The following is a 50374-nucleotide window of genomic DNA, read 5'->3' as shown; positions in this document are numbered from 1 at the left end:
GAGACACGCCCGGCCTCACGCTCGGCACGCACCTGCTCGTACCTGGTCTCCAAAATCGCCAGCCGCCGCGTCTTGACGAACCACTCGTGCGCGGACCGGTAGCCGCCGGGCCGGCGGTTGCCGCCCTTCTGTCCGGCCGGCAGGGACAGGCGGTGCCGGATCGTACGGATATCGGCATCCAAAGACTCCAGATGCGCCCATTGAGCGCGGCGAGACAGGCCCCACTGGTCATGGGTGTTGGAGGTGACCGACCCGGCCCACCGCGACGACGACTCGAAGGTCAGGTCCCGCTTGCGCTCGGCCCACGTGTCAGTGGAGTGCTCCAGGCCGTCGGAACAGCGTCGGGCCAGATCACGGGACGCCAGGCGGCCCATGTGCGCGCCGACCAGCCGCAACACCTTGTCGTCCTCGGACGTCAAGCCCTTGAGCCGGTCCCGTACCGAGACACCGGACGGACCGCCGGCGACGAACGGACGGGCAATCTGCCGCAGCGTCTTCTTCTCAGCCATGCTCGGCGGCCTCCAAGGCCTTGCGGGCACGGCTTCTCGCCGACCGGCGGCCATACAGGCGGGCGCAGAACGAGGTCAGGATCTCGACCATGTCCCGCACCAGATCGTCCTCGACTTCGCCCTCATCCAGGACGACGAGACGGCGGCCGGTCGCCGACAGCGCGGCTTCGACCAGTTCCACGTTCATGCGGCCGAGGCGGTCTTTGTGTTCCACGACGACCACGGTCACCTCCGGGTCCGCCAGCAGACGACGGGCCTTGGACCGGCCACCGTTCATGCCCGAGCCGATCTCGGATTCCACCCGGACCACGCCGTGACCGGCCTTGGTCGCCCACTCCACAAGCCGGGCGGTCTGCCGCTCAAGATCTGTTTTCTGGTCATGCGAGGTGACCCGCGCATACAGGCCGACGCCCTCGGTCTTCTGCGGCGCGGTATTCGCCTCGATGTTCACCAGGATCGTGCGCGGCCCCACGCGTTCCGCAGGGACCGGCAACGTACCCTCACGGAACCAGCGATACGCCGTGCGCGGCGCAATCCCTTGCGCCCTGGCCCATTCCGTCAGGTTCACATCAAGAACACACGACACTCGTGAAATCTAAACGACACTTATGGACACTCACAGCCGAATAGTTGAACCCCTGCTCGATCAGCCCGGTGACGTCGAACAGCGCGGGATCCAGCATCTTCCCGACCCGCGGTGCCACGTCGGCGGGAAGGACCCGGATGCTTCCGTCGGGCCGGATGGAGGTGGCGAACGCCGTGCTCCGGCGCCCCTCACCAGGGGTGACGGACACCGTGGGGACCTTGCCGGCATTCGTACGGACCCGGACGACGTCACCGGTGACCAGCGTGACGGTCCATGACTTCCCGGCCGGCAGCCGGTCCACCGAACCATCGGGAGGATCGGCGTGGGCGGGGGGCGCCGCGCCGAGAGCGGTGGCGGCCAGCAGGCCGGCCACCGTCAGACGGAGGGTTCTTCTCAAGGGAGCTCCTTCTCCATGAAAGCGTCTCCCCATAGATCACCCGATCCCCCCGCGATCTTTCCCGGCCGTACGGGCGACGCCGCACCGGTGGTCAGTGGGCCGATCACCGCAGACGGTCTCTCGAACCGGCCGCAGATCGGCGGTGGCCATATTTTTCGAGGAGGTGGCTCCCGGCATCCGCCATCAGCTGCAATCATGAGCGCGTCATGGCGATTCGTCCGTTCTTGCGTCTCGGCCGCGCGGGTGTCTTCTCGGCGGTGTGCGTCACGCTGGCCGCCACGGGTCACGCCCTCGTCTCCGGGGCTCCGGTCGCGCCTTGGGCGGTCGCCGTGGGCTTCGCGGGGGTCGTGGCGCTGTCGCTGACCCTGGCGGGCCATGAACGGGCCTTCCCGACGATCCTCGGCGGACTGCTCGGCGGGCAGTTCATGCTGCACGTCCTGTTCTCCGCCGCCGAACCGGAGACGTCCGCACCGGCGTCGGCCGCGGCGCACGCCGGCCATCAACTCACGGCGTTGGCGGCGCACCGTCCCGGTCTCAGCATGATGCTGGCGCACTACGCCGCGGCGCTGCTGGTCGCCCTGTGGCTGCGGCGCGGTGAGCGCGCGGTGTGGGCGCTGACCCGGCAGGTGGCGGCACTGGCCGCCCGGCCCGCCCGGGGACTGCTCGCCGCCGCCCGTACGACTTCGATCACCGGACCCGTCCGCGTCCCCGTGACGGTGACCCCCACCGCCCGGCCGATCGGGCGGATGTTGCGGCACGCCGTGTCGCGTCGCGGTCCTCCGCTGCGTTCGAAGGCGCTCTCACCGGCCTGAGCGCCGTCCGCCGCCGGTTCCCGGATGAGGGGACCGGTCTGTCATCACGTCCGTGATCGGTTCGAACGGAGCATCTCCATGTCGTCATCTCGTCGTATCCGCACCGCCCGCCCCCTCTCCAGAGCCGCCGCCGTGGCCGGGCTCGCCACCGTCGCCCTCCTCGGCGTCGCCACGGCCGCCTCCGCGCACGTCACCGTCAATCCGCGCACCGCCGAGCAGGGCACCTACACCAAGGTCGCCTTCCGGGTGCCCAACGAGCGTGACGACGCGGGCACCACCAAGCTGCGGGTCGACCTGCCGCTGGACCACCCCGTCGCGTCCGTCTCGGTACGCCCGCTGCCCGGCTGGACGGCCAAGGTGGAGAAGAAGAAACTGCCCACCCCCGTCAAGGTGGGCGACAGCGAGCTCACCGAGGCGGTCGCAACGATCACCTGGTCCGGCGGCCGGATCGATCCCGGTCAGTTCCAGGAGTTCGACGTCTCCATGGGGCCGCTGCCGACCGACACCGACCGCATGATGTTCAAGGCGCAGCAGACCTATTCCGGCGGCGAGGTCGTCCGGTGGGACCAGGACCCCGCGGGAGGGCAGGAGCCCGAGCACCCGGCACCGGTACTGACGCTGACGCCCAAGGGCGCCCCCGCGACCCAGCCGGCCGCCGCCAAGGGGCCGACCGTCATGGCGCACGACTCCGAGACGGCGAGCGACGGGACCGCCCGGCTGCTGGGCGGGGCCGGCCTCGCCCTCGGGCTGATCGGGCTGGCCCTCGGAGGCTTCGGCCTGAGCCGCGGGCGGAGCCGGTCGTGAAACGGTCCTGGGCGTCGTTGGCGGCGGTGGCGCTGGTGCTCTGCACCGCCACGCCCGCCGACGCGCACACGACGCTGAAAGAGGCGACGCCCAGGCCCGGGTCGACCGTCACTCCCCCATCGCGCGTGGTGTTGACCTACAACGACGCGGTGATCCTGCCCCAGGTCGTCGTGACCGACACGGCCGGTCGGCGGCACGAGGCCGGTCGTCCACAGGCTGTGGACAACAAGGTCACCCAGCAGCTCGGCGGGCCGCTGGCCTCCGGCGTCTACCAGGTCGGCTGGCGGGTCGTCGCCGCGGACGGGCATCCCGTCACGGGCGAATACCGCTTCACCGTCCAGGGCGGCCCCACCGCCGGCGCGGCCGCACCCACGGCCACGACGTCCGCCCGGCCGGGGGCGGCGGAACCCGTCTCGGGTTCCTCGGCCACCACATGGTGGTGGGTCGCACTGGGCGCGGTCCTCGCCGCGCTCGTCGCGGGCGCGATCGCCCTCGTCAGACGGCGTTCGGACTGAGACGCTCAGGCTGACGCAGCCGCCGGACGCCGCCACCCGCGGGCCGGGAAGCCCACCCAGCAGCACGGGCACCCGGCCCGCGGTCGTCCGCGCCGGAGCCCGGCCTGACCGGGCTCCGGCGGCGTCAGATCGCGCTGAAGTCGCCGTGGCGGCCGGCGCCGGCGGCGAACCGTGCCGCACCCTCGACCGCCTCGGTGAGCGCGGCCCTGCCGTGCCGCAGTTCGCCCGCCATCGCCACCTCCTCGGCCAGTCCGTGCTGCTCCAGCACCGACATCCGGTCGCCGCGCATGCAGATCTGCGGGAACCGGGCGATGTCCGCGGCGAGCCGTTCGGCCGCCTCCCTCCCCTGCCCCACCGGTACGACCCGGTTGGCGAGCCCGATGTCGTGGGCCTCGCGCGCGCCGACCGGCCGGCCGGTGAGGATCAGGTCCGTGGCGCGGCTCTCACCGATGAGCCGCGGCAGCCGTACGGTGCCGCCGTCGATGAGGGGTACGCCCCAGCGCCGGCAGAAGACCCCGAACACAGCGTCCTCTTCGGCCACCCGCAGGTCGCACCACAGGGCGAGTTCGAGCCCGCCCGCGACGGCGTGCCCGCTGATCGCGGCGATGACCGGCTTGGAGAGGCGCATCCGGCTCGGCCCCATGGGACCGTAACCGTCGTCGGTGATCTCGTTGCCGCGGTCGGTGTCGAGCGCCTTGAGGTCCGCGCCCGCGCAGAACGTGCCGCCCTCCCCCCACAGCACCGCGACGGACGCGTCGTGGTCGTCGTCGAACTCCTCGAACGCGCGGGCCAGGGCCCGGGCGGTCGGCCCGTCGACCGCGTTGCGGACGTCCGGGCGGGACAGGACGACGGTGGTGACGGGTCCTCTGTGTTCGGTGCGCACGGCCATCGGCATTGATCCTCCCGTTCGGTCCGTCCAGTATCCACAGCGCCGGTGACCGCCCGGTCGCGTCGCGGCGGGACGGTCCGGGCGGTGGTGGCTACAGCGGCGAGGCGGCGGGACCGCCAGTGGGGCCGTGCGCGAGGGGCCGTCCGCACCTGCGCATCCGCAGGCCCGCGGAGATCAGCAGTACGCCGAAGATGATCGCGTAGATCCCGATGAGCCAGGCCACCGCCACCGCGCCCGAGGCCGGCCAGAACAGGACCATCGCTCCGAACAGCACCGAGACCGCGCCGGTGATCAAATGGATCCATTCGCCCGGTAGTTCCTTGCGCAGCCGGATGGCGGCCACGACCTGGAAGGCCCCGGTGACGAGGGCCCAGGCGCCGATGAGGATGGTCAGCGCGAAGAGCGTCGCCCCCGGCAAGAAGAACGTGATGATCCCGATCAGGACTCCGGCGAGCGCCCCGAGGATCAGCGGAATGCGCTCGGTGCCCTTCGCGCGGACGGCGGCCAGCGCGGCGAAGACGCCGTCGACGAACGCGTAGGCGCCGAACACGATGGCGAGCACCAGGAGGGTGATGCCCGGCCAGATCAGGGCGAGGATGCCGAAGGTGATCGCCAGGACGCCGCGCACCACGAGCGCCCACCATTGCCGGGTGACGTTCTCGAGGACGCGTTCATTCAACTTCATCTGCTCGCCCTTCATCTGGCCGCCAGGGACGGCGGGGCCGCAGGGGACGCCTGATCGGTTCCTCACCACCACCACGGCCGGCCAACACCATGAAAGGCCCAGATATGGCTAAACAGCGCCTTAGCTGCACTTAGGTAACAAACCCTATAAAGGATCAAGCCCCTACCTGCGGGGATAGGAGGGCCTGTGACCTGCGGTTACACAGCTGCCTACGGCCACAACATCTGCTTCGTCCAGCCCTCGGCAGACAACCGGTAAACGAGACGGACGTGCCGTCGCTGCTTATCCCCCTGCCAGAACTCGACGGTCACAGGGCGCACTGCATGCAGCGCCCATCCTGGCGCCACCAGCCCAGGGTCACCCTCGAGCCGGACGAGTGATTCCTTTACAGCCGAGTCCCGGGTCGCCAGATCAACAAGCGGCTGGGACTGTCGGCCAAGCAAAAGCCTCAGCCCGTGCTCCCGCACCACGCGCGAGGAAATCCGCCGCACTCAGCTCCGCGTCCTCACGCACCACCGGCCCACGCACCCGTACCTGACGGGCGAGCGACGCCCAGTAGAAGGTCAGCGCCGCATAGGGACGCTCGGCAAGTTCACGGCCCTTTGCGCTGCCCGCGTTCGAGGCGAACTGCCAGCCCCTCGCACTCACGTCCTTGAGGATCAGTACACGGGCCGCCGGGTCTCCATCCGCACCTGCTGTCGCCAGCGTCATGGCATGCGGCTCCCGGACACCCGCCCGCAACGCCTCCAGCAGCCACTCGACGAAAAGCTCGACCGGACTGCCCGGAGCCCCCGAAGGATCGAACTCCGGCAACTCACCCGCAAAGACCTCGATATCCCGAAGCAGCTGGCGCAAGTCCGTCGTGTTCCGCCCTCTTCAGCCATGATCAGTCACCCAAACCTAGCCTTCGACCGCCGGCCGTGGAGCACAGGGGCCAGTCCGGCGAGTTGGACGAGATCCTTGCCGATGCCGCCCGACTGCTGGACGCGGGATTCCCGGCAACCGCCCTGCTAGAGCTCACGGACGCCTTCCACGACGACTTCGACCGGTTCGCCCAGCTGCGCCCACCCTGGGCGCGCGCCTACCGCGACCTCAGCCGGCCACAACTCGCGGCTCGACTCGAACTCATGCTTCCGATGTATGAACGCCTCCAGAACTGAGGGCCCCGGCGCGCGGCCACGTGAGGACGAGGCCGTGGTCGCTGTCTCCTTAGGAGCATTGCCAAAGGAAGCGACCCTCCTTGCCGTCCGGCGAGACGAAGGCGTAACCGATCCCGCCATCGCCGAAGTTGAAGAAGAAAGGCGCTCCGTCCGTGAGCTGGACCACCAGCCGCCAGCCCCTCGGCGTGCCCGGCTGCTCCTCGCCCAGCAGCCAGTTCGGCTCGACGCCGGGTCCACCGAGGAACTGCCATGCGCCGTCTTTCCCCTCCGGCTCACGTGTGTGTGGCAGATGGTCCGTGCCTGCTGTGGGCCCCTCGGCCTGTGCCCGCATGGTCACGAAGCCTGGTATGCGGCCACCCGGCTGGATCACCAGCGCGTTCTCACCGCCCTTGGGCTCCCAGGTCCCGTCGATGTAGTCGTCACCACCACCGCTCATGAACAGAAAGGCGAGGCGGCCTCCGTCAAGCGCGAACTGACCCAGGAACCGCATGGGTTCACCGGTCTCACGCGAGAGCGGCCACTGTGGCTCCTCCAGCCAAACCGGCTGCCCGCCGATCTTGGTCACCGGCTCACGCACGGGGCCATCGGCGGAGACGAACTCAAGAGGGGCTGGCTGGGACATGGGCACTCCTTGCGGTTACATGGCGTACGTCCTGCCCGGGCCGTGCACCTGTTGGAGCCCGGTCTTGCAGACGGTCTCCAACAGCAGCAGCCGACCGGCCTGGGGGAGATGATCCCAGAACCGTCCGAGGACACCACGATCTTGGAACGAACACCGGTATTCACGTGAAAGTGCCTTCGGACTGGTGCGGACAGGACCTTCGACAGGTCCTATCCTCCCAGCTCAAGGCACTTTCGCGGCTAAACGATCAGATCCGTCCACCCCCTGGGCGAAAGCCCGGGGCTAGGAGGTCTGTTCGGCGACCGGGGGGCGGTCGAAGACGCTGACCACGTCGCTGATCCGGTCGAACATCGCGTCGTCGCCCAGGTCAGGGAAGATGCCCCGCTCGGCGCGGCGCTGTGCCCACCGTGGCGCGGGGAGCGCCGATCCGTTGGCGTTCTGCCAGCGTTCGGTGAGCTCTCCCAGGGTGTGCCGGGCCTGCTCGAAGGGCTGCCCGGGCAGATCGACCTGCCGCGCCTGGCGGGACAGCATCGCCACGGCCTGGAACGCCCTCGCGGCCTCCACGGCCTGGCTCTCCCGCCGGGCCGGCCCGACCACGCTCAGCACGGTGGCGAGCATCGCCGCGACCAGGGCGAGCGTTCCCGAGCACACCGCGAACCGCGGGGCGGCCAGCATGACGCTGCCCGCCACACCGGCGGTGAGGACGGCGAACGTGCCGAGCCATACGTGCGCCGCCCGCCAGATCTTGACGGTCTCGGCCTGGCCCCGGGCCGCGCAGGCGCAGTTCTCCTCGATCCGGCGCAGCTCGGCGCCGACCGCCATCCGCCACAGGGGATCGCCCTTCACGAGCACGTCATTCTTGGCCATGGTCCACGCAGTCCCGCTCGTCTCTTGATTACCACGCGAATCAATCAGCGTTTCATTGCCGTCATCAACAGCCGCAACCAACCCATGACCCCTCTTGACCAGGCTATTGGGATGACCACCCATCGATCACCGAGTCGCGGTACCCGGAATCGCTCTCTTGCCGGTGCCCGACCGGCGGGCTACCGTCCCGCTGCGACACCGCCTGCCCTCGGAAAGCCTCTTCTTCCCGTAAATGGATGCCTGGAATGTCTGCCGGTCGTCACCCGACCATCGGGTTCGTCACCGCGAACATCCGTTCGCGCATGCGCGTGCCGCCTGCGTCCGTGGGCGCACGGCGACCGGATGGCCCACAGGAGCGGCGTTGAGTCGTGGCGTGTCGGGGTCTCCGGGCGAGACTTGACCCCGACACGCCACGAGTCAACGAAAGGAGCGGGGGGCGCCGGTGCACCGGCGGCCACGGCGGTGGCGAGAGCGGCCATGCCCGCCGGGCGGATCCGCTTGATGGACCTTCTCATGAGCTGGTTCTCCGTTCTGAGGGGGTGGCTTGCGGAGAGGACGCAAGGTGCGTCGAGGTTGCGTCGGAGTCCCCCGGCGTCCCCAGGTCGGATCACCTCCTGCGGTGCTCGCCCCCGCACGATTCGGCACGTGCCCCCAGCGGCTGTCCCGCCGCACCGTGACGGTAGGCGAAGGGGCGTGGACGATCGTGCGCACCGTGTGGACGATTGCGCCCTGCCGCAGGACCGCGAGGTCGTGGTGGACCGGTCGTAGTGGAACCGGTCGTGGTGGACCTAGATACACCCCGCACCGGGGGGTCACGGCCAATGCGTTCCGCCGGCCCGCTCGCCACACTGAAATCCGACGAACAGCGACAGGCGAGCGCCGACCGGGCGAGCGACCACGGGTGAGGGGCGTACGGATGAGCGGCGACGGGCAGGGCACTGTGACGAGAAAACCGATGACCGCGGACATTCTGGAGAAGGCCAGAGAAGGCGGCGTCGCGGCGAGGCGCGGGTTCGCGCTGTACGTCCTGAGCACGACCGCCGGACTGGCGCTGTTCTGCGCGACCGTGCTGACGATCGCTCTCATCGGGCTCGGCATCGGGGTCGTTCTGCTGCCCACCGCCGCGTCGGCGGTGCGCCGTCTCGCCGATTTCACCCGGGACCTCACCGGACGCTGGTCGGGCACGCCGATCGCACGGCCGTACCGGCCTCGTCCCGTACCCGAGCCCGGTTTCGCCGGCCAGTGGCAGCAGTGTCAGTGGGCGCTCACCGACAAGGCGTTCTGGCGGGACCTGCTGTGGATGTTCACCAACCCGGTCGTCGCCGGCTTCACGGCACTGCTGCCCGCCGCCTTCATCTCCGAGGGGCTGTACGGCCTGATGCTGGCGGGCGGCCTGTGGCGACCGATCCTGAACGCCGGCGGCACGGAGTGGTACACCTTCCTGCCGGTCACCGACGACCGCACCGCACTGTTGGCCGGGGCGCTCGGCGTGGTGTACGTCGCGGTCGGCCTGCAGAATGGCTCGCGGCTGCTCGGCATGGACATCTGCTTCACCCGGCTGCTGCTCGCGCCGAACGCCGAGGCCGAGTTGGCGCTGCGCGTACGGCACCTGACCGAGACCCGGTCGGACGCCGTGGACACCCAGGCCGACGAGCTGCGCCGGATCGAGCGTGACCTGCACGACGGCGCGCAGGCCCGCCTGGTCGCGATGGGCATGAGCCTGGGAGCGATCGAGCATCTCCTCGATCGTGATCCGGAGAAGGCCAGGGTCCTGCTGGCCGAGGCCCGTGAGTCGTCGGCCACCGCGCTGCGAGAGCTGCGCGACCTGGTCCGCGGCATCCATCCGCCGGTACTCGCCGACCGTGGCCTGGGCGACGCCGTCCGAGCCCTGGCGCTCGACCTGCCGATGCGCATCGAGGTCAACATAGACCTGCCGGACCGGCTCGACGCACCGGTGGAGTCGGCCGCCTACTTCGCGGTCTCGGAGCTGCTGGCGAACGCGTCCAAGCATTCGGGCGCGCAGCGCGTCTGGATCGACATCCGGCACGCGAACGACGTCCTGCACGTCATCGTCACCGACGACGGGATCGGCGGCGCCTCGCCGGCGAACGGCACGGGGCTCCGCGGGATCGAGCGCCGCATCGGTACATTCGACGGAGTCCTCGCCCTGAACAGTCCCCAGGGCGGCCCCACGATCGTGACCTTGGAGTTGCCGTGCGCGTCGTCCTCGCCGAGGACCTCGTCCTCCTGAGGGATGGGCTGGTCCGCCTGCTCGAGGCGCATGACTTCGAGATCGTCGCCGCCGTCGCGGACGGGCCGTCGCTGCTCACCGCCCTGGTCGAGCAGCGGCCCGACGTGGCGGTCGTGGACGTACGGCTGCCGCCGTCCTTCACCGACGAGGGGCTCCAGGCGGCGCTACGGGCCCGCCGCGAGGTACCCGGCCTGCCGGTACTCGTCCTCTCGCAGTACGTGGAGCAGCTGTACGCCCGCGAGCTGCTGGCCGACGGCAGCGGAGCGGTCGGCTACCTGCTGAAGGACCGGGTGTTCGACTCGGCCCAGTTCGTCGACGCCGTACGCCGCGTCGCGGCGGGCGGCACCGTGATGGACCCGGAAGTGATCTCCCGGCTGCTGGCCGGTGGTGCCCGCGAGGAGCCGGTCACCCGGCTGAGCCCGCGTGAGCTGGAGGTGCTCGCGCTGATGGCCGAGGGCCGTTCGAACGCCGCCATCGCGCAGCGGCTCGTCGTCACCGAGCGGGCCGTCGCCAAGCACACCGCGAACATCTTCACCAAGCTCGACCTCGTGGTCTCCGAGGACGACAACCGCCGGGTGCTCGCCGTGCTCGCCTATCTCAACCGCTGACGGGTCCCTCCACCGCCGCCCCCCACCCGATCCCGGCCCTCACAGGGGGCGGCCGGTGTCAGCCGCGGTCTCATATCTCGTCCCCAACGCCGCCACCCCGGGCGGGATCTCTGGTAGGAGACGAGCCACGTGATGGTCTCGGCGTCGCCGGCCCGCTGACGCAGCGTCCAGCCGGGCCCGAGCCGGGCGGCCATGTCGAGCTCTTTCACCGGGGGCTAGGGCCAGCGGAAGCCCGCCGTGGCGACCGCGGTCATCAGCGAGACCAGCCCGGCGGCCAGTCCACCGGACAGTCCCCACGCCGCGGCCTCGATGATTCCCATGCGCCGAACGTAACCGCTAGAACCCGTCCCCGTACGGGCAAACTCCCATGCCCTTTCGGTGAGTTCGCGCCACCCGGACGCCCGTACCGGTCGGTGCAGCCGCTACGCGGCGAGCGCGGCGTAGGCGGTCGAGCGTCCGATCTTGAGGGTGCGGGCGGCCTCGGTGACCGAGACGCCCTTGTCGATCAGGTCGCGGAGCGCGGCCAGTTCGGCAGGGCCGATCGCGGGGGGGCCGGCCGATGTGCTTTTTGCCGGGGAGCATCCGGCCCTCGGCCTGGCGGCGCTTGGCGGCGGCCGAGGCGCTCGGCCGGTGGCAGGCCGAACGCGACCCGCCGGGCGCAGACCTGGAGGCCGGCGATGACCGGGCCGGACTACGCGGTGGCCCAGTAGCGGCCCCACGCAAGGTGCTGGACCCCACTGACCCTTCAGTAGCAGGCGCTGAAAACAACGCTTAGCTGCGTCGGCGCTGGTAGAGAGGTAGGTACTCGCGGATCTTGCGGCGCACGTGCGGCCGCTGGTCGCCGAGCGAGATGCCCAGCGTCGGGAACTGCTTGGCGATCTCCAGCGCGGTGACAGGGCACGGTGCTGTAGCTGTGTGACCAGGCGTTTGCGAGGGTGAAATCGAGATCCGGTCGGTGGTGCTCGAGCCCGCCGAGTACGCCGTGCTGAGTCCGGAACGCGAGGACTACCTGCGGACGCAGATCGCGCACCGATTAGGTTTCCGCGCCGCGCCCGTCTGTACGTGTGAGATCGACTCACGAGAGGCTGGCATGATGCGGAAACTGATCTTCGGCATGAATGTGACCCTGGACGGCTACATCGCCGCGCCCGGCGACGACCTCGGCTGGAGTGGGGGTGAGGGACCGGACTCGTCGTCGAGCGACGAGCTGTTCCAGTGGTGGTCCGACCGGGTGGGGGCGACCGGCCTGGCGCTGTACGGGCGCAAGCTGTGGGAGGCGATGAGTTCCCAATGGCCGACCGCTGACCAGCAGCCTGGCGCTACCCCGGCGGAGATCGAGTTCGCCCGCCGCTGGCGGGACATGCCGAAGGTGGTGTTCTCCTCGACGATCGACAAGGTCGACTGGAACACCCGCCTGGTCACCGGCGACGCGGTCGCCGAGATCACCCGGCTCAAGGCCGAGGACGGCGGCCCGATGGACATCGTCGGCGCCACACTCGCCGCAGCGGCCATGCGGGCCGGGCTGATCGACGAGTACGTGCTGGTCACCTACCCGGTCCTGGTGGGCGGCGGCACGCCGTTCTTTACGGCGCTGGACAGCTGGGTGAACCTGAACCTGGTCGAGACGCGGACATTTCCCGGCGGCGTGCTGCTGACCCGATACGAGACGAGGCGATGAGCAAGAGCCAAATGCTCGGCTCGTAAGGCCAGATCGAAATCCTTCCTGGCGTGCTCACCGTGACCCTCGGCTATGAGGGAACCCTTCCCCGGGCCCTTCCTTGCGTTCCGAGTGAGCTGTTGACCGACACCGACTCTCCGGAGATGAGGACGACGGCGTCGTTGATCGTGACGATGTCCTTCGGGGATAAAGATGCCCCGCCGGCGTTGCCGGCGGGGCGCTGGTGTTCGCGTTGCCGCGTTGGTGTTCAGCTGGTCGGGGTGCTCATTCCGCGGTGACTTCGGTGACGGCGGCCCGCGCGCTGGACTCGTCGACGGTGGGGACTTCGTGTGATCACAGTGTCGGGGGCAGGTCCAGCCATGGTTTGTCGGTGGCGTCGAAGCCGGTGAGTTCGGCGATCTTCCCGTCGACGATGTGCAGGACCGCGATGGCAAATAGCCGGTACTCCGGGTCGTCGGGGGTGCGGAGGTACAGCACGGCGGCAGGCATGCGGTTGACCGTCGTGGTGATACAGCGCCAGTCGTCGTGGCCGCGCTGGAAGAGCCCACCGGAGACCCAGCCGTCCACCGCGTCCTTGGCCGTGATGACCGAGGTTCCCGGCTCGGGCAGCATCGCGAAGCGCAGGTCGTCGCGCAGTAGGGACATCAGCCCGTCGAGGTCGTTGCGCTCATGGGCGTCGATATACGACTTCACCACGCCCCGCTCGTCATTCGACAGCTCGTGCGTGGCGGGGCTCCGCCAATCGAGGCGGCGGTCGGGCAGCTGCTCGCGCATCGTCACACGCGCCCGCTGCAGTGCGCTGGTCACCGATGCGACGGTCAGCTCGAGGGCGTCGGCGGCCTTCGCCGCCGGCCAGCCGAGGACGTCGCGCAGGATGAACACCGCCCGCTGCCGCGGCGGCAGGTGCTGGACGGCGACGATGAACGCCAGCTCGATCGTCTCCCGCGCCACCACCGATTCCTGCGGGTCCTCCGGGAGCATCCGGTCGGGGTAGGGCTGCAGGTACAGCACCTCGGAACCGGGGTCCGGCAGCTCGGACGGTACGGGTGTGCGGTCGTTGCGCTTCTCCAGGAAGTCGAGGCAGGCGTTCGTCGCGATCCGGTACAGCCAGGTCCGCAGCGCAGCGTGACCCCTGAACGACTCCCGCTTCTTCCACGCCCGCAGGAACGTCTCCTGCGTCAGGTCCTGGGCATCCTCGTAGTTCGCGAGCATCCGGTAGCAGTGCACCTGCAGCTCACGCCGGTGGCGCTCCGTGATGAGTGCGAACCGCGCCGTGTCGCCTGAGCAGACCGCCGCGAGGAACGTGGCCTCGTCGGCGCCCAGCGGTCTGGTGTCGGTCATGGTCATCAATCCTTCCACCGGTGCGGAAACTAACAGAACTGACGACGTGGCGGAGGATTTCTGATCGGTGAAGCCGCTGACACCGGGCCGTTCGCCAGGCCAGATGGGTCGGGGTCGATCCAGGGAACGTGCTCCGGGTCGGGCACACCCTCGATGTCGAGGTGGGGCCAGCACGGCTAAGCTGCCGTCATCACCGGTGGGCCCCGGCGACCCGGCCGATGTTCAGTAGCAGTTCGGTGTGGACGGCGGCGATGACTTCCCGGATCTTCGGGGAGTGCCGCTCGCTCCAGCGGGTGATCGGCACGCCGGCCTTGAGGCTGTTGGGCCAGGCCCGGTACAGCCGGACGAACGACTGGAAGTGTGGGATCCCTTGGTCCTTGAGGGTCTTCCAGGCGTCAAGCACGTGGTCGGCGCCGACCTGGGGGTTGGCTTTGGTGACGACCACCGCATGGGGGATGCCGAGCTCTGCGACTCGGCGTGCGGTTCGCAGGGTGGGCAGGACGGACTCGGGTTCGTGGTCGTAGGGGATGAGCACGAAGGTGGAGGCCTTGACGATCTGGGAGAGGATGTCACGTCCTTCAAGGCTGCCCGGGCAGTCGACGAAGACGGTGTCGTACTGGCGCATCTGGCGTACGTCGGCGACCCGGTCCGGGTCGAGTTCGTGGATGACGTCGTAGCCGGGGGAGTCCATCACGGAGGTCAGGTCGTAGGCGTTGGCCTGAGGGTCAGTTCTTGCGGCCGACGCCGCCGACCACCCACACCGACGCCGGGTGAACTGTGGGCTCGCCGGGGTCGGGCCGCCACGCGGGCAGGTGCACGACTCCCGGCTCGACGAGGTCGAGCCCGTCGAAGTAGGGGTCGACCTCGGCCTTGGCCCGGGCGTTGCACCGCGGCTCACTCTCGTCGGTGTCCGTGCGGCGAAAGAGCTTCCAGAGATCCGCCGTCACGTCGGGGCAGATATCCGAGATCACATGGGCGATGGCGAGGTGACTCCCGGGGGACATGGCGTCCCGCAGCCGTTTGACGATCCCGGTCGCCACGTCGTCCTCATGGATCACGTGGAGCAGTGATATGAGCAGGAACGCGACCGGCTGCTTCAGATCTATCAGCGAGGTCAGGCCGGGGTGGGTGAGGATGTGCTCGACGTCGCGGGCGTCGGCCTGCACCACGCTGGTGTCGTCATTGCTGACCAGCAGCGCCTGGGCGTGTGCCACGACCACCGGATCGTTGTCCACGTAGACCACCCGCGAGCCGGGTGCCGCCGCCTGCGCTATCTCGTGGACGTTCCCACGGGTCGGCAGCCCGCAACCGATGTCGACGAACTGCCGGATGCCGGCCTGTGCCAGGAAGCGAACCATGCGCCCGAGGCATTTGCGGCTCTCGCGCATCAGCAACGGCAGGTTCGGGGCCACTTCCAGCACCTTCTCGGCGGCCTCCCGGTCGACGGCGAAGTTGTCCTTGCCACCGATGATGAAGTCGAGGACGCGAGCCTCGTTGGGAACCGTCGGATCGAAGCGAGGAAGTTCCCGTTTCGAAGACGCCACCATCATCCCCCAATCGATTTCCCCTCGAGGCTAACGTCAACTTCCCATACCGTCATACTGACGGCGCTGTTGCAGCAAGGTTGCAATCCTCTCTAAATCAACGTATGGCGCCCATTACTGTCAACCCGAAAAACCGCTGGAGATACGTCCGCGCGGCCGGAATGGTTGGGCACATGGCGTACGGAGACCGGGTCCGGCCGAGACTGCCGGTGGTGGAGCTGACCGACCGGCGCGCTCTCGAGCGGTGGCGGCCGGCCGACCCCGATACGGTCGAGGAGGCCCGGCGGCTGAAGGAACAGGCGCTGCTCGATCTCGGTATGACGCACAGCGCCATCGCGTCGTGGATCTACACGAAATGCCATCACCAGATCGCCACCACCGCCGTCGGCACCGCGGCGGTGCTCGCCTCGGGCGACGGCACCTGCGTGCTGCTCTACAACCCGGACTTCTTCGTCGCGCTGGGCCTGGAGGGCGTGCGGTTCGTCCTCTTCCACGAGGCCCGGCACCTGGTCCAGCGGCATCTGTTCGCCGACCGGGAGCTGCGCGAGGATCCGGTCTTCACCCTGGCGTGCGAGGTCACCATCAACCACGTCGCCAAAATGCGGCTGCGCGAGACCGGCCTGCCCACGATCGACGGCGAGCCGGTCGGCATCGATCCCGAGGAGATCCACCGGGCCTACCGCGCCGACCTCGACGCTCAAGGCGTCGGCTCACTCGACTTCGCGCAGTTCGTCGCCACCGACATGAGCGTTTACCGGGAGCTCGGCCGGATGCGGCATCCGCCCGTGCCCGGCCCGGCCTGCGTTCACGTGCTCCTGGACGACACCGGTCTCGACCAGGAGACGGTCGACCGCGTCACCTCCGACGTGCTGCGCAGCGTGCTCATCGCCGCCCGGCGTGGCAACGGCGCGGCCCGCGAAGAACTGCTCGACCTGCTGCGCCGCACCGAGGGCGCCGGTGAACGCGTCGACCGGCTGTGGGGCGATCTCGGCGCGCATGCCCTGCGCGGTGTCACCATGCCGACCCGGCGGGTCGACTGGTGGCAGCAGTGGCTGGTCGACGTGCTCGCATCCAAGCTGCGCGAGGGCGAGCGGCTCGTCTACCCGAAGAAGCGCGGCGCGCTCCTCGCGGCGCTCGGCCACGACCCCATGCTGGCCCGCCGAGGGCCCGAGCGGGTCAAGACCATCGTGATCGCGCTCGACACGTCCGGGTCCATGCCTGACCAGGTGGTCGAGTGGCTGACCGAGCTGGTCGGCCGGATCGACGGCGTCGAGGCGCACTGGCTGAGCTTCGACGCGGTGGTGATGCCGTTCCGGCCGGGCGAACGCGTGTACGGCGGGGGCGGCACGAACTTCGGTGTCGTCCGCGACTACGTCGAGGGTCGTCTCGCGGTGAAGGGCGAGCGCCTCGACGAGCACCCCGACGCGGTCATCATGGTCACCGACGGCCACGCAGCCCAGATGACCCCGGCCGAACCGGACAAATGGATCTGGCTGATCACTCCCGGCGGCGACGACTGGCCGGAGCGGCGGCACCCGCCGATGGCCTGCCACCGCGTGCGCTCCGCGTAGGCGCGGCCCGGCTGTGATCACTCACTGGCGGCGGGTGTGGATCACCCCGTACGGTGTCGGCTCGTGACCTCTGCGACCGCCACCTACCTCCGGGCGTCGGACAGTTACGCCTGCACCGCCGGGCTGCTGCGATTCGCGACCCCCGGTGAGCTCGACGCCCTGCTCGGCCACCTGCGGCACGAGCGCGCCTCCGTCGCGCACGTCAGCCACGGCATGCCCAACCGGATGATCGCCGAGGCGATGCTGCGGCGGCCGGACCGGGCTCTGTTGCTGGAGTCGCTGCGCGACTCCAGGCTGCCCGGCGACGCGATCTCGGACCACGCGTCCAGCCTGCTGGGCCGCCTCCTCGATCTCGACGACCCCGAGATCAACCTCACGCTCTTCGTGTCGGAGCGCGCTTCCCGGAACCTGCGCCGGCAGCTCGCCCATCAGACCTCGCGCGCGGACGGCGTCTCACCGGTTCCCTTCCCGCCGTACCTGTGGGAGCTCCTGCACGGCGGCGCCGACGAGGCCACGGCCGGGCGGCTGCTGCCCTCGCTGCTGCACGCGGCCGATCCCGATCTCGCCGGTCACGCGCTCCGCGCTCTGGGGCGCGGAGCCGACCCGCACGGTGCCCTGCGCGCCTGCCGGACGCTGCTGGACGCCGGCCGCCGCTCGGCGCTCCAGGAACTGCTCGATTCCGACCTGCTGCCGGAGGTTCGCTGGGGACCGGACGGCTCGGAACCGGGCGTCCGGGCGTACGTCAAGGCCGCCCTGGCCGGCGCGGACGGCGCCGCCCGGCTGCGCTCACTCGCCGAGCGGGTGCGGCGGCCCGAGTGGCTGCGGTCGGTGGCCGAGCTCGCCGACACCGTCGCCCGCGAGCCATGGCGACAGGAGAGCCCGGCCCTGGTCCGCACGATCGTGGATCGGCGGCACCCGGCGATCCCCCGGGTCGACTGGGCGACGGTGCTGGCGGACGAGCCGCGGCGGCGGCGGGCCGACGGGCCGCTGCCCCGGCCCGTCGCGCGGGTGATGGCGCTGCGCACCGACACCCCGTCCGACCTGCTCCGGCTGGTCATCGCCGACCATCCGGAACTCGCGTCGCTGATCTGCGATCCGACACCCGAACTGCTCACCGCGGCCTGCGAGCACCTTTCCCGGACCGGCGCGCTGAGCGTCGTCAAGGTCGCCGGGAACGGCCTCGTCGCGGGCACGCTGACCGCCGAGGAGGTCGTCGAACTGCTGCCCGCCGAGCCGCTCGCCCTCTTCGCGGAGTCACTGTGGTTGCCGGGAATGCGCGGCATCGCGGCGGTCCGCGCGCTGACCGGCCGGATCGGCGACGCGCCGCTGCGTCCCTTCTTCGTCGACGAGACCGGGCATGGCCCGCGCCGGCGGCTCCGGGATCCTCAGGTGCGCGCGCACTGGGATCCGGCGGCCGTCTACGGCGAGCCGGTGGCGGCCGCCCTGCGCCGCCACGGGGACGAGCTCACTGCCGACCAGGTGCTCGGCCTGGTGAGCGCGGACGCGGTGCTCGCGCCCGATCGCAACGCGATGCCCGACCCGAGGGTGCTTCGCCGGCTGGCCGAACTCGTCCATGTGCACATCGGCGGCCGACCGGAGGCCTGGATGGTGGCGCTGCGGCTGCTGCGCGACGGTTTCGTCGGAACCCTGCCCGAGTTGCTGATGACCTCCGGCGCGGTGGGCGGTATGGACTCTTAGAACAGATGGACTCTTAGAACAGAATGACGCGGTGCAGCGCCACCACGGTCTTCCTGCGCGTTCAGCTGGCGGCAGCGCCGAACCACTTGGGCAGCCGGCTGAGCAGATCCTGCTGGTCTTCGCCGACCCACGCCACGTGGCCGTCCGGCCGCAGCAGCGCCGCGGGCACGTCCAGTTCCTCGCTGACTTCGACGACGTGGTCGACCCGCTCTGCCCAGCCCGCCACCGAGAGCCGGCCGGTCTGGTCGAGCAGCAGCCCGCGGCCGCCGTGCATCAGCGCGTAGAGGCGACCCCGCTTCAGCTCCACGTCCCGCATCCGCCGGCCGAGCAGTTCATGCCCCTCGCCGAAGTCGTAGCGAACCCCGATCGCAGTGATCTTCTCGATCAGGTACCGGTTCACCTCCTCGAAGTCCATCAGCTCCGACACCAGCCTGCGCACTGCCTGGGGACCCGGCTCGGTGGACAGCAGCTGCATCTGCGCGCGGGTGTTGTCCAGCACGTCGGCGGCCACCGGGTGCCGTTCGGTGTGGTAGCTGTCCAGCAGCCCCTCCGGTGCCCAGCCGCCGACCTCGGCGGCCAGTTTCCAGCCGAGGTTGAACGCGTCCTGGATGCCGAGGTTGAGCCCCTGCCCGCCGGTCGGCGGGTGGATGTGCGCCGCGTCGCCGGCCAGCAGCACCCGGCCGACCCGGTAGCGCTCGGCCTGCCGGGTGGCGTCGCCGAAGCGGGAGAGCCAGCGCGGTGAGTGCGCGCCGAAGTCGGTGCCCGCGAAGGCCCGCAGCTGCTGCTTGAACTCCTCGAGGGTCGGCGGAACCGTGCGGTCCTCGGCCACCCCTTCGGCGGGCACGATGAGGCGGTACACCCCGTCCCCGAGGGGGATGGCGCCGAACCGCGGTTGGGTCTTGCGGACTTCCGCGACGATGGCGGCAACCGTCGCCGGATCCTCGGTCACCTCCATCTCGCCCAGCAGCGTCTCGACCTTGGCGGGCTCGCCGGGGAAGCCGACGCCGAGCAGCTTGCGCACCGTGCTGCGGCCGCCGTCGCAGCCGACGAGGTAGCGCGAGCGCAGCTGCGTGCCGTCGGCCAGCTCGACGGTCACCCCGTCCTCGTCCTGGCTCAGCCCGACCAGTTCGCAGCCGCGTCGGATCTCGGCGCCGACCTCGGTGGCGTGCTCGGCCAGCAGGCGCTCGACGGTGGGCTGCGGGATGCCGAGGACGTACGGATGTGCGGTGTCCAGCCGGTCGGGCCACGACTTGGTGATGCCGGCGAAGAAGCCACCGACCTTGAACTGCCGGCCGAGCGCGAGGAACCGCTCCAGCAGACCGCGCTGGTCCATCACCTCGACGCTGCGCACGTGCAGACCGAGCGCGCGGACATACCCGGTCGGCTCCGCCTCCTTCTCCAGCACGAGCGCGTGCACGCCGTGCAGCCGCAACTCGCCGGCCAGCATCAAACCGGTCGGTCCGCCGCCGGCAACGATCACGTCAATCATGAAACCCCCCCATTCAACAAGGTTGTATTTCGGCCGGCTGCTCCGCGCCGTCAGGCGGCGGGCACACCCGCACCCCCGCGCCGAGTGCCCGCAACCGCACCGCGAGTCCCACCGTCGGTTCGACGTCCCCGCGCGACCCGATCGTCGACAACAACACACGCATATCGCGACCCCGTTTCCGCAGGTTCTGGCCTCGGCCGACGATTCTGCGGCACGACCCGGGTCTTGCCGCAAGCCCCCCAGGGCGCTATAAATTAAGAGTGGCAAGGAGTGGGTACCCTCCTTGCCTTTGCCTTTTGCCGTCCGCTGTGGACGGACGACCTCCTCGCGAAGCGGCAGGGCGTTCGCCCTGCGGCGTTCGGGCACTCGCGGTTTCATGACGGAGACGGCAAGAGGCCCGGAGGATCGCCCTCCGGGCCTCTTGCCTGCTAGCGGGGGCAGGATTTCAACCTGCGGCCTCTAAGTGAGCAGGCCGGCCGTATGAGCAGGTCGGCAGGCGTCTCCGCCATCTCGACACGTCCGGGCAGATCTACGCCGGTCGGACGGTCTTTTGCCGCTCAGTCGTTGTTGCGCCAGTACACCCCGTCGAACGAGCTCTCCCTGCCCGGCTGGGTGAGACCGACCGCCCAGACGGTCTTGGTCCCCGGCTGCAGGGCCAGACCGTACACGGTGCCCTTCTTCCCTGTCGGAACCGCCAGGTTCTCCGTCGTCCAGACGCCACCGGCGGTGCGGTGCCGCATCACCGTCCCATGCCTGAGCCAAAGGCCGCCGGCCCCGTCCTGCTCGATCTCGGTGTAGCCAGTGCCGTTCGCACCGAGTTGGGTGGACCAGTCGCTACCGTCCCAGTGCGCGAACAGCGATCGAGTGGTGAGCTTTCCCGTGCTGTCCTTGACCGGGATGGAACCCACGGCCCATACGTCCCTGTCGGAGATGACCTGAACATCCCGGAAGGCGGGAGCCATCTCGGAACTCACGATGCCGGGGATCTCGGGAAACGGCACGGTGCTCCACGCTGATCCGTTCCAGCGCGTGACGGCCGGCTGCCCTGCCGCGAGGCCGACCACCCAGACATTGGACGGCGAGGACGCGCCGATCGCCCTGGGGGTGATCCCGAGCGTGTGATCGCGCCAGCTCGTGCCGTTCCACTGCTGGGCGTGCGGGGTCGGACTCGTCTGACTGGTGCTGATCGCCCATACGTTCTGGGCACTCAGCACCGCCAGGCCGTAGAGACTGAAGGCGTTCTTGATCGGGATCGACGACCAGCTACTGCCGTTCCAGCGCAGGAGCCGGTTGTCCCCGGTGGTGGTCTGTGTTCCGCCCAGCCAGACATTGGCGGCCGACGAGGCGCCGATAACGGTCGGCCTGACGTTGTGCATACTCGCTGGAATAGCCAGCCGAGTCCAGCCCTGGGGGGTGAGACGCTCCACGAGAGGCTGCTGTTGAGTCGTCAGATTCCCGACCGACCACATGCCGCCATCCGGCGTGGCGGTGATGTCGCTGATCTGGCTGCTGCCGGAGTAGGTGCTGCTCCGCGCAATGTTCCAGCTGGTGTCCGCCCCGGCTGCGGCTGAAACAGCGGCATTATTGGTCTCGTCAGACGTCACGACCGCAACAACGGCTGTGGTGAGAATGACCCCCAGGCCGGCCGCCAGTACGGCCGAGCTCTTTCTCATCTTCGCTTGTCACCTTACCTGTCTCCAGAAGAAAGATCATGGTCAGGACGAGAAGTTAGCAGGAGTCAGTGGCCTTTTATGCGTTTCCGCCGATCCTGCGAAAAGTGGGGCAAATCTGCGGAGTGCCACCACTTATGTTAGGGTTAACAAACGTTTAGCAGTTATCGGCATGGCATAAGACCACCCGTACTGTCCCGGGTGTTTCTCGGCCGGATCACCACGGCGTGACGCGATAGTCCTTCAGGAAGCATCCGTACGGGGGGTCGCCCTGCTCACCCCGCACGATCGGGTCGTAGACGCGGGCCGCCGCGTCCACGACATCGAGGGGCGGCCGGAAGCCGGCGGCGGTGCGGCGATACCGGTCGGGCTCGGGCTGCTGGTCGGTGAACCAACCGGGATCCACGCTGGTGACATAGACGCCGTGGCCGGCCAGTTCGTCGGCGGTCGTACGGGTCAGCATGTTGAGCGCCGCCTTGGCCATGTTGGTGTGCGGATGCTCGGGCCCCTTGTACGTCCGGTCGAACTGCCCCTCGACCGCCGAGACGTTCACGACGTACCGCCTCGGCCACGGCGAGGCCGTCAGCAGCGGGCGCAGGCGGCCGAGCAGCAGGAACGGCGCGGTCACGTTGATCAGTTGCACCTCGATGAGCTCCACCGGATCGACCTCGTGCACCAGGTGGGTCCACGAGTTGACCGGTGAGCGGTCCGGGAGCAGCCCGGCGACGTCCACGATCCCCGGCACCGCGCTCAGCGTCGCGACACCCGAACCACCGACACCCGAACCACCGACACCCGAACCACCTGCACCCGAACCACCGGCATCCGGTTCCCCGGCATCCGGTTCCCCGGCATCCGGTCCCCGCGCCGCCTCCAGGGCGGCCGCCGCCCGCTCGGTGGCGAGCAGCGCCGCGTACGACTCCGGCGGATGGCGCAGGGTCTGCGCGGCGTGGTTCACCAGGATGTCGAGCGGCTCCCCGGCCGCGACCTGTTCGTCGCACCATCGCACCACCGCGGGGATGTCGCGCAGGTCGATACCGGTGATCGTCAGCCGTTCGGACCAGTCCGCGTGATCGGCCATCGCGGCGAAGCGCTGCCGCGCGTCGTGCGGAAACCGGGTGAGGGCGGTGACCGCGGCGCCGTCGCGCAGCAGCCTCAGCACGAGTTCGAAGCCCGCCTTGACCCGGCCGCCGGTGACGATCGCCCGGCGGCCGGACAGGTCGGTGCGGGCCGACCGGCGGCGCCTGTTCTCCTCGGCGCACGGCGGGCACAGCCGGTGATAGAAGTCGTCGATCTGCCGGAAGTGCGCCTTGCACACGTAGCACGCCAGCAGGCCGCCGATCCGGCGGGGCGCTTCCGCCGTGCCCGGTGAAGGCGCCGGAACACCGCCCATCCGGCCGGCCGGGGTGAGAGCCGGCCCGTCCGGTGGAAGCCGTGGCGACACCGGCACCCCTTCCACCCGGTCCGTGGCACCGGTGGCCGTGGTCGCCAGCAACGCGGCGTCCGCGTCGGAGCGCCGCCGCCGGTCCCGGTCCCGCTCCCGCTCTCTTGTTCTCTTCACGAAGGCGCTCACGGCCCTGCGGACGGCGCGAAGATCCGGGTCGTCAGGGGGAGCGTCGGCCAACTCGGCGAGCACTCTCAGGCAGGTCCGCAGATCTTCCTCGCGCATGGCGCCATTAAATCCAGTGATCTAGAGGGCCGTGTCCGGGTGTACTTGAACAAGTGCATGATCACGGCAGGGAACTCTCTGCCGTGATCATGCAGTTGTTCGCGAGGCATCCGCCGAACGATGAGGGGACCAGACGTGACGATCGCACCGGCCGAGTTGCGCGGCACGCCGCGCTGGCGGCCGACCGCCACCTACCCGGAGCCGCCGCGCGACTGGACGGGCGGGTCGGCACTGGCCGGCTTCATCGACGCGATGATCGATCTGGGCATCACCGGTCAGGTGTTCGGCGAGCACGGCATCGGCAAGACCTCGACCTTCTTCACGCATGTCCGCGAGGCCTATGACGGCGTGCGGCTGGTGTACGTACCGGCCGCCAACCTCACCCCCGACGACCTGCTCGTGAACGCGCCCGTCAAGCAGGACGGCGAGCTGGTGCTGCGCCAGCTCATCATGCGCCGGCTGAAGCCCGGGCGGCCGTTCGTGCTGCTCATCGACGACTCGCTACAGGCCGGTGACACCATCCAGTCACAGCTGATGCAGGTGGCCTGCTCCTGGACGCTGGGCGAGCACGATCTGCGAGCACTGGGCTGCGTCGGCGTCTTCCTCACCGACAACGAGTCCCTCAACGAGACGGCGGCCCGCCGCTCCGACCTGGCGATTCTGGACCGGATGGCGACGCTCCAGGTCACGGCGGCCGACACCGCGTGGCGGGTCGCGCTCGCCCGCAGGTTCCGTGACCTCGACCTGACCGGCGTCTTCCGGGTGTGGGCGTCGCTGCCCGCCGAACTGCGCCGGCTACTGTCCCCGCGCACGCTGGAGCACGTACTGGACTGTGCCCTCGCCGGGTTCCCGTTGATCTGGGGTCTGCCGCTGCTGAACGGAGACCGGCTCGCGCTGGCCGGCACCACCGGCGACGGCACCCCGGGTGCCGACGAGGCACCGGCGATCCTGGAGCGCATCGCCGGTGAGCTTCGCCGCGCGGGCGCGGACGTGCCCGATCCGGCGCACGTGCCGGACGCGGTTCGCCGGGCGGTGCGCACGGCCCTGCGCAACCGCTGGACCGTGCTCGTCCAGGGCCCGCCCGGCTGCGGCAAGACCGAGGTCGTCAAGGAGGTGGTACGCGAGGAACTGGGTGGCGATCCGCTCTACTTCTCGCTGCCGGTCACCAACGTGGAGGACCTCTGCGCCCCGGTGCCGACCACCGACGGCACGCTCGACAACCTGCTCGCCCAGTCGTTCACCGGACCGGATGACAAGGCCATCGTGTGGGACGAGTACAACCGGCCGAAGGACAAGGCCACCTTCGCCCGGCTCATGGAGATCACCCAGGAGTGGTCATTGGCGGGCCGCCGGATCGAGGGTCTGCGGGCCCAGATCGCGCTGCAGAACCCTCCGTACCACCTCGGCCGCAAGCTGCTCGTGGCCCGCAACACCATCGCTCAGGCCTCCCGCTTCACCGTCTCGCTACAGGTCACGCCGGACGACATTCCGGCGAACGAGTGGCTGATCGGCCGCTACGGCAGGGTCGCCGAGACCGTCCTCGAGTGGTGGAAGAACGACATCGACGACGAGGGCCGGGCGTGGATCACCAAACGCACCCTGGAGCGGCTGATCAAACTGCACGGACGCGGTATGCCGCTCGAGCTCGCCAAGATCTATCTGGGTGACGGGGAGTACGCTCCGGTGCCGCTCACCGCGCTGGAGGCACGGCTGGCGTCGCGTCAGGTCACCGGGCTGCGCGAGCTGGCGGGCGACGTGGACGCCTGGGTGGAGCGGTTGCGCCAGGCGGCCGACGAGAGCCCGGAGGGCACCGATTCCACCGACATCGTGCACCGCGTCCTCGCCAACTCCGAGCTGCCTCAGCTGCGCGAGCACCGCGACGCCGTCGCCCGGCTGGCGCCGCTGCTGCCGCCCAAGCTGAAGGCCACCTACCTCATCGGCTCCGACGCCGACCGGCAACGGTTCTGGATCGAGGTCTTCACCCAGCGGTAGCCACCAGATCAGCGGTCGAGGTGGCCGGCTTTCAGCGCATCCAGAAACGTGGACATCTCAGCGCGACTGAACTCCAGGACGGGACCATCACCGCCCTGCTTGCTGTCCCGTACGCCGACCACACCGGACACCGCAGCCAGCTCAACGCACTGGCCATAGTTGATGGCGGCGCGGCGGGGACGGCATCGGCAAGGTCACCTGGGCCAGGCTCGGCCCGAAGCCGCGCGAGGATCACGATGCCGCCACCTGAACAGGTCGCCGCCGCACTGACCGCGAGGCACCCGTTCGTTTCGCGGCCGCAGGTCACGCCGGCCGCTTCGACGCCGGGCGGGCGGGTCCTCTTTGCTGTGCGGCGATCGCCGGGGTGGCCACAATCGGCCGTGAACCGATCGTCAAGGGCGCGAATCCGTACCGTGCGCAAAGTGAAGACTCCTGGCAAATTCGAACCAGGTGACCGCATTGGCAACGCCGCCGATGGGGATCTCGAGGGCCGGCCGTCCCGAAGACGACTGCGGCCCATCCGGATCCCGGAGCCGACGCAAGACGAACTCGACACGCTTTCGGTCAAAGAGCGCGTCGAACTGATACACCGGCAACGGCAGAGCATGCATCAGAAGCTCCACAGCGTCGGCATCCTGTTCGGAGTTCTCTTCACCGCAGGAAGCCTGATCGCTACCGCGCTGACCCTCCGCACCGCCCAAGAGAACCAGGCGACCGATCGCTTCACCAGAACCGTCGAACAACTCGGCTCGGACAAGCGCGACGTTCGCCTGGGCGCCATCTACACCCTGGAGCGGATCGCAGCGGACTCCGACCGTGATGATCCGACGATCACCGCGCTCCTGACCTCCTTGATTCGAGAACACGACCCGGCTCCTGGCACCGAGGTCACTGAGGAACCCGCCACCGATGTACAGGCGGCGCTGGCCGTTCTCGTTCGTCTGGACCGCGCGCGCGAATCCCGGCGTCTTGATCTGCACCGGGTCCGATTGCCCCACGCGCAGGTCGTCGAGGGTGACCTCAGCAGGGCGAATTTGCGCTACGCGGATCTGACCGGTGCCGACCTGGCCGGCGCGAACCTGGCCAATACGGATCTGCACAGTGCCAAGTTGGCCGGTGCGAATCTGACCGGTGCCGACCTGACCGGCGCGAACCTGGCCAACGCGGATCTGACCGGCGCGATACTGAGCGAAGCGAACCTGACCCGCGTGTACCTGGCCCGCGCGACCCCGACCGGCGCGGATCTCATCAACGCGGTCCTGGTCGGCGCGATCCTGAACGGCTCGAATCTGTCCCGGTCGGACTTGTCCGGCGCCGACCTGAGCGGCGCGAACCTTTTCAAAACGAATCTGACCGGCGCGAGGCTCCGCGACATCACAGGTCCCTCTCCTGAGGAGATCCGCAAGGTGGCCAGAACGAACGGCGACACTCTTTTCTGACGGGACGGGTCTCACGCACGGCCCACCGATGCGGCTGCACGGACGCCGGACTGCCGGCACGGCCGTGTGGGGAACTGGCCGTCTGGGAACGGGCAGTAGCGGCTGCAGGATCGCCCATTGCGCGTCGGTCAGATCGAACCGCCGCCGGTCGGAGGAGTTCGTTCCGGTCGAGCAGGTTGGCCACGGACACTGTTGAGTCCGATTATTTCTACTTATTTCTTCTAGGGTCGTGCTGGTGCGCCACCTCACGAGTTCCTTTGCGTCCGCGGCTGTCGGCCGTGGCCAGGAGGACCTGCCCGCCCTCTAGGGATTTGATCAAGGATCGGGGTTGCTGGAGGTGCCACGATCCTTGATCCAGTGACATCGCAGGTCTGGCGAGGCGCGGGACAGGTCGAGCGACATGGGCGATGGGCCCCGCGTGGCCCGGCGCCGGTCGACATGGAGTTGACGCTGCACGAGTCGCCGTGCCGGGGAAGCGCCGGGCGGGTTAGCCCTCTTCCCCGTCGTGATCACGCAGTTGTTCGCGCTATAGGAGGGCGTTGCGGCGCGATTAACTGCATGATCACGGTTGTGGGGGTTCTTGTGGGCTTATGGGTGGTGGCCGTCCAGGCGTGATCATGCACTTATTCGCAGAGCACAGGGGTGCCGGCGAGCGACCCAGCACCCGGCGACGCCCCTCAGCGAACTTGTCCAATGACCCTGCACAGCACCAAACCGGAACGCCCGAGCGGGGGCTAGGGATTTGATCAAGGATCGGGGTTGCTGGAGGTGCCACGATCCTTGATCCACTGACATCGCAGGTCTGGCGAGGCGCGGGACAGGTCGAGCGACATGGGCGACGGTCGGCGTGCGGAGACGGCGTGGCCGAGCGGTTGGCGATCACCGTAGGCTTCCGTCGAGCGCCCAGGCGAAACGCCCATTGCGACACCACCAGTGCGACACGAACATTGCGACCGGAGGTGGCCTTGATCGGCCCATTGCGACCGACCGATCCGGCGACGGTCGGAGGTTTCACGCTGACGGGGCGGCTCGGGGAAGGCGCCCAGGGCACCGTCTTCCTCGGTGTCTCCGACACCGGCGAGAAGGTCGCGGTCAAGCTGCTGCACTCATGGGTCGTGGCCGACCCGCACACGCTGCGGCGCTTCCGGCGTGAGCTCGCCGCCGTGGAGCGGGTCGCGCCGTTCTGCACCGCGCGGATCCTCGCCTCCGACGTGACGGCCGAGCACCCGTACATCGTCAGCGAGTACGTCGACGGGCCGTCTTTGCAGCAGCTGATCAGTGAAGGTCGGGACCTCGGCGGGACCGACCTGGAGCGGCTGGCCATCGGCACCGCGACCGCGCTCGCCGCCATCCATGAGGCGGGAGTCGTCCATCGTGACTTCAAGCCCGGAAACGTGCTCATCGGCTCGAGCGGCCCACGGGTCATCGACTTCGGGATAGCCCGGCCGCTCGACGCCACCGCCATGACCGCGAGCGGCGCGATCGGCACGCCCTCGTACATGGCTCCCGAGCAGCTCGCCGGCGCACCCGCTCAACCGCCGCTGGACCTCTTCGCCTGGGCGTGCACGATCGCCGCCGCCGCCAACGGCCGGCCGCCCTTCGGCAACGACACCATCCCCGCCGTCATCACCCGGATCGTCAACGACCCGCCCGACCTGGGCCGCCTCACCGGGCGCCTGCGGGAGGTGATCTCGACCTGCCTGGAAAAGGACCCGGACCGCCGGCCGACCGCCCGGCACGTCCTGCTGGCCCTCCTCGGGAGTGCGGAGCAGGAGGACCTGCTCACCTCGGGAACGGTCACCGCAGCCAGGCTGACGCCACCGTCATCCGCTACCGCGCCGGCCTCTCCTCCGTCGCCCTCGTCCGCACCGCCTCCGTCCGCACCGCCTCCGTCCGCCCCGGCGCCGTCCGCCCCGGCGCCGTTCGGACAGCAGCCGTACGCACAGCCGCCGTACGGGCAACCGCCGTACGCACAGCCGCCGTACGGGCAACCGCCGTACGTGGCACCTGCGTTCGTACCGGCGTCGAACGCGGCCACGACACCGTCCACGACACCGGCGCCGCCGTATCCGGTTCCCGTCCGACCGCAGCGGCGAGGTTCCGGGCGGACCGCCGCCATCGCCGCAGGCGTGGCCGTCGCCGCGCTCGTCGTCGGCGTCGGAACGGCCGTCATCCTTGACCAGGTCCTGGACGAGGGGAACGGCGGGCAGAGCGGCCGGACGGCCAGTGGTGCCCAGACGGCAAGTGGTGCGCCGAGCACGACCACCGCGGCATGCACGTACCTGCCACCGCTCGCCGGGACGGAGCCCGACCAGCGGGCGGCGGGCACGCCTCCGCCACGGCCGAAGTACAGCGGGACGGTGCGCGCGAGCATGGCGACGAGCCGCGGCACCATCGTCATGGATCTGGACGCCGCGAAGGCCCCGTGCACGGTCAACTCGTTCGCCCATCTGGCCGAGCGCGGTTTCTACGACTCGCTGTCGTGCCACCGGCTGAGCACGGTCACGGCTCTGCGCATATTGCAGTGCGGGGATCCCGGTGGAAAGGGCACCGGCGGGCCCGGTTACCGCTTCGCCGACGAGAACCGCGGCGCCGCCGACTACCCGCGGGGCACGGTCGCGATGTCCCGGAGCGAACGGACCGACACCAACGGCAGCCAGTTCTTCATCGTCTACGACGACATCGAGGAGCTGTCGGGGAACTACACCGTCTTCGGCAAGGTCGTCTCCAGTCTCAAGGTCGTCGAAGACCTCGCCGCCCACGGCACGGACGACAGCGAGTCCGACGGTGCCGGCCGCCCCAACCGGAGCATCACCATCAAGGACGTCACGCTCACGCCCCGGTCCTGACCCGAGATCACCGATCGCGGGCCAAGGACCGGCGGATCGGCCGCCGGCACCCGAGCGGCGGCCGATCCGTACCCACTGGGCGGCTGCGCGCCTCCTAACGCAGGGAGACGAACAGCCGCTCGGCGGCGCCGGCCTTCAGCTGGATTCGGTTCGGGTCGGCCGGATACGGGCTGAAGGGCGCTGTCACGAACGTGGCGCCGCCGGTCTCGGTCACCTTGGCGCCGCGCGCGATGGCGTACATCGTCGTCAGGTCCAGCTTCGGGTCGGCCTCGATCGCCTTGTCGGCCGCTCGAAGGAACGCGTACAGCCGGGCCGGGTCGGTCAGCGAGTCGCCGGCCTTCGACAGCATGGCGGCCAGGAACCGCTGCTGGTTCTTGATCCGGGCCAGGTCCGATCCGTCCTCGATGCCACGGCGGGTGCGCACGTAGGCCAGTGCCTGCTCACCCCGGACGACGTGCCGGCCGGCCGGCAGCCGCAGCCCGGAGTACGGGTCGTCGACCGCGCTCGGCAGCCTAATCTCGACGCCGCCGAGCGCGTCCACCATGCCCTTGAACCCGGTGTAGTCGATCGCCATCGCGTGGTCGACACGGACGCCGGTCACCGACTCCACCGTCTTCCACGCGCAGGTCAGCCCACCCGTGGTGAACGCCGAACCGATCAAGCCGAGGTGACCCCGGACGGCCGCACCGGACGGCGACTCGCAGGCCGGGATCCGTACCATCAGATCGCGGGGCAGGCTGACCCCCTTGAGGCTCTTCCGGTCCGCCGAGAGGTGCAGAAGGATCATCGTGTCGGCGCGGGCACCGGGGGCGCCGAGCCTGCGGTCGGAGCCGACCACCAGCACGTTCAGCGCCTTCCCCGGCTTCGCCGGGCGGGTCCCCGGCGGGGCCTCGACGGAACGCTCTCCGCCGAGCAGCACGGTCGGGACGATCGCGAGGGCGGCGGTGACACCGGAGATCAGCGCGAGTGTCAGCCAGACGCGTCCTGATCTCAGCAGCCGGGCGAACCGGTTCGCGGTACGAGCCTCGTCCAGCAGTCGTCCCCGCGCGTCGGCGATGACCTGCCCCGACGCGGGTCGCTCCGGCGTGAGCAGGTCGCCGATCATCTTCAGCTCATCCATGGTTCTCCTCGCCCCCCTTTCGCCCGCCCAGGTCGCCCAGGTCGCCCAGCGCGGCTCGTACCTTTCTCCGCGCGCGGCTCAGCCGGGAACAGACCGTCCCGTACGCGATTCCGAGCGCCTGCGCGACCTCCTCGTACGTGAGGTCGCCCAGCGCGACCAGCAGCAGGACGTCGCGGTCGCCGCGGGACAGCCCGGCCAGCGCCGAGCTCAGCTGGAAACCGGTCCCGGACGCCGTCACCCGCGCGGCCACCCTGTCCTCGGGGCCTTCGGCGTGCGGGTCGACGCCGACCCGCGCCAGGGCGCGGTACCGGCGTGATTCGTTTCTGCGATGCCTGCTCACCAGGCGGGTCGCGATGCCGTACAACCAGGGCCGGGCCGAGTCCCGGGCCGGGTCGAAGCGGTCCCGCTTGCGGAAGGCCACCAGGAAGGTCTCGGCGGCGATGTCGTCGGCGGCATCGGCCCCGAGCCGCCGGTCGACGTACCGGTGGATCTCCGTGAAGTATCTGTCGAAGATCGCGGCGAATCGCTCGGGCCGCAGCCGCGAGGCTTCGATCAGTTCGGCGTCGTCATCGGCGGAGGGGTTCGGCGCGACGACGCGAGCCGGGCCGGTCATACGCGGCTCCCGTCCGTGCGTGGGTTGCGGTGGACCGCGGGTTCGCGGCCATGGTCAGCGCTCACACACGTACTCGCCCGCAAGGCCGGTGACCCTTCTCGGCGCCTTCGGGCCGGAGCCGACGTCCCGCGCCATACGGCGGGACGGCGGGCTCCGGCCGTCGGGCTCACCCGGACGGATCAGTCCGGCAACTGGCCGGCCCTGTCGACGACGACCAGCCGCCATACAGCCGCCGAGCCGGTCACCTCACCCTTCTTCGTACCGCTCCCCGGCACATCCTTCGTGGCGACCGCACGGGTACCGAGGTACTGATAGCTCGCTGGGTCGAAGAAGTACTCCCTGCGTACTCCGTCGTAGGGCGAGGTGAACGCGAGCCGGACTGCACGTCGACCGCCCGGGTCCACGGCCTTGGGATCGCGGGTGACCCCCGGGATCCGCGACGCCGCGGTGAAGAGCGCCTTCCGTACCTTCGCCGGCACGTAGGACTCCCGTGCCACCTCACCCACGGCCTTGAACATCAGCTCCTCTCGGGACCGCCCGCCGTCGCTCTGGTCGTAGAGGTGGTTCCGCATGCCCGTGGGGTCCTTCGGCAGCCCGCTGTGGTCGGCCGGATGGGGAGTGCAGCTCTCGGTCACCCTGACCATCGGCCCTCCGGGCCTGCCCGCGGCCTTCTTCTCGGGGAGGAGCTGAGTTTGCTTGCCGTTCCGGCAGCCCGGCACGGTGGCCGACATGGGCCGGCCCGCCGTCTTCTGCTCAATACGGCCGTCCCGGGTACCGTCGGCCGACAGCCAGACCCGTCGCATCGAGGCGGGGTCCAGTCTGCATTCCGACGTGACCACCCGGCAGGACTCGTACTGCTGACGGGTCTCGACGTATACGAACTGGTCCGGGCGGGGAGCGGTGTCGGACTGGATGGCGGGGCCGGATCCCGCGACGGTCACGGCCGGTCCGCCCGTCGCGGTCGACTGCACCGAACTCCCGCTCCCGCCGGATATCAGCATGACCGGGATGCCGATCGCCGCTGCCGTCCCCAGCGCGGCGAGCCCCAGGATCGGCCGGCTTCCGCCGGACCATGCCAGGCGGCGCCGTGACCGCCGCCCGCCCCGTGACCGCCCGCCCCGGATCGCTTCGGCGAGGCGCTCGCGCTGCGCGGCGAGGGCGGCGGGCGGCTCTTCGTCGAGGTGACGACCGAGGTCGCCGAGCATCTTGAGGTCGTCCATGGTCACTCCTCGTCGAGCAGGGGGTTGGTGTCGCCAAGGGCGGCGCGTACTTTCCGGCGGGCCCGGTTGAGCCGCGATCGCACCGTCCCGACCGGGATGCCGAGCGCGTCGGCGGTCTCGGCGTACGACAGGTCGGCCCAGGCGACGAGCAGCAGCACGTCGCGATCGCCCCTGGAGAGTCCGGCGAGCGCGCCGGCCAGCGCGGGACGGGTCGCGGCCGCGGAGACTCCGACGGCCACCCGGTCGGCCGGTCCCTCGGTGACGACCTCCCGCGGGCTGCGCTCCACCGCCCGGTAACGGGCAGCCTCGGTCCTGCGGTGGCGTGAGATCAGCTTGGTGATGATGCCGAAGAGCCATGGCCGCGCGTCGTGATGCTCGGCGTCGTACCGGTGCCGCTTCTGGAACGCGACGAGGAACGTCTCGCCGACGAGGTCGTCGGCGACCTCGGGACCGAGTCGCTTCGCGACGTACCGGTAGAGCATGGCGCTGTAGCGGTCGAACAGCTCGGCGAACACCTCGGGATCATGGCGCGACGCCACGATCAGCCGGGCGTCCGAGTCCGGCTGAACGAGCCGCTCAGAGATCACCGCGGACACCGGGTGCACCGCGGCCGGGAGCATCTGGTCATGACGCCCTTCCGGTGAGGGGGATGGGAACACCCTGTATCGCCACATGGGCCCCGTCGAGTTCACGCACTCACGGCGGACTTCAGAAGGGAGTATGCCGCCGGCGCCCCACGACACCCGGTGCGGCTTCGGCCCGGCCCTGGTCCGGTCAGCGTAGTCGCGATCGCGCCGTGGGCGTCAGGGTGATGTGCTGCGGTGGGCACTTCAGCAGCGCCGACAGTTCCGGAAGCACCTCTTCGGTCCACGCGCCGGATCCGCGCAGAAGCCTCTCGTGTTCGGCCTGCTCGGCGGCATCGGCGAACGAGGCGAACCACACGAAGACGTTCTCACCGGTCCGCACCGGCAGCGCCGGATACGTGTTCTCCGCGTGCTCGGTCTGGAAGCAGGCCAGCGGCCGCGCCCCCGTCTCGGCCATCAGCGGTGCCACACGGTCGCGGAAGAAACCGGCGAAGTGATCGTCGACCGGCGCGTCCCGGTGATAGATCGTGACCATGACGCGGGACGCGGGCGGCTCTCCGGCGCCCACCGCGGGCCGGACGGAGCCGGCGGGCGGGAACGCGGACCCGGCGGGCGGAAGCCCCGCCCCGCTGCCTACCGGGCGGAGCAGCAGCACATCGTCGCTGTCGATCATCGTGGCCACCGCAGCGTCCCGATGCCTCTTCCAGGCGGTGCCTTCGACGTAGAACGCCGTCAGCGCCTCGGTCCGGGCCCGCATGTCCGCAAAGCCGCGCACCCAGACGAACCGGTCGGGCGCGTCCACATCGCGGAACTGGCCGATGACGCTGATGCCGACGGCCTCCTGCGTCTCGACGAACCGCCGGTCGAAGAGTTCGATGAGTACGTCCCGCCGGCCGGGATGCAGCGTGTACTGCCTCAGCTCGATGACCTGGCAGCGGGGTTCCAGGGCCGGGTCCGGCAGGTCGGCGTTCATGCGTTGGGCGTCCATACGGTCACCGTGTCATCGCCGATGACAGGCCCACGAGTGGCAGGGCTGCCTATATCCGAAAAATTCCCGCCATACACTTGCGGCCATGAGCATTCGCTCCGTCGCCGTCGCGGTGATCGACGACATGCCCGTGTACGAACTCGCCATCGCCTGCGAGATATTCGGCATGGTCAAGGCGTCCCCGGCCGGCCCGCCGTCGTACGACGTGCGGCTGTGCGCGGAGCGGCCCGGCCGGACCAGGACGGAGTCCGGTCTCGTCGTGCACACCGCCCACGGACTGACCGACCTCTCCGACGCCGACACCGTGATCGTGCCTGCCGTGCCGCACGCCTGCCTGGAATCCGGTCTGGAGTTCCCCCCGGACCTCGTCGAGGCGATCCGCCGGGCCGGCGCCGCCGGCGCGCGCGTGGTCTCGTTCTGCAGCGGGGCATTCGTTCTGGCCGCCGCAGGTCTCCTCGACGGCAGACGCGCCACGACCCACTGGCTGCATGCCGACACGCTCGCCGAGCGGCACCCGCGGGTACGGGTGGACGCGTCGGTGCTGTACGTCGACGAGGGTGAGGTGCTCACCAGCGCCGGCCGCAGCGCGGCGCTGGACCTGTGCCTGCACCTGGTGCGCCGCGACCTCGGCGCGCACGTCGCCAATCAGGTGGCCCGGCGGATGGTGGTACCGGCGCACCGGCCGGGCGGCCAGTCGCAGTACATCGACCTGTCGGTCCCCGAGGCGGGCGACGACGGGCTCGGGCCGGTGCTGCAGTGGGCGTGCGCTCACCTCGACCGCCCGTTGACGGTCGACGATCTAGCCACGCGGGCCCGGATGAGCCAGCGGACGTTCGTCCGCCGCTTCCACGCCACGACCGGCACGACCCCGCTGCGGTGGCTGCTGGGCCAGCGCCTCATGCGCGCCCAGGCCCTGCTCGAACGGACCGATCTGCCGATCGACCAGGTCGGTGAACGCAGCGGTCTCGGCTCTGCGGCCAACCTGCGACGGCACTTCGCCCTCAATGTCGGGGTGACCCCCACGGACTACCGGCGCGCCTTCCGCGACGCGGACCCCGGCAGCTGAAGGCCCTGTCCGACCAACGGCGCCGCGGACACGCCGGGCGGTGAGGTAGGCCGTCCGTCCGGCGGCCTGATCGGACGCGTCGGGTACGGTCGGCCGGTGACCACGTATCGACACCCCGGCACCGTACTGACCGATCACACCTTCGCCGTCCCGCTCGACCACGACGACCCGGGCGGCGAGCAGATCGAGCTGTACGCACGGGAGGTCGTCGCAGCCGACCATGCCGACGCCCGGTTGCCCTGGCTGCTCTTCCTGCAGGGCGGGCCCGGCTTCGGCGGTCCACGGCCGGTCGGCCGCCAGGACTGGCTCGATCGGGCGCTCGACGAGTACCGGGTGCTGCTGCTCGACCAGCGCGGCACCGGCCGGTCCAGCCCCGCCAACCGCCACACGCTGGGGCGGCGCGGAGACGCCAGGGCGCAGGCCGACTACCTCGCCCACTTCCGTGCCGACTCGATCGTGCGCGACGCCGAGGTGATACGCCGCGCACTGATCGGCGACGAGCCCTGGAGCGTGCTGGGTCAGAGCTTCGGCGGGTTCTGCACCGTCACGTATCTGTCGTTCGCCCCTGAGGGCGTACGCGAGGCGTTCATCACCGGTGGCCTCCCGGGCCTGGACGTCACCGCCGACGACGTCTACCGCGCCGCCTATCCGCGGATGTTGGCTCGCAACGCCCAGTACTACGAGGCGTACCCCGGTGACGTCGAACGGGTCAGGCGGCTGGCGGCGCACCTGCGCGACCATGACGTACGGCTGCCCGGTGGCGGGCGGTTCACCCCCGAGGGGTTGCAGGCGCTCGGCCGCGTTCTCGGCGTCGGCGGCGGAAGTCACCAGCTCCACTACCTGATCGAGGACGCCTTCGCCGGCGACCCGGGCGGCTCGGAGTTGCCCGACGGCGCTCTGCCCGACGGCTTCCTCTTCGACGTCGCGGCACACCTGACGTTCGCCGCGGCTCCTCTCTACGCTCTGCTGCATGAGCAATGCCTGGGGCAGGGCTTCACCGGCGCGACCCGCTGGTCGGCGCAGCGGATCCGTGCCGAGTTCGCCGAGTTCGACCCGGCCGAGGCGCTCGACCGGGATGCTCCCGTCCTGTTCACCGGGGAAATGATCTATCCCTGGATGTTCGAGGCCGATCTGGTGCTGCGGCCACTGCGCGAGACGGCCGACCTGCTGGCCGAACGCGATTCATGGCCCGACCTCTACGACGCCGACCGGCTGCGCGCCAACGACGTGCCGGTCGCCGCCGCCGTCTACCACGACGACATGTACGTGGAGCGCGAGCACTCGCTGCGCACCGCCGGCTCGATCCGCGGCCTGCGCCCGTGGATCACCAATGAGTACGAGCACAGCGCGCTGCGCACCGACGGCGTCACCGTCCTCGACCGGCTCATCGCACTGGCCCGCGGCAACGCCTGACCGCGGTCGGCGGCACCGTCACCAGAGGGACGCTCAGGGTTCTACCAGCCGTTCGGGCAGGTCACTGTATCGGTGAAGTCACCGTTGCGGAGGTCCGATTTCGGGGTGAAGAAGTGCAGCGCGCCTCCCTCGCTCCACTCCCAGAGTTCATTGCTTCCGAGCTCGAGAAGATGGACGTAGTCGTCCGCGTCCAGCAAGGGTGAGGCCGCCAGGAGTTCCGGCCAGCCGAACGCCTGATATTCAAAGCGTCCCTGCGTCTGTCTGCTGTACTCCCGCCAAGCCGTTCCCAGGTTTTCGTCCACGTAGATGCCAGGCTTGCTGACGTACCACCCAGGGACGGTGTCCGGGAGTCTGAGCGAATCCATCGCCCAGTCCCAAGGGTCGGGAAGCGTGATGATCGGTGCTGCGTACAACGGCACCGGTTCAAACCGGCTGGCGGGCGGCGGTGCGGGCACCTCCACGGCGCGTTGCGGATCGGCCCGGACGACCCGGCCCATCGTCGAACCCCAGAGGTCGCCGAGGTCCACCTCCTTGAGGTACCTGTCGTAGTCCTCCTTGTAGCCGGTGTCCGGGCGCAGGAAGAAGACGTTGAGCAGGCCGGCCCCGGCGGGCAGTCCATCGACCCATTCCGCGAGACTGTCCGCGTCCAGAATGGCCAGCAGGCTGAGTGGGAAACCCTCATACTGTGGCCACGGCGTCCCCGGATCGAGGAGCGCCGGACCGCCGAGCCGACAGTGGCCCGTCGCGGCCTCGCCGTCTCCGACGGGCCTGAGCCCGACCCCGCGCATGGCCAACTCCGAGAGTTGCGCTCCCACGTCCTCGCCGAGATGCTCCACACACAGCGCTCGCATGCCTGCCAGAACTTCCTCAAGATCCATATGGAGCATCTTTGCGGATGCTCCAGTGCGTGAACGAGCGGCCCGGCTTGGCCTGGCAAGTCGTGGCCGTCGCGACGATTTCAGCCGCCGTGCTCTCACCGGCTCCGCCATCTGTGCCCTTGATTCCTGACGCGGAGTCGGAGTTCTCGCATCGTGGAGGGATACTGCACTACGTGTACCGGGAACGACCGTCACGGGTGGCCGGTGCCGTCCTGTGGCAGCGCACCGTAACCACCGTGACGACGACGCAGCGAGTGCTGCCGGACGGCTGCATCGACCTGATCTGGGCCGGCGGTGAGTTGCTGGTGGCCGGGCCCGACACCGCGGCGCACCTGGCGACGGGCGCGCCGGACTCCGGTTACACCGGGCTGCGCTTCGCTCCCGGCACCGGCTCGACGGTGATCGGCGTGCCCGCTTACGAGCTGCGCGACAGCCGCGTGCCGCTGGCCGATCTGTGGTCGGCCGCGCACGTCCGCGCCCTCGCCGACCGCCTGGCCGCCGCGGAGGCACCGGGCATCGTGATGGAGGAGATGGCGATCGACCGGCTGCACCGGACCGATCCGGTCGACCCGGCGGTGCACGGCATCGTGGCCAGGCTGCGCGCCGGCGCGCCGGTCGCGGCCATCGCGGCCGAGACCGGGCTGAGCGAGCGTCAGCTGCACCGGCGCTGCCTGGGCGTCTTCGGGTACGGCCCCAAGACGCTGACCAGGATCCTGCGCATGAACCGCGCCGTCGATCTGGCCCGTACCGGCACGCCGTTCGCCACCGTGGCGGTTACGTCGGGCTACGCCGACCAGGCCCATCTCGCCCGCGAGGTGAAGTCCCTGACCGGCGTTCCCCTGGGCGCACTCGTGCGATAGCCGCCCGTACGGCCCGGGCCACAGGCGACCAGGGGCCGGTCACGGGCGATTACGACGCGGACGGCAGCGGCGCGAAGAGATCGACCCCGTTGCCGTCCGGGTCGAGCAGGGACGCGTAACGCTGACCCCACACCGCGTCCCAGGGCTCCAGGTGCCCCTCGTACCCGGCCTTGACGAAGTCGGCGTAGACGCGGTCCACCTCGCCCGGGTCATCGCAGAGGAACGCCAGGCCGATGCGCCCGCCGCCGTCGGACGGAGTCCAGCTCGGGTCGAAGGACTTGACCGTCTCGGCGGTGTCCCAGGCGAGCCGCAGCCCGCCCGGGAGGGTCACCTCGACATGCGGCGCCTCGTCCGCCTCCGGCGGGATCTCGAGGCCCAGGCGTCGATAGAAGGCCAGTGACCTGCCCATATCGGTCACGACCATGCCGATCAGATTGAAGGTAGGTGCCATACAGTCACCGTACGGACCCGCCTGCGGCTCCGTCTTGAACGAATCAGACGTCTCCGCACCCGCGCCGGCCGGCCTGGGCACCCGGACCGTGCGGCTCACCGGGGCTTGTAGCCGGTGATCGGACTATGGCACGGTCTGGCCATGAACCCGTTCGACGACGACATGCCGGGGAACGTGGCGGCCTTCGAGCAGACCGTCCGCTCCACGATCGCCCTCTCGGAGACGTTCGGTGCGGCGGAGTGGGATCTGCCGACCGAGTGCCCCGGCTGGACGGTCCGCGATCAGGTGGCGCATATCGTCGGCGTCGAGCGGATGCTGCTGGGTGACCCACCGGAGGAGCACACGCTGCCCGCCGAGCTCCCCCATGTACGGAACGACTTCGGGCGATTGCTGGAGATCGCCGTCGACGCCCGCCGTACGACGTCGCCCGAGACCGTGCTCGCCGAGTTGCGCGAGACGCTGAGCCGGCGGCTCACCGCCCTCGCCGCCATCGACCCGCGCCGGCAGATCACGTCGCCGGACGGGCGGCCGGGGCCGTACTCACGGTTCATGATGTTCCGCGCGTTCGACTGCTGGGTCCATGAACAGGACATCCGGCGGGCGGTCGGCCGTCCCGGCAATCTCGATGCGCCGGCCGCCGAACGCGCACGCCACATCCTGGGCTCGGGCATGCCGGCCGTGGTTGCCAAACGAGCGGGGGCCGGCCCCGGAAGCTCGGTCATCTTCAAGATCACTGGTCCCCCGACGTTCCGCTCCTGCATATTGGTCGGCGATGACGGGCGGGCCCGGTGGGCGGAGCCGGAGCCGAATCCGACGGTGACGCTGGCGATGGACTGGGAGGCGTACATGCGACTTGCCGCCGGCCGCTGCGCGCCCACCGCCGTCGACATCGCCATCGACGGTGACCACGAACTGGCCGGCCGTGTCCTCGGGAACATGACCGTCACCCCCTGAGCGTCCAACACGCTGAAGGCGCCCCTCCGGTGTGGGTCGGCGGTGGGGCGCCTTTGCGTTGCGTCGGTGGTCAGGCGCTGACCGCCTTCTTGTAGAGGCGGGTCGCCAGCGGGATGAACACGATCAGCATGACGGCGATCCAGAGCAGTGATGCCGGGATGGCGTGCTGGATGGGCCAGGCGTCCGAGGTCTTCATCGCGGTGCTGGTGTTGCCGAAGAGTTCGCGTGCGGCTTGGGTGAAGGTGGAGACGGGATTCCACTCGGCGACGACGCGCAGCGGCGTGGGCAGTTTGGAGCTGTCGATGAACGCGTTGGAGATGAACATCAGCGGGAAGGAGACCATGGTGGCGATGTTGTTGAAGCTTTCTGGGGTGCGCAGGGCCAGCGCGACGGTCGCGGTGAACCAGGAGAACGCGTAGGCGAACAGCAGCAGCAGCCCGAAGCCGAGGACGGCCTCGTAGGGCGAGGTGTGCACCCGCCAGCCGACGACCAGTCCCATCACTGCCATGACGACCAGGCTGGCGAGGTTCATCAGCAGGTCGCTGACGGTCTGGCCGATCAGCACCCCGGACGGGGCCATGGGCAGCGAGCGGAACCGGTCGAAGATGCCCTTCTGCAGGTCCAGGGTCAGCGTGTAGCCGGTGGTCTGCGCGCTGATGAGCACGGCTTGGACGAAGATGCCGGGGAGCAGGAACTCCTTGTAGGACATCCCCGGGATCTCGATGACGCTGCCGAAGACGTAGGCGAACATCAGCACGAACACGATCGGGAACATGATCGCGGCGCCGAGCAGGTCCGGCGACCGCCTGATCTTCAGGGTGTTGCGCCTGGCGATGGTCCAGCCGTCGGCGATGGGCATGGTGATGGCGTTCATCGGGTGGCCTCCTGGACTTGCTCGTCGGTGCCGGACGCCTGGTGCCCGGTCAGGGTGAGGTAGACGTCGTCGAGGGTGGGGCGCCGCAGCCCGGCGTCCCGCACCCGGACCCCTTCCTCGGCCAGCCGCCCGAGGGCCTGGCGGAGCGCCTCCGGGCCGTCGGTGACCGGGACGGTGATCTGCAGCGACTCCGGCACGGTCCGCATGGCGCCGACGGCGATCCAGGCGAGCGTCTTCCGGGCGGTCTCCAGCTCGGCGGCGTCGGTCACGGTCAGCTCGATGCGGTTGCCGCCGACCTGGTCCTTGAGCTCGTCGGCGGTACCGCGGGCGATGGCGCGGCCGTGGTCGACCACCATGATCTGGTCGGCGAGGTGGTCGGCCTCTTCCATGTACTGGGTGGTCAGCAGCAGCGTGCTGCCGCCCGCGACGAGTTCGGAGATGGTGTCCCACAGCGCGGTGCGGGCGCGGGGGTCCAGGCCTGTGGTGGGTTCGTCCAGGAACAGCACCGGCGGGTCGGCGACCAGCGCGCCGGCGAGGTCGATGCGGCGGCGCATGCCGCCGGAGTAGCCCTTCACCGGACGGTCGGCGGCGTCGGTGAGGTCGAAGCGTTCGAGCAGCTCGCGGGCGCGGGCCTTGCTGCGCTTGGCGCCCAGGTGGTAAAGGCGTCCGACCATCTCCAGGTTCTCGGCGCCGGTGAGGTGCTCGTCGACGGCGGCGTACTGGCCGGACAGCCCGATGTGCGCGCGCAGCCGCCGCGCGTCACCGACGACGTCGCATCCGGCGACCGTGGCGCGGCCGCCGTCCGGCTGCAGCAGCGTGGTCAGCACCCGGACCGTCGTGGTCTTTCCGGCGCCGTTCGGGCCGAGCAGGGCGAGCACCGTCCCTTGCGGGACGGTGAAGCTCAGCTCGTCCAGAGCGGTCACCTCGCCGTATCTCTTGACCAGTCCTTCGGCGGTGATCGCGTCGCTCATGGGGGGTCTCCTTGCTGGTGTCGGGGGGTCAGGACCGGTGGATGTCGATGTCGCCGTAGTTGGTGTGCGCGTGCACCTCGACGACCGTGTCGGCGGTGTCGGGGCCGTCGGTGGCGGTCAGGGTGTTGCGCACCACGCCGTTCTTGGAGTGCAGGTCCAGCCAGGCGGCCGTGCCCTCGGGGATGCCGACGCTGACCTTGCCGTGGCCGCCCTCCAGGTGGACGGTGCCGCGCACCACCGCGCCGATCCGGATCCGGCCGTGCGCGGCCTTGGCGGTGAGGTCGGCCAGCGCGCGGCCGACGGTGACGTTTCCGGTGCCGGTCTTCAGCTCCAGGTCGCCGGTCGCCTCGCCGAGATTGATGTCGCCGGTGGAGTTCTTCACCGTGCCGGGGCCATCGATGGTCCCGATCCGGATCGCCCCGGTGGAGGCGGTCACCTCGGCGGGTCCGGTCACCCGGTCCACGGAGATGTCGCCGATGGAGGCCTTGGCCTCCAGCGGGCCGGTCTCCTCCAAGCGGACGTCGCCGGCCGAGCTGTGCAGGACGGTCTGGCCGAGCGGGCCGGTGGCGATGAAGTTTGCGGCACCCCTGGCCTCGACGCGGGATCCGGCCGGCAGGTCGACGGTCACGTCGATGTGGCCGCGCCAGTTCCGCAGGTAGGCCAGGCCCTTGGGCTTGGGGCCCTTGACCAGCAGCCGTCCGCCGGAGAATTCAACGATCGCCTGCTCGGCGGCCTGCACGCTCGCCTCGGCGGACGGGTCGCTGGGGCGCACCTCCACCACGGTGTCGGTGCGGTCGCTCGCGTTGATCCGGACTTGGCCGACATAGATCTCGATGTCAGCGGTGATCGGTTCGGGAGTCTCGAAAGCAGGCATGGCGGAGCCCTCCTCATGGGTCCTGTGGAACATCCCGGCCTCGGGGCCGGGCGACGAGTGGTGATGGGTGATGGGGCCGAGCGGGTGCTGTCAGCGCACCCAGCCGGTGTAGCTGCGCCCGCTCTGGGACTGCTGCGGCTGGTCGGCGGGACGACTCCCCGCGCCGGGCTCGAACGCGGCGGAGACGGCGCGGACCAGCCAGGCGTTGACCGAGAGTCCCTGCCGGCCGGCCTCCTCCTCCACTCGCAGCTTGAGGTGCTCAGGCAGCCGCAGTGTCATCCGCGCGGTGCCGCCTTCATCGGAGGACGGCGGTCCGGCCGGCGGCGCGGCATGCGTGGTGGCGGGCGGCGATACGGCTGCCCGGACGGTCTCCGCTCCGCCGCCGACCGCGTGCCCCACGGATGGCACCGTCTGCGGCGGCGTCACCACGAACGCCGGGTCGCCGCCGCGCAGCCGCACCTCGACCGAGCCCGGTGCGAGATCGCTGGTGATCTCGTCCGCCGCGGCCGACAGCGCCTCCAGCAGGGTGAGTCTGGCGGCCGATTCCAGGGCGCCGGTGAGGCGCTCGGCCAGCGCGCGAGCGTCCGGGCCGCCCGCCTCGGCGGCGACGGCAAGTTCGCGGCGGAGGTTATCGACGTACGGCATCAGGTCCATGCCGCAACTATGACGTCAGAATGACGTCACGTCAAGCGCCAGTTTGACGTCGCCGCGCATAGAGTTGACGTCGTGGTCGCGCAACCGCCCGGACAAGCGGTGATGCGCCGAGGACAGCGTTGTCGACGGAGCGAGATCAGGACCCGCCTCGGCCCAATCGGATGATGTTCGGGTTGTTCTCTTCGGCGTGTCGTCGGCCGGACTGAGGCGGAGTGGCCTGGCTCAGTCGGTGGTATCGCCGGAACTCAGGTGGTAGGGCAGGTAGCAGATCGTCGTCCAGTTGTGCTTCTGGCACGTCACACACTGGTAGGTGCGGTGCCCGCGGTAGGCCTCGACGAGGTCGAGGCGGCACTGACATGGGTGCCATCCCACGAGCACCCGCCGTGGCCCCAGCTGATGCCCGTAGGGACATGTCGTCGGCATCTGATGGCTCACCATCACGTGCCCAGTATCCGCCCAGGGGGAGCGCTCGTCCCAGCTGGGGCGGCAGGGTCATTACGTACGGGTTCGTCGGCCTTGGCGCCTCGGGCGCGGTGTCACTCCTTTAGGGAGTGCCCGTTCCCTCGATAGAGGAGAAGACCCAAGCGTCGGAGGCGGTCCATTGGGCGGTCACTGCAAGGATCAGCCGGACTCTGCGAGCAGATGTACGACACCGGCCGGGTTCTTGATCCAGTGGGTTCTGGAATCGAGGTTCTCCAGGGGTTCTACCTCGTCACACGGGCGGATACCGATGTCGGCCAGCTTGCCCGTCGCCGCGTCCAGGTCATCGGTGTGGAGCTGCAGCCACAGGTCGGGCTGACTGTAGTTGTCGACACAGTCGAGCCACAGCGTATTGGGACCGAACCGCACCGAATGAGTTCTCGAGACGGTCGGCGCGTAGGAGACATCATCCTCTTTGACCTCGAAGCCCAGGGTGTCGCGGTAGAAGGCCACGGTGGCCTCGTACTGCGCCTTGGGGATCTTCATGGCGATGTTCAGGCCGGCGGTGAATTCAGGCTTATTCATTGTTGCGTGACTCCTTCGTGTCGGTGGCGTCCAGTGCGCGTTCCAACGCGGTCAGCCGGTCATCCCACCTGTTGGCGAGCATGGCCAGCCACACCTGGGCCGCGCGAATGGGGGCTGGTTCCAACCGGTAGGGATGGCGACGGCCTGCCGGTTCGCCGGAGCTGATCAGGCCCGCTTCGGCGAGCTGGCCGAGGTGCTTGGCCACCGCCTGGCGGCTGACCGGCAACCGTCGCGCCAGATCAGTGACGGTTGCCGGCCCGGCGCGGACGAGCTCCTCCAGCAGCGCCCGCCGCGTCGGATCCGTGAGCGCCGCGAACACCGCGACGGCCTGCCCCTCTGAATCAGGCGGTCGCATCGAGGTAGGCCCCCAGGTCGACGAGCTCTGCGTCCCATCCCTGGCTATTAGCCTTGTGGGCGGACCGGGCCACGTCGTCAGCGGCCTGGGCGAACCCGCTCTCCACGAGGCACAGCCGGGTGCCGTCCGGTACTTGCTCCAGAGTGAACTCCACAAGCGTCTGGGGTGCGTCGTTCCCCGGCAGGCCCTCGATTCCCCACCTGAACGCGAAACGGTGTGGTGGGTCGACAACCGCGATCGTGGCGACGGATTCCTGGCCGAGGTCCTCCCAACGGAAGTACGCTCGCCCGCCGGGCCGCAGATCTATCTCAGCCACCGAGCCGAACCACCGCGAGAGCCCTTCGGCGGTGATCAGGGCGGCCCACACCCGCTCAATGGGGTGCCGCAGCACCACCTCACGCTCGATCGTGTCTGAAACCATGCCCACCCTCCGTCGCAACCTTTGAGTTGCCATCAATATAGCAACATAAAGGTTGCGATAGTCGCCCGCAAGCCCTCGGGCTGCGGCATGATCGGGGCACTGGTTCTCTCACTCACCAGAAACGTGCCCACCTCCGCGACCGCCTGTGCACCCGCGGCAGGGCAGAAACCGGCGAACGCTACGACTCCCTGCTCAGCCTCGGCGATCAGCACTCCCGCCGCCGGCCATCTCGCTTCTCCCAGCAAGGCATCCCAACCAGGCCCCGTACCTTCTGGTGGTCCAGGCGGCGCGCGGCTACCGGGGCGGTCCCGCCGGACGGGCTCACCCGGTGGCGACCCGTGTCCGGGCCCGGCCCTCATTGACGGCGCCGGCCGGGCGCATCGGCCGGGCAGGTGGAGTTTTGTCTACCCGCATCGGCGACCTGGGACCATCGTCGCGCGCTTCCTTGGTCCATAGCTTTGTGGGCAGACGGCGAGCAGAGAACGCCGATTAAGGAGGCCTGACAATGGCGAGACACGGAAATGCGAATTCCGCAACGACGGATGAGGCACTGCGGTTGGTTTCAGTGCGGAAGATGTACGGGTCGGCGGGTAATTCGGTGACGGCGCTGGACGGTGTGAGCCTGGCCCTGCCGCCCGGGACCTTCACCGCGGTGATGGGCCCGTCGGGGTCGGGCAAGAGCACCCTGCTGCAGTGCGCGGCGGGGCTCGATCAGCCGACCGGTGGTCAGGTCTTCGTCGACGGAGCCGAGATGACCGGCGGCAGCGAGACCGCGCTCACCAAATTCCGGCGGGACCGGATCGGCTTCATCTTCCAGCAGTTCAACCTGCTCCCCACCCTCACCGTCCTGCAGAACGTCACCCTGCCCCTTCGCCTGGCCGGCCGCAGGATCGACCGCAAGCACTGCATCACCACCCTGCAACGCGTCGGCCTCGGCGACCGCCTGCACCACCGCCCCGCCGAGTTGTCCGGCGGCCAGCAGCAGCGTGTCGCCATCGCCCGGGCACTGGTCACCAACCCCAAGGTCGTCTTCGCCGACGAACCCACCGGCGCCCTCGACACCCGCAGCGCCCGCGACGTCCTCACACTGCTCGCCGAAGCCGTCCACCTGTACGGCCAGACCGTGGTGATGGTCACCCACGACCCCATCGCCGCCTCCTACGCCGACTCCGTCCTCTTCCTCGCCGACGGCCAGATCGTCGGACACCTCCCCCGCCCCACCCCCGAAACCGTCGCCGAACGCATGACCCACCTCGGCGACCAGGCCGACCGGCGACGCGTCATCGCGGGGGTGTGACCGATGCTCAGGCTGGCTCTGCGTTCCCTGCGATTCCGCACCGGTGGTTTCGTGGCGACTTTCCTTTCGATGTTCCTGGGCGCGACGATGGTGATGGCCTTCGCCTCGATGCTCGACACCGCGCTCGGCGACGGCGTGCCCGCGGCCTCCCAGGAGACCCTGCTCACCATGGCGAACGTCGTCGGCGGCTGGGGCCTGCTCATGGTGGCCTTCGCCGTCACCTCGACCCTGACCCTGTCCGTACGGCAGCGCAGCACCGAGATGGCATTGCTGAAGAGCATCGGCGCGACCCCGGCCCAGATCGGCCGCATGATCGTCGGCGAGACGGCCGTCGTCGCCGTCGTCGCGGCCGCGCTCGCGATCCCGTTCGCCGTTCTCGGCGGCAGCCGGTTGCTGGAGGTGCTGATCTCCACCGACCAGGTGGACCCCGGCGTGACGTACGTCTTCGGACCGGCCGCCCTCGGCATAGGGCTCGGGGTGACGTTCGTCGGCTCCACGATCGCCGCGATGTTGACCACCAGGCGCACGACCCGTATGCGGGTGGCCGACTCACTACTCGACGCCTCGACCGGCAGGGCACGGATGGGCAAGGTACGCCTGATCGCGGCCCTGCTATTCCTCGCCGGCGGCACCAACCTCGGCGTCATCACCGCCACGGTCATGCACGGCAAGGGAACGGATGCGATGCAGACGGCGGGTTCGGCATCGATCGTGTTCGCCATCGGGCTCGCGCTCCTCGGCCCCTTCCTGGTGCGCCGGGTGACCGCCGCGCTGGCATGGCCGCTGCAGTGGGTGGCCGGCGTCGGCGGCTACCTCACCGTGCAGAACGTGCGGCAGCGTACGAACGAGATGGCCACCGCGCTCATGCCGATCATCCTGTTCACCGGAATCGCCACCGGAACCCTCTACATGCAGGACATCGACAACAAGGCGCTCGCCACCACCGGCGCGGTGCAGACGAGCTTGCAGAAGAACATCGAGACGCTCAACCTGGTCGTCATCGGAATGCTCGCGCTGTTCGCCTGCATCATGCTGATCAACACCCTCGTCGCGGCGACGACCTACCGCAGGCGCGAGTTCGGCCAGCAGCGGCTCGTCGGAGTCACCCGCGGGCAGGTGCTCCGAATGGTGGGTCTCGAGGGGATCCTGCTCGCGGCGACCGGCGCGTTTTTCGGAGCGATCGCGTCGCTCGCCACCGTGCTCCCGTTCAGCTTCGCGAGGACCGACTCGATCATTCCGGACTCCTCGATCTGGGTGTTCGCCGGAATCATCACCGTGGCCGTCAGCGTCACGCTGGCCTCGAGCGTCGGCAGCGCATGGCGGGCGATCCGTACACCTGCGGTCGAGGCGGTGATCGCCTGAGAGCGCCGCAGGCGCGAGCACTACACCGCGCGGGGCGGTCGCATCGGCGACCGCCCCGCGCTTACGTGCGCTCACGTTTCCGCCCGGCTCACCCTCGGCCCACAACCGCCGGCCCGCCGACGCGGCCTGGACTTCCATCTCTACGAGATCTGCTGGTTGACCTCACCGATCTGCGCGGCGATCCGCCGTGCCGCTCCCGGTACGTCGTTGACCGGGTGCTGGCGGTCTGCGTTGTGCCAGGAGAAGAACCGTCCACTGAATCCGACGAACACCCATACGTACACGGCGGGGATCGCGGTCTCCACCGCAAGGCCGGCGACCTCCATACGGACCTGTGAGCGGATCTCGTGCTCCCCGGCCAGCGCCGCTCGCAACTCCGCGAGGAGTCCGAGCTCCAGGCTCATGCTCGCTTCCACGCTCCGCCCCTCTCACTCAAGGCCCCTCTCTCAAGGCATGACCGGCGACGTGGGCGGGCAGCCGTCATGCCGACGGCCAACCGTCCCCATGCCAAGTCGTCGGTCCCGCCGTCGATCACTGATCAAGGTTCCTTCGGATGGGTGTCACGTCGCGATATCGCCCGTATCGCATCTATGGCGACTCATGCTCATGTATGTCTCGTCTGTTGCTCGTCTGTGTTAACTTCGGGCAGTCGAAAGGTTAACTTCGGGCAGTCGAAAGGCCGCTGATGACCGAACCTCCCGTACGGCTGAAGGTGCTGCTTCGCGAGCGGCACTGGCAGACGTATCGGACGTTCTGCTCCGAATACGACAAGGCCGCCAGAAGCGTCGACCCCACACTGGTCGGCGGTTGGCCGAGCAGGGCCCAGCTGCACCGATGGCTGAGCGGCGAGGTGAAGGGTCTCCCCTACCCAGACCACTGCCGCGTCCTGGAGAAGATGTTCTCCGGTTGGACGGCGGAACGGCTTTTCGAGCGGTGCCCGGTCGAGGCCCCCGGCCCGCCGGCCGGGGAACCCGCCGAGGCCGGCATCTCCGGTGTCGGCGAACTGCTCGGCCTCATCGAAGAGCGACTCGACACCCCGGCACCGGGTGAGCAGGCCTGGGGAGCCATGTCGCATGTACGGGCCACCGCCGTCGCCGGTCTGCGGTCGATCTCCGAGGTGCTCGGCGGCCAGTCCTTCCACGGTGTCGATGCCCAGGTCCGCGAGCTCGGTCGCAGGCTCTTGGAGCTCCAGCAGCTCCGCCGGTTCAGCGACGCCGAGATCCGTGAACTCGCCGGGCTCTCAGGTCACGTGGTCGAGCTCAGCGCGACGACCTACGTGCACATCGACACCCTCGGCCGGGCCACCGCCGCCTACCGCATCGAGCTGCTGAACCTCACCGGCGAGCCGATCAGCCGGATGACCCGTGAAGTGCCGTTCGAGCACACCGGCGGCCCGCTCGCGGTCTCGCCCACGCCCGACAGTGACCGGCGCATGGAGTTCCAGCCGATGAACGGCGGCTCCGCTCCGGCCAGGTTCACCTTCGAGATCTCCCCTCCACTGCGCCCCGGTGATCAGGCCCGCGTCGGCCATCTCTGCGAGAACGGGAGGTTCGACGGCGACCACCGCTGGCGTCAGGTGATCCGGCACCACACCCGTCATTACACGCTGCGCATCCGCCAGATGAACGTGCAGCTCGCCGACTGCTCCGCCGTCGAGGAGCATCCGGACGGCTCCGAGACCCCGGCCACCGACGGTCTCATCTGGGACTACGACGGTGACGACGTCGTCATCACCGTGACCCGCGACTACCTACGCCCAGGTCAGGCCCTGACGCTGCGCTGGAATTGACCACCCGGCCGACGGCGGCGCGGACGCTTCGTGTGCCGGACCGGCGTACGGCCGAGACCCGGTAGCGCCGCATCGCCAAGGCGGTCGACGAGCTCGCCCGGCTCGGTGCGGAGTGAGCCGCCTGATCAGGTCGCGAGCGCTTGATCGATCTCGGCGAGCAAGCCGAGTGACGTCTCAGAGTCCGTCCGAGCGAACGCGGTCGACACGGCCACCGCGGCCGCTCCGCCGGTGAGCCAGTCGATGACCTCGCGGTACTGGGGGCCGGTCGTGTCCCAGTACGCGTTCAGCAGACGCGGACGGCCGTTCCTCCAGGTCAGTTCCAGGGTCGCCAACTCGTGGAGATGCCGTATCGCCGGTTCATCCGCCAACCGCTCCCATTCGGTGAGCCGTACGGCCAGGTCGACGCCGGCGCAGCCGAGCGCGCAGAGGACCGCGTCGATCCGCGGTCGCGTGGGGTGACGGGCGAGCGTCGCCGACCAGAACGCCGCCAGGAAATCCTCGATCGCTCGCCTTTGCGGCCACGTGCGCCAGCCGGCCCGGGCGAGTTTGCCGAAGACGATCTCGATGTCAGGCCAGGTGAGGTCGCCCGCCGTGGACAGCTCCAGCAGCCGCGGCGTGAAGTAGCGGAAGTCTTCGGCGTCGCCCCAGGTGTTGAGCGCCTTCGCGCCGTACGCCGACAGGTCCTGCACGGTGAGCGCGCGCAGTGGACGGGTTACCAGCGGCAGGTCCGCGTCCGGCTCGACGCAACACGGGCATCCTTCAACGCGTGCCGGCCGCCGCACACCCGCGAACTCGGTATAGAGCTGCTCGATCATGTCCCGCTTTCGTACCGGCCGGTGATGGATTCGCCGGCCGCCCGTGGTGGCGCGGCCTCGTCCGCTCGAGCCAAGGTGCAGGATAAGGCGCTTCTCCTCGTATGTACCGGTTCGGCACCCTCGCTCGTCTCCTGGCCGGCACCTCACGGCCGTCGGTTCTCAGCC

Annotated in this window: 52 protein-coding genes and 1 pseudogene; 19 read left to right on the top strand and 34 right to left on the bottom strand. The window is 69.7% G+C overall.

Annotated elements, in window-relative coordinates; genetic code table 11:
• From HKK74_RS35440 to HKK74_RS35430, 3 genes and pseudogenes are all read right to left on the bottom strand, one after another.
• Positions 1-509, bottom strand: a pseudogene (locus HKK74_RS35440) (IS200/IS605 family accessory protein TnpB-related protein); the annotation flags it as partial.
• On the bottom strand, positions 502-1077 hold the full coding sequence (locus HKK74_RS35435) for an IS607 family transposase (RefSeq protein WP_187247789.1): 576 nt from the start codon (positions 1075-1077) through the stop codon (positions 502-504). The gene HKK74_RS35435 and the pseudogene HKK74_RS35440, both read right to left, overlap by 8 nt.
• Position 1078: 1 nt before the next feature.
• Positions 1079-1492 carry a hypothetical protein gene (locus tag HKK74_RS35430; RefSeq protein WP_187247788.1) on the bottom strand — a complete coding sequence of 138 codons (414 nt, stop codon included), beginning with the start codon at positions 1490-1492 and terminating at the stop codon, positions 1079-1081.
• Between the two features lie 206 nt (positions 1493-1698).
• Here HKK74_RS35430 and HKK74_RS35425 point away from each other — a divergent pair, with 206 nt between their 5' ends.
• The 3 genes from HKK74_RS35425 (at position 1699) to HKK74_RS35415 (ending at position 3623) form a co-directional block, all read left to right on the top strand.
• Positions 1699-2304 (top strand): MFS transporter, encoded by a 606-nt coding sequence (locus HKK74_RS35425; protein ID WP_187247787.1) that lies wholly within the window; start codon positions 1699-1701, stop codon positions 2302-2304.
• A gap of 78 nt (positions 2305-2382) precedes the next feature.
• On the top strand, positions 2383-3108 hold the full coding sequence (locus HKK74_RS35420) for a YcnI family copper-binding membrane protein (protein WP_187247786.1): 726 nt from the start codon (positions 2383-2385) through the stop codon (positions 3106-3108).
• Positions 3105-3623 (top strand): copper resistance CopC family protein, encoded by a 519-nt coding sequence (locus HKK74_RS35415; RefSeq protein WP_312882104.1) that lies wholly within the window; start codon positions 3105-3107, stop codon positions 3621-3623. Before HKK74_RS35420 ends, HKK74_RS35415 begins: the two co-directional genes overlap by 4 nt.
• Before the next feature lie 124 nt (positions 3624-3747).
• Here HKK74_RS35415 and HKK74_RS35410 read toward each other — a convergent pair whose 3' ends face one another.
• The 4 genes from HKK74_RS35410 to HKK74_RS35400 all read right to left on the bottom strand — a co-directional run bounded on the left by HKK74_RS35410 (position 3748) and on the right by HKK74_RS35400 (position 6052).
• Positions 3748-4512 (bottom strand): crotonase/enoyl-CoA hydratase family protein, encoded by a 765-nt coding sequence (locus HKK74_RS35410; protein WP_187247785.1) that lies wholly within the window; start codon positions 4510-4512, stop codon positions 3748-3750.
• A 91-nt stretch (positions 4513-4603) separates the two neighbouring features.
• A complete protein-coding gene (locus HKK74_RS35405; protein ID WP_246492301.1) occupies positions 4604-5197 on the bottom strand; it encodes an HdeD family acid-resistance protein in 594 nt (197 codons plus the stop codon).
• Positions 5198-5406: 209 nt separating this feature from the next.
• Entirely contained in the window at positions 5407-5508 is a 102-nt protein-coding gene (locus HKK74_RS41705; protein WP_312882102.1) for a pyridoxine 5'-phosphate oxidase C-terminal domain-containing protein, read from the bottom strand.
• Between the two features lie 100 nt (positions 5509-5608).
• Entirely contained in the window at positions 5609-6052 is a 444-nt protein-coding gene (locus tag HKK74_RS35400) for a pyridoxine/pyridoxamine 5'-phosphate oxidase (protein ID WP_312882101.1), read from the bottom strand.
• Between the two features lie 65 nt (positions 6053-6117).
• Between HKK74_RS35400 and HKK74_RS35395 the strand changes: the two genes are divergently transcribed.
• On the top strand, positions 6118-6357 hold the full coding sequence (locus tag HKK74_RS35395) for a hypothetical protein (RefSeq protein WP_187247783.1): 240 nt from the start codon (positions 6118-6120) through the stop codon (positions 6355-6357).
• A 49-nt stretch (positions 6358-6406) separates the two neighbouring features.
• Here the strand turns inward: HKK74_RS35395 and HKK74_RS35390 are convergent, their stop codons facing one another.
• Both HKK74_RS35390 and HKK74_RS35385 read right to left on the bottom strand, forming a co-directional pair.
• A complete protein-coding gene (locus tag HKK74_RS35390) occupies positions 6407-6979 on the bottom strand; it encodes a YwqG family protein (protein ID WP_187247782.1) in 573 nt (190 codons plus the stop codon).
• A gap of 282 nt (positions 6980-7261) precedes the next feature.
• Positions 7262-7846, bottom strand: a complete 585-nt coding sequence (locus HKK74_RS35385; protein ID WP_187247781.1) for an SLATT domain-containing protein — start codon at positions 7844-7846, stop codon at positions 7262-7264.
• A gap of 955 nt (positions 7847-8801) precedes the next feature.
• Here HKK74_RS35385 and HKK74_RS40565 point away from each other — a divergent pair.
• From HKK74_RS40565 to HKK74_RS35370, 3 genes are all read left to right on the top strand, one after another.
• Positions 8802-10097 (top strand): sensor histidine kinase, encoded by a 1296-nt coding sequence (locus tag HKK74_RS40565; RefSeq protein WP_187247780.1) that lies wholly within the window; start codon positions 8802-8804, stop codon positions 10095-10097.
• Positions 10061-10705 carry a response regulator gene (locus tag HKK74_RS35375; protein WP_187247779.1) on the top strand — a complete coding sequence of 215 codons (645 nt, stop codon included), beginning with the start codon at positions 10061-10063 and terminating at the stop codon, positions 10703-10705. The genes HKK74_RS40565 and HKK74_RS35375 overlap by 37 nt, the downstream gene beginning before the upstream one ends.
• 1093 nt (positions 10706-11798) lie before the next feature.
• Positions 11799-12383, top strand: coding sequence for a dihydrofolate reductase family protein (locus tag HKK74_RS35370; RefSeq protein ID WP_187247794.1), 585 nt, complete (start codon positions 11799-11801; stop codon positions 12381-12383).
• A gap of 333 nt (positions 12384-12716) precedes the next feature.
• Here the strand turns inward: HKK74_RS35370 and HKK74_RS35365 are convergent, their stop codons facing one another.
• The 3 genes from HKK74_RS35365 to HKK74_RS35355 form a co-directional block, all read right to left on the bottom strand.
• Positions 12717-13724, bottom strand: coding sequence for an RNA polymerase subunit sigma-70 (locus HKK74_RS35365; protein WP_187247778.1), 1008 nt, complete (start codon positions 13722-13724; stop codon positions 12717-12719).
• Between the two features lie 190 nt (positions 13725-13914).
• Positions 13915-14418 (bottom strand): hypothetical protein, encoded by a 504-nt coding sequence (locus HKK74_RS35360; RefSeq protein ID WP_187247777.1) that lies wholly within the window; start codon positions 14416-14418, stop codon positions 13915-13917.
• 31 nt (positions 14419-14449) lie between these two features.
• Positions 14450-15268, bottom strand: coding sequence for an SAM-dependent methyltransferase (locus HKK74_RS35355; protein WP_312882099.1), 819 nt, complete (start codon positions 15266-15268; stop codon positions 14450-14452).
• Between the two features lie 173 nt (positions 15269-15441).
• On the opposite strand from HKK74_RS35355, the gene HKK74_RS35350 reads away from it, so the two are divergent.
• On the top strand, positions 15442-16839 hold the full coding sequence (locus tag HKK74_RS35350) for a vWA domain-containing protein (protein WP_187247776.1): 1398 nt from the start codon (positions 15442-15444) through the stop codon (positions 16837-16839).
• Positions 16840-16902: 63 nt separating this feature from the next.
• Positions 16903-18537: a hypothetical protein gene (locus HKK74_RS35345; RefSeq protein ID WP_187247775.1), complete on the top strand. Its 1635-nt coding sequence runs from the start codon at positions 16903-16905 to the stop codon at positions 18535-18537.
• Between the two features lie 61 nt (positions 18538-18598).
• Here the strand turns inward: HKK74_RS35345 and rox are convergent, their stop codons facing one another.
• The 4 genes from rox to HKK74_RS35325 form a co-directional block, all read right to left on the bottom strand.
• A complete protein-coding gene (gene rox, locus HKK74_RS35340; protein WP_187247774.1) occupies positions 18599-20026 on the bottom strand; it encodes a rifampin monooxygenase in 1428 nt (475 codons plus the stop codon).
• Between the two features lie 13 nt (positions 20027-20039).
• The gene (locus HKK74_RS35335; protein WP_222723133.1) at positions 20040-20189 is read right to left on the bottom strand and encodes a glycosyltransferase; all 150 of its coding nucleotides are present in this window, start codon (positions 20187-20189) and stop codon (positions 20040-20042) included.
• 394 nt (positions 20190-20583) lie between these two features.
• Positions 20584-21699 carry a hypothetical protein gene (locus HKK74_RS35330; protein ID WP_187247773.1) on the bottom strand — a complete coding sequence of 372 codons (1116 nt, stop codon included), beginning with the start codon at positions 21697-21699 and terminating at the stop codon, positions 20584-20586.
• A 214-nt stretch (positions 21700-21913) separates the two neighbouring features.
• A complete protein-coding gene (locus tag HKK74_RS35325; RefSeq protein WP_187247772.1) occupies positions 21914-23365 on the bottom strand; it encodes an SDR family NAD(P)-dependent oxidoreductase in 1452 nt (483 codons plus the stop codon).
• A gap of 135 nt (positions 23366-23500) precedes the next feature.
• Between HKK74_RS35325 and HKK74_RS35320 the strand changes: the two genes are divergently transcribed.
• Positions 23501-25357, top strand: a complete 1857-nt coding sequence (locus tag HKK74_RS35320; protein WP_312882098.1) for an AAA family ATPase — start codon at positions 23501-23503, stop codon at positions 25355-25357.
• A gap of 8 nt (positions 25358-25365) precedes the next feature.
• On the opposite strand, the gene HKK74_RS35315 is transcribed toward HKK74_RS35320, so the two are convergent.
• The gene (locus tag HKK74_RS35315) at positions 25366-25521 is read right to left on the bottom strand and encodes a DUF397 domain-containing protein (protein WP_187247792.1); all 156 of its coding nucleotides are present in this window, start codon (positions 25519-25521) and stop codon (positions 25366-25368) included.
• 258 nt (positions 25522-25779) lie between these two features.
• Between HKK74_RS35315 and HKK74_RS35310 the strand changes: the two genes are divergently transcribed.
• A complete protein-coding gene (locus HKK74_RS35310; protein ID WP_187247770.1) occupies positions 25780-26796 on the top strand; it encodes a pentapeptide repeat-containing protein in 1017 nt (338 codons plus the stop codon).
• A 965-nt stretch (positions 26797-27761) separates the two neighbouring features.
• Positions 27762-29645, top strand: coding sequence for a protein kinase domain-containing protein (locus HKK74_RS35305; protein ID WP_187247769.1), 1884 nt, complete (start codon positions 27762-27764; stop codon positions 29643-29645).
• Positions 29646-29739: 94 nt separating this feature from the next.
• On the opposite strand, the gene HKK74_RS35300 is transcribed toward HKK74_RS35305, so the two are convergent.
• The 5 genes from HKK74_RS35300 to HKK74_RS35280 form a co-directional block, all read right to left on the bottom strand.
• The gene (locus tag HKK74_RS35300) at positions 29740-30765 is read right to left on the bottom strand and encodes an LCP family protein (RefSeq protein ID WP_187247768.1); all 1026 of its coding nucleotides are present in this window, start codon (positions 30763-30765) and stop codon (positions 29740-29742) included.
• Complete coding sequence (locus tag HKK74_RS35295) at positions 30758-31378, bottom strand: RNA polymerase sigma factor (protein ID WP_187247767.1); 621 nt, start codon at positions 31376-31378, stop codon at positions 30758-30760. Before HKK74_RS35295 ends, HKK74_RS35300 begins: the two co-directional genes overlap by 8 nt.
• A 179-nt stretch (positions 31379-31557) precedes the next feature.
• Positions 31558-32598, bottom strand: coding sequence for a CU044_5270 family protein (locus tag HKK74_RS35290; protein ID WP_187247766.1), 1041 nt, complete (start codon positions 32596-32598; stop codon positions 31558-31560).
• A gap of 2 nt (positions 32599-32600) precedes the next feature.
• Positions 32601-33218 (bottom strand): RNA polymerase sigma factor, encoded by a 618-nt coding sequence (locus tag HKK74_RS35285; protein ID WP_187247765.1) that lies wholly within the window; start codon positions 33216-33218, stop codon positions 32601-32603.
• Positions 33219-33372: 154 nt separating this feature from the next.
• The gene (locus HKK74_RS35280; protein ID WP_246492300.1) at positions 33373-34170 is read right to left on the bottom strand and encodes an NIPSNAP family protein; all 798 of its coding nucleotides are present in this window, start codon (positions 34168-34170) and stop codon (positions 33373-33375) included.
• Between the two features lie 85 nt (positions 34171-34255).
• On the opposite strand from HKK74_RS35280, the gene HKK74_RS35275 reads away from it, so the two are divergent.
• A complete protein-coding gene (locus tag HKK74_RS35275) occupies positions 34256-35236 on the top strand; it encodes a GlxA family transcriptional regulator (protein WP_187247764.1) in 981 nt (326 codons plus the stop codon).
• 96 nt (positions 35237-35332) lie between these two features.
• Positions 35333-36649, top strand: a complete 1317-nt coding sequence (locus tag HKK74_RS35270) for an alpha/beta fold hydrolase (RefSeq protein ID WP_187247763.1) — start codon at positions 35333-35335, stop codon at positions 36647-36649.
• A gap of 41 nt (positions 36650-36690) precedes the next feature.
• Here HKK74_RS35270 and HKK74_RS35265 read toward each other — a convergent pair whose 3' ends face one another.
• Positions 36691-37536 carry a DUF1963 domain-containing protein gene (locus tag HKK74_RS35265; protein ID WP_187247762.1) on the bottom strand — a complete coding sequence of 282 codons (846 nt, stop codon included), beginning with the start codon at positions 37534-37536 and terminating at the stop codon, positions 36691-36693.
• A gap of 8 nt (positions 37537-37544) precedes the next feature.
• Here HKK74_RS35265 and HKK74_RS41700 point away from each other — a divergent pair, with 8 nt between their 5' ends.
• Positions 37545-38387 (top strand): helix-turn-helix transcriptional regulator, encoded by an 843-nt coding sequence (locus tag HKK74_RS41700; RefSeq protein WP_187247790.1) that lies wholly within the window; start codon positions 37545-37547, stop codon positions 38385-38387.
• A gap of 49 nt (positions 38388-38436) precedes the next feature.
• On the opposite strand, the gene HKK74_RS35255 is transcribed toward HKK74_RS41700, so the two are convergent.
• Entirely contained in the window at positions 38437-38838 is a 402-nt protein-coding gene (locus tag HKK74_RS35255) for a VOC family protein (protein ID WP_187247761.1), read from the bottom strand.
• A gap of 141 nt (positions 38839-38979) precedes the next feature.
• Between HKK74_RS35255 and HKK74_RS35250 the strand changes: the two genes are divergently transcribed.
• Positions 38980-39792 carry a maleylpyruvate isomerase family mycothiol-dependent enzyme gene (locus HKK74_RS35250; protein WP_187247760.1) on the top strand — a complete coding sequence of 271 codons (813 nt, stop codon included), beginning with the start codon at positions 38980-38982 and terminating at the stop codon, positions 39790-39792.
• A 70-nt stretch (positions 39793-39862) separates the two neighbouring features.
• Here HKK74_RS35250 and HKK74_RS35245 read toward each other — a convergent pair whose 3' ends face one another.
• From HKK74_RS35245 to HKK74_RS35210, 8 genes are all read right to left on the bottom strand, one after another.
• Positions 39863-40666: an ABC transporter permease gene (locus HKK74_RS35245; RefSeq protein WP_187247759.1), complete on the bottom strand. Its 804-nt coding sequence runs from the start codon at positions 40664-40666 to the stop codon at positions 39863-39865.
• Positions 40663-41637: an efflux ABC transporter ATPase subunit, DrrA-related gene (locus HKK74_RS35240; RefSeq protein ID WP_187247758.1), complete on the bottom strand. Its 975-nt coding sequence runs from the start codon at positions 41635-41637 to the stop codon at positions 40663-40665. The genes HKK74_RS35245 and HKK74_RS35240 overlap by 4 nt, the downstream gene beginning before the upstream one ends.
• Positions 41638-41665: 28 nt before the next feature.
• Entirely contained in the window at positions 41666-42511 is an 846-nt protein-coding gene (locus tag HKK74_RS35235; protein WP_187247757.1) for a DUF4097 family beta strand repeat-containing protein, read from the bottom strand.
• 90 nt (positions 42512-42601) lie between these two features.
• A complete protein-coding gene (locus HKK74_RS35230; RefSeq protein ID WP_187247756.1) occupies positions 42602-43165 on the bottom strand; it encodes a toxin-antitoxin system HicB family antitoxin in 564 nt (187 codons plus the stop codon).
• 222 nt (positions 43166-43387) lie between these two features.
• A complete protein-coding gene (locus HKK74_RS35225; RefSeq protein WP_187247755.1) occupies positions 43388-43588 on the bottom strand; it encodes a hypothetical protein in 201 nt (66 codons plus the stop codon).
• Positions 43589-43786: 198 nt separating this feature from the next.
• On the bottom strand, positions 43787-44170 hold the full coding sequence (locus HKK74_RS35220) for a VOC family protein (RefSeq protein WP_187247754.1): 384 nt from the start codon (positions 44168-44170) through the stop codon (positions 43787-43789).
• The gene (locus HKK74_RS35215; RefSeq protein WP_312882095.1) at positions 44163-44489 is read right to left on the bottom strand and encodes an ArsR/SmtB family transcription factor; all 327 of its coding nucleotides are present in this window, start codon (positions 44487-44489) and stop codon (positions 44163-44165) included. Before HKK74_RS35215 ends, HKK74_RS35220 begins: the two co-directional genes overlap by 8 nt.
• Positions 44490-44511: 22 nt before the next feature.
• Complete coding sequence (locus HKK74_RS35210) at positions 44512-44946, bottom strand: SRPBCC domain-containing protein (RefSeq protein ID WP_187247752.1); 435 nt, start codon at positions 44944-44946, stop codon at positions 44512-44514.
• Between the two features lie 505 nt (positions 44947-45451).
• Between HKK74_RS35210 and HKK74_RS35205 the strand changes: the two genes are divergently transcribed.
• Complete coding sequence (locus HKK74_RS35205) at positions 45452-46243, top strand: ABC transporter ATP-binding protein (RefSeq protein ID WP_187247751.1); 792 nt, start codon at positions 45452-45454, stop codon at positions 46241-46243.
• A gap of 51 nt (positions 46244-46294) precedes the next feature.
• The gene (locus HKK74_RS35200) at positions 46295-47605 is read left to right on the top strand and encodes an ABC transporter permease (RefSeq protein WP_222723130.1); all 1311 of its coding nucleotides are present in this window, start codon (positions 46295-46297) and stop codon (positions 47603-47605) included.
• A 140-nt stretch (positions 47606-47745) separates the two neighbouring features.
• On the opposite strand, the gene HKK74_RS35195 is transcribed toward HKK74_RS35200, so the two are convergent.
• Positions 47746-48009: a hypothetical protein gene (locus HKK74_RS35195; RefSeq protein ID WP_187247749.1), complete on the bottom strand. Its 264-nt coding sequence runs from the start codon at positions 48007-48009 to the stop codon at positions 47746-47748.
• A gap of 281 nt (positions 48010-48290) precedes the next feature.
• Here HKK74_RS35195 and HKK74_RS35190 point away from each other — a divergent pair, with 281 nt between their 5' ends.
• Positions 48291-49394, top strand: a complete 1104-nt coding sequence (locus tag HKK74_RS35190) for a hypothetical protein (RefSeq protein ID WP_187247748.1) — start codon at positions 48291-48293, stop codon at positions 49392-49394.
• 125 nt (positions 49395-49519) lie between these two features.
• On the opposite strand, the gene HKK74_RS35185 is transcribed toward HKK74_RS35190, so the two are convergent.
• Complete coding sequence (locus HKK74_RS35185) at positions 49520-50209, bottom strand: hypothetical protein (protein WP_187247747.1); 690 nt, start codon at positions 50207-50209, stop codon at positions 49520-49522.
• Between the last annotated feature and the right edge of the window lie 165 nt (positions 50210-50374).

Origin of the sequence: Actinomadura alba (assembly GCF_014323705.1) — a bacterium.
Taxonomy (GTDB): Bacteria; Actinomycetota; Actinomycetes; order Streptosporangiales; family Streptosporangiaceae; genus Actinomadura_C; species Actinomadura_C alba.
This window is presented reverse-complemented; position numbering and strand designations above follow the sequence as displayed.

Excerpts from the sequence above, each read along its gene's own strand:
- HKK74_RS35425 (WP_187247787.1), top strand. The coding sequence starts at position 1,699 with ATGGCGATTCGTCCGTTCTTGCGTCTCGGCCGCGCGGGTGTCTTCTCG.
- HKK74_RS35420 (WP_187247786.1), top strand. The coding sequence starts at position 2,383 with ATGTCGTCATCTCGTCGTATCCGCACCGCCCGCCCCCTCTCCAGAGCC.
- HKK74_RS35410 (WP_187247785.1), bottom strand. The coding sequence starts at position 4,512 with ATGGCCGTGCGCACCGAACACAGAGGACCCGTCACCACCGTCGTCCTG.
- HKK74_RS35405 (WP_246492301.1), bottom strand. The coding sequence starts at position 5,197 with ATGAAGTTGAATGAACGCGTCCTCGAGAACGTCACCCGGCAATGGTGG.
- HKK74_RS35390 (WP_187247782.1), bottom strand. The coding sequence starts at position 6,979 with ATGTCCCAGCCAGCCCCTCTTGAGTTCGTCTCCGCCGATGGCCCCGTG.
- HKK74_RS35385 (WP_187247781.1), bottom strand. The coding sequence starts at position 7,846 with ATGGCCAAGAATGACGTGCTCGTGAAGGGCGATCCCCTGTGGCGGATG.
- HKK74_RS40565 (WP_187247780.1), top strand. The coding sequence starts at position 8,802 with ATGACCGCGGACATTCTGGAGAAGGCCAGAGAAGGCGGCGTCGCGGCG.
- HKK74_RS35370 (WP_187247794.1), top strand. The coding sequence starts at position 11,799 with ATGCGGAAACTGATCTTCGGCATGAATGTGACCCTGGACGGCTACATC.
- HKK74_RS35365 (WP_187247778.1), bottom strand. The coding sequence starts at position 13,724 with ATGACCGACACCAGACCGCTGGGCGCCGACGAGGCCACGTTCCTCGCG.
- HKK74_RS35350 (WP_187247776.1), top strand. The coding sequence starts at position 15,442 with ATGGCGTACGGAGACCGGGTCCGGCCGAGACTGCCGGTGGTGGAGCTG.
- rox (WP_187247774.1), bottom strand. The coding sequence starts at position 20,026 with ATGATTGACGTGATCGTTGCCGGCGGCGGACCGACCGGTTTGATGCTG.
- HKK74_RS35335 (WP_222723133.1), bottom strand. The coding sequence starts at position 20,189 with ATGCGTGTGTTGTTGTCGACGATCGGGTCGCGCGGGGACGTCGAACCG.
- HKK74_RS35330 (WP_187247773.1), bottom strand. The coding sequence starts at position 21,699 with ATGAGAAAGAGCTCGGCCGTACTGGCGGCCGGCCTGGGGGTCATTCTC.
- HKK74_RS35325 (WP_187247772.1), bottom strand. The coding sequence starts at position 23,365 with ATGCGCGAGGAAGATCTGCGGACCTGCCTGAGAGTGCTCGCCGAGTTG.
- HKK74_RS35300 (WP_187247768.1), bottom strand. The coding sequence starts at position 30,765 with ATGGATGAGCTGAAGATGATCGGCGACCTGCTCACGCCGGAGCGACCC.
- HKK74_RS35295 (WP_187247767.1), bottom strand. The coding sequence starts at position 31,378 with ATGACCGGCCCGGCTCGCGTCGTCGCGCCGAACCCCTCCGCCGATGAC.
- HKK74_RS35290 (WP_187247766.1), bottom strand. The coding sequence starts at position 32,598 with ATGGACGACCTCAAGATGCTCGGCGACCTCGGTCGTCACCTCGACGAA.
- HKK74_RS35285 (WP_187247765.1), bottom strand. The coding sequence starts at position 33,218 with ATGCTCCCGGCCGCGGTGCACCCGGTGTCCGCGGTGATCTCTGAGCGG.
- HKK74_RS35280 (WP_246492300.1), bottom strand. The coding sequence starts at position 34,170 with ATGGACGCCCAACGCATGAACGCCGACCTGCCGGACCCGGCCCTGGAA.
- HKK74_RS35275 (WP_187247764.1), top strand. The coding sequence starts at position 34,256 with ATGAGCATTCGCTCCGTCGCCGTCGCGGTGATCGACGACATGCCCGTG.
- HKK74_RS35265 (WP_187247762.1), bottom strand. The coding sequence starts at position 37,536 with ATGCTCCATATGGATCTTGAGGAAGTTCTGGCAGGCATGCGAGCGCTG.
- HKK74_RS41700 (WP_187247790.1), top strand. The coding sequence starts at position 37,545 with ATGCTCCAGTGCGTGAACGAGCGGCCCGGCTTGGCCTGGCAAGTCGTG.
- HKK74_RS35255 (WP_187247761.1), bottom strand. The coding sequence starts at position 38,838 with ATGGCACCTACCTTCAATCTGATCGGCATGGTCGTGACCGATATGGGC.
- HKK74_RS35250 (WP_187247760.1), top strand. The coding sequence starts at position 38,980 with ATGAACCCGTTCGACGACGACATGCCGGGGAACGTGGCGGCCTTCGAG.
- HKK74_RS35245 (WP_187247759.1), bottom strand. The coding sequence starts at position 40,666 with ATGAACGCCATCACCATGCCCATCGCCGACGGCTGGACCATCGCCAGG.
- HKK74_RS35240 (WP_187247758.1), bottom strand. The coding sequence starts at position 41,637 with ATGAGCGACGCGATCACCGCCGAAGGACTGGTCAAGAGATACGGCGAG.
- HKK74_RS35235 (WP_187247757.1), bottom strand. The coding sequence starts at position 42,511 with ATGCCTGCTTTCGAGACTCCCGAACCGATCACCGCTGACATCGAGATC.
- HKK74_RS35230 (WP_187247756.1), bottom strand. The coding sequence starts at position 43,165 with ATGGACCTGATGCCGTACGTCGATAACCTCCGCCGCGAACTTGCCGTC.
- HKK74_RS35225 (WP_187247755.1), bottom strand. The coding sequence starts at position 43,588 with ATGCCGACGACATGTCCCTACGGGCATCAGCTGGGGCCACGGCGGGTG.
- HKK74_RS35220 (WP_187247754.1), bottom strand. The coding sequence starts at position 44,170 with ATGAATAAGCCTGAATTCACCGCCGGCCTGAACATCGCCATGAAGATC.
- HKK74_RS35210 (WP_187247752.1), bottom strand. The coding sequence starts at position 44,946 with ATGGTTTCAGACACGATCGAGCGTGAGGTGGTGCTGCGGCACCCCATT.
- HKK74_RS35205 (WP_187247751.1), top strand. The coding sequence starts at position 45,452 with ATGGCGAGACACGGAAATGCGAATTCCGCAACGACGGATGAGGCACTG.
- HKK74_RS35195 (WP_187247749.1), bottom strand. The coding sequence starts at position 48,009 with ATGAGCCTGGAGCTCGGACTCCTCGCGGAGTTGCGAGCGGCGCTGGCC.
- HKK74_RS35190 (WP_187247748.1), top strand. The coding sequence starts at position 48,291 with ATGACCGAACCTCCCGTACGGCTGAAGGTGCTGCTTCGCGAGCGGCAC.
- HKK74_RS35185 (WP_187247747.1), bottom strand. The coding sequence starts at position 50,209 with ATGATCGAGCAGCTCTATACCGAGTTCGCGGGTGTGCGGCGGCCGGCA.